This window comes from Pseudoalteromonas sp. MER144-MNA-CIBAN-0113 (genome assembly GCF_040308965.1).
Classification (GTDB): Bacteria; Pseudomonadota; Gammaproteobacteria; order Enterobacterales; family Alteromonadaceae; genus Pseudoalteromonas; species Pseudoalteromonas tetraodonis.
Map to the genome: position 1 here is coordinate 1 of NZ_JBEOOG010000026.1, position 48,020 is coordinate 48,020.

Annotated in this window: 42 protein-coding genes, 8 tRNA genes and 1 pseudogene; 33 read left to right on the forward strand and 18 right to left on the reverse strand. The window is 40.0% G+C overall.

Annotation, left to right across the window (positions count from 1 at the left end):
- The first annotated feature begins 190 nt into the window (after positions 1 to 190).
- Both AAEY57_RS08880 and AAEY57_RS08885 read left to right on the forward strand, forming a co-directional pair.
- On the forward strand, positions 191 to 337 hold the full coding sequence (locus AAEY57_RS08880; protein WP_350607511.1) for a helix-turn-helix transcriptional regulator: 147 nt from the start codon (positions 191 to 193) through the stop codon (positions 335 to 337).
- A gap of 269 nt (positions 338 to 606) precedes the next feature.
- Complete coding sequence (locus tag AAEY57_RS08885) at positions 607 to 1,170, forward strand: transcriptional regulator (protein ID WP_335674757.1); 564 nt, start codon at positions 607 to 609, stop codon at positions 1,168 to 1,170.
- 52 nt (positions 1,171 to 1,222) lie between these two features.
- On the opposite strand, the gene AAEY57_RS08890 is transcribed toward AAEY57_RS08885, so the two are convergent.
- The gene (locus tag AAEY57_RS08890; RefSeq protein WP_350607514.1) at positions 1,223 to 3,166 is read right to left on the reverse strand and encodes a S9 family peptidase; all 1,944 of its coding nucleotides are present in this window, start codon (positions 3,164 to 3,166) and stop codon (positions 1,223 to 1,225) included.
- Positions 3,167 to 3,328: 162 nt separating this feature from the next.
- Here AAEY57_RS08890 and AAEY57_RS08895 point away from each other — a divergent pair, with 162 nt between their 5' ends.
- Together AAEY57_RS08895 and AAEY57_RS08900 are read left to right on the forward strand one after the other, a co-directional pair.
- Entirely contained in the window at positions 3,329 to 3,919 is a 591-nt protein-coding gene (locus AAEY57_RS08895; RefSeq protein ID WP_350607516.1) for an ABC transporter ATP-binding protein, read from the forward strand.
- The gene (locus tag AAEY57_RS08900) at positions 3,916 to 5,028 is read left to right on the forward strand and encodes a DUF6136 family protein (protein WP_069439909.1); all 1,113 of its coding nucleotides are present in this window, start codon (positions 3,916 to 3,918) and stop codon (positions 5,026 to 5,028) included. Before AAEY57_RS08895 ends, AAEY57_RS08900 begins: the two co-directional genes overlap by 4 nt.
- On the opposite strand, the gene fadE is transcribed toward AAEY57_RS08900, so the two are convergent.
- The gene (fadE, locus tag AAEY57_RS08905) at positions 5,029 to 7,491 is read right to left on the reverse strand and encodes an acyl-CoA dehydrogenase FadE (RefSeq protein ID WP_076921597.1); all 2,463 of its coding nucleotides are present in this window, start codon (positions 7,489 to 7,491) and stop codon (positions 5,029 to 5,031) included.
- 308 nt (positions 7,492 to 7,799) lie between these two features.
- Here fadE and AAEY57_RS08910 point away from each other — a divergent pair, with 308 nt between their 5' ends.
- Positions 7,800 to 8,564 carry a class II glutamine amidotransferase gene (locus AAEY57_RS08910; protein WP_350607519.1) on the forward strand — a complete coding sequence of 255 codons (765 nt, stop codon included), beginning with the start codon at positions 7,800 to 7,802 and terminating at the stop codon, positions 8,562 to 8,564.
- Between the two features lie 122 nt (positions 8,565 to 8,686).
- Here AAEY57_RS08910 and AAEY57_RS08915 read toward each other — a convergent pair whose 3' ends face one another.
- From AAEY57_RS08915 to cmoA, 5 genes are all read right to left on the reverse strand, one after another.
- The gene (locus AAEY57_RS08915) at positions 8,687 to 9,481 is read right to left on the reverse strand and encodes a DUF3108 domain-containing protein (protein WP_350607558.1); all 795 of its coding nucleotides are present in this window, start codon (positions 9,479 to 9,481) and stop codon (positions 8,687 to 8,689) included.
- Positions 9,435 to 10,082, reverse strand: coding sequence for a phosphoribosylglycinamide formyltransferase (gene purN, locus AAEY57_RS08920; RefSeq protein WP_016899472.1), 648 nt, complete (start codon positions 10,080 to 10,082; stop codon positions 9,435 to 9,437). The genes AAEY57_RS08915 and purN overlap by 47 nt, the downstream gene beginning before the upstream one ends.
- Positions 10,082 to 11,134, reverse strand: coding sequence for a phosphoribosylformylglycinamidine cyclo-ligase (gene purM, locus AAEY57_RS08925; protein WP_350607521.1), 1,053 nt, complete (start codon positions 11,132 to 11,134; stop codon positions 10,082 to 10,084). The genes purN and purM overlap by 1 nt, the downstream gene beginning before the upstream one ends.
- Positions 11,135 to 11,330: 196 nt before the next feature.
- Entirely contained in the window at positions 11,331 to 12,299 is a 969-nt protein-coding gene (gene cmoB / locus AAEY57_RS08930) for a tRNA 5-methoxyuridine(34)/uridine 5-oxyacetic acid(34) synthase CmoB (protein WP_350607523.1), read from the reverse strand.
- Between the two features lie 15 nt (positions 12,300 to 12,314).
- A complete protein-coding gene (gene cmoA, locus AAEY57_RS08935; protein WP_016899475.1) occupies positions 12,315 to 13,040 on the reverse strand; it encodes a carboxy-S-adenosyl-L-methionine synthase CmoA in 726 nt (241 codons plus the stop codon).
- Positions 13,041 to 13,156: 116 nt separating this feature from the next.
- Here cmoA and AAEY57_RS08940 point away from each other — a divergent pair, with 116 nt between their 5' ends.
- On the forward strand, positions 13,157 to 13,840 hold the full coding sequence (locus AAEY57_RS08940; protein ID WP_010391441.1) for a DUF3334 family protein: 684 nt from the start codon (positions 13,157 to 13,159) through the stop codon (positions 13,838 to 13,840).
- A gap of 254 nt (positions 13,841 to 14,094) precedes the next feature.
- Here AAEY57_RS08940 and AAEY57_RS08945 read toward each other — a convergent pair whose 3' ends face one another.
- Complete coding sequence (locus AAEY57_RS08945) at positions 14,095 to 14,592, reverse strand: M48 metallopeptidase family protein (RefSeq protein ID WP_024601626.1); 498 nt, start codon at positions 14,590 to 14,592, stop codon at positions 14,095 to 14,097.
- Between the two features lie 27 nt (positions 14,593 to 14,619).
- Positions 14,620 to 15,468 carry a DUF72 domain-containing protein gene (locus AAEY57_RS08950; protein ID WP_024601627.1) on the reverse strand — a complete coding sequence of 283 codons (849 nt, stop codon included), beginning with the start codon at positions 15,466 to 15,468 and terminating at the stop codon, positions 14,620 to 14,622.
- A gap of 237 nt (positions 15,469 to 15,705) precedes the next feature.
- Here AAEY57_RS08950 and aspS point away from each other — a divergent pair, with 237 nt between their 5' ends.
- From aspS to AAEY57_RS08970, 4 genes are all read left to right on the forward strand, one after another.
- Entirely contained in the window at positions 15,706 to 17,484 is a 1,779-nt protein-coding gene (gene aspS / locus AAEY57_RS08955) for an aspartate--tRNA ligase (protein WP_024601628.1), read from the forward strand.
- 621 nt (positions 17,485 to 18,105) lie between these two features.
- The gene (locus AAEY57_RS08960) at positions 18,106 to 18,624 is read left to right on the forward strand and encodes a DUF6795 domain-containing protein (protein WP_024601629.1); all 519 of its coding nucleotides are present in this window, start codon (positions 18,106 to 18,108) and stop codon (positions 18,622 to 18,624) included.
- A gap of 321 nt (positions 18,625 to 18,945) precedes the next feature.
- Positions 18,946 to 19,467: a DUF6795 domain-containing protein gene (locus AAEY57_RS08965; protein WP_350607528.1), complete on the forward strand. Its 522-nt coding sequence runs from the start codon at positions 18,946 to 18,948 to the stop codon at positions 19,465 to 19,467.
- A 13-nt stretch (positions 19,468 to 19,480) separates the two neighbouring features.
- Positions 19,481 to 20,641, forward strand: a complete 1,161-nt coding sequence (locus AAEY57_RS08970) for a lipase family protein (protein ID WP_350607530.1) — start codon at positions 19,481 to 19,483, stop codon at positions 20,639 to 20,641.
- Positions 20,642 to 20,862: 221 nt separating this feature from the next.
- Here AAEY57_RS08970 and AAEY57_RS08975 read toward each other — a convergent pair whose 3' ends face one another.
- Positions 20,863 to 21,186 carry a hypothetical protein gene (locus AAEY57_RS08975; protein WP_008111621.1) on the reverse strand — a complete coding sequence of 108 codons (324 nt, stop codon included), beginning with the start codon at positions 21,184 to 21,186 and terminating at the stop codon, positions 20,863 to 20,865.
- Between the two features lie 129 nt (positions 21,187 to 21,315).
- Here AAEY57_RS08975 and AAEY57_RS08980 point away from each other — a divergent pair.
- Positions 21,316 to 22,061 (forward strand): annotated as a pseudogene (locus AAEY57_RS08980) (alpha/beta hydrolase).
- Positions 22,062 to 22,166: 105 nt separating this feature from the next.
- Here the strand turns inward: AAEY57_RS08980 and AAEY57_RS08985 are convergent.
- From AAEY57_RS08985 to AAEY57_RS08995, 3 genes are all read right to left on the reverse strand, one after another.
- Entirely contained in the window at positions 22,167 to 22,736 is a 570-nt protein-coding gene (locus AAEY57_RS08985; protein ID WP_350607533.1) for a hypothetical protein, read from the reverse strand.
- On the reverse strand, positions 22,733 to 23,344 hold the full coding sequence (locus AAEY57_RS08990; protein ID WP_024601634.1) for a M35 family metalloendopeptidase: 612 nt from the start codon (positions 23,342 to 23,344) through the stop codon (positions 22,733 to 22,735). The genes AAEY57_RS08985 and AAEY57_RS08990 overlap by 4 nt, the downstream gene beginning before the upstream one ends.
- A gap of 140 nt (positions 23,345 to 23,484) precedes the next feature.
- Positions 23,485 to 24,687, reverse strand: a complete 1,203-nt coding sequence (locus AAEY57_RS08995; RefSeq protein WP_350607536.1) for a bifunctional alpha/beta hydrolase/OsmC family protein — start codon at positions 24,685 to 24,687, stop codon at positions 23,485 to 23,487.
- Between the two features lie 425 nt (positions 24,688 to 25,112).
- Here AAEY57_RS08995 and AAEY57_RS09000 point away from each other — a divergent pair, with 425 nt between their 5' ends.
- Positions 25,113 to 25,952, forward strand: a complete 840-nt coding sequence (locus tag AAEY57_RS09000; protein ID WP_013464577.1) for an isopenicillin N synthase family dioxygenase — start codon at positions 25,113 to 25,115, stop codon at positions 25,950 to 25,952.
- A 171-nt stretch (positions 25,953 to 26,123) separates the two neighbouring features.
- Complete coding sequence (locus tag AAEY57_RS09005; protein WP_350607539.1) at positions 26,124 to 27,521, forward strand: DEAD/DEAH box helicase; 1,398 nt, start codon at positions 26,124 to 26,126, stop codon at positions 27,519 to 27,521.
- A 70-nt stretch (positions 27,522 to 27,591) separates the two neighbouring features.
- On the opposite strand, the gene AAEY57_RS09010 is transcribed toward AAEY57_RS09005, so the two are convergent.
- A complete protein-coding gene (locus AAEY57_RS09010) occupies positions 27,592 to 28,338 on the reverse strand; it encodes a DUF3307 domain-containing protein (RefSeq protein ID WP_028835330.1) in 747 nt (248 codons plus the stop codon).
- Positions 28,338 to 28,961, reverse strand: a complete 624-nt coding sequence (locus AAEY57_RS09015) for a hypothetical protein (RefSeq protein WP_008111609.1) — start codon at positions 28,959 to 28,961, stop codon at positions 28,338 to 28,340. Before AAEY57_RS09015 ends, AAEY57_RS09010 begins: the two co-directional genes overlap by 1 nt.
- 167 nt (positions 28,962 to 29,128) lie before the next feature.
- Between AAEY57_RS09015 and AAEY57_RS09020 the strand changes: the two genes are divergently transcribed.
- From AAEY57_RS09020 to AAEY57_RS09055, 8 genes are all read left to right on the forward strand, one after another.
- Complete coding sequence (locus tag AAEY57_RS09020; RefSeq protein WP_350607543.1) at positions 29,129 to 29,623, forward strand: LabA-like NYN domain-containing protein; 495 nt, start codon at positions 29,129 to 29,131, stop codon at positions 29,621 to 29,623.
- Positions 29,624 to 29,809: 186 nt separating this feature from the next.
- Positions 29,810 to 30,736, forward strand: a complete 927-nt coding sequence (nudC, locus tag AAEY57_RS09025) for an NAD(+) diphosphatase (protein ID WP_008465223.1) — start codon at positions 29,810 to 29,812, stop codon at positions 30,734 to 30,736.
- Between the two features lie 3 nt (positions 30,737 to 30,739).
- On the forward strand, positions 30,740 to 31,918 hold the full coding sequence (locus tag AAEY57_RS09030; RefSeq protein WP_008111604.1) for a cystathionine beta-lyase: 1,179 nt from the start codon (positions 30,740 to 30,742) through the stop codon (positions 31,916 to 31,918).
- Positions 31,919 to 32,061: 143 nt separating this feature from the next.
- Positions 32,062 to 32,889, forward strand: coding sequence for an ABC transporter permease subunit (locus AAEY57_RS09035; protein WP_008111602.1), 828 nt, complete (start codon positions 32,062 to 32,064; stop codon positions 32,887 to 32,889).
- A complete protein-coding gene (locus AAEY57_RS09040; RefSeq protein WP_350607547.1) occupies positions 32,886 to 33,794 on the forward strand; it encodes an ABC transporter ATP-binding protein in 909 nt (302 codons plus the stop codon). Before AAEY57_RS09035 ends, AAEY57_RS09040 begins: the two co-directional genes overlap by 4 nt.
- On the forward strand, positions 33,794 to 34,168 hold the full coding sequence (locus AAEY57_RS09045; protein WP_036983105.1) for a PH domain-containing protein: 375 nt from the start codon (positions 33,794 to 33,796) through the stop codon (positions 34,166 to 34,168). The genes AAEY57_RS09040 and AAEY57_RS09045 overlap by 1 nt, the downstream gene beginning before the upstream one ends.
- A 208-nt stretch (positions 34,169 to 34,376) precedes the next feature.
- A complete protein-coding gene (locus AAEY57_RS09050; RefSeq protein WP_350607550.1) occupies positions 34,377 to 35,165 on the forward strand; it encodes a putative porin in 789 nt (262 codons plus the stop codon).
- 227 nt (positions 35,166 to 35,392) lie between these two features.
- A complete protein-coding gene (locus AAEY57_RS09055; protein WP_350607552.1) occupies positions 35,393 to 37,669 on the forward strand; it encodes an acyl-CoA dehydrogenase in 2,277 nt (758 codons plus the stop codon).
- Positions 37,670 to 37,795: 126 nt separating this feature from the next.
- On the opposite strand, the gene AAEY57_RS09060 is transcribed toward AAEY57_RS09055, so the two are convergent.
- Complete coding sequence (locus AAEY57_RS09060; protein WP_013464590.1) at positions 37,796 to 38,245, reverse strand: hypothetical protein; 450 nt, start codon at positions 38,243 to 38,245, stop codon at positions 37,796 to 37,798.
- Between the two features lie 145 nt (positions 38,246 to 38,390).
- Complete coding sequence (cysK, locus tag AAEY57_RS09065; protein WP_008468878.1) at positions 38,391 to 39,359, reverse strand: cysteine synthase A; 969 nt, start codon at positions 39,357 to 39,359, stop codon at positions 38,391 to 38,393.
- A gap of 377 nt (positions 39,360 to 39,736) precedes the next feature.
- On the opposite strand from cysK, the gene AAEY57_RS09070 reads away from it, so the two are divergent.
- The 12 genes from AAEY57_RS09070 (at position 39,737) to AAEY57_RS09125 (ending at position 45,256) form a co-directional block, all read left to right on the forward strand.
- The gene (locus AAEY57_RS09070) at positions 39,737 to 40,888 is read left to right on the forward strand and encodes a dicarboxylate/amino acid:cation symporter (RefSeq protein WP_016899481.1); all 1,152 of its coding nucleotides are present in this window, start codon (positions 39,737 to 39,739) and stop codon (positions 40,886 to 40,888) included.
- A 167-nt stretch (positions 40,889 to 41,055) separates the two neighbouring features.
- Positions 41,056 to 41,706 carry a UvrY/SirA/GacA family response regulator transcription factor gene (gene uvrY / locus AAEY57_RS09075; protein ID WP_016899482.1) on the forward strand — a complete coding sequence of 217 codons (651 nt, stop codon included), beginning with the start codon at positions 41,056 to 41,058 and terminating at the stop codon, positions 41,704 to 41,706.
- A 9-nt stretch (positions 41,707 to 41,715) separates the two neighbouring features.
- Positions 41,716 to 43,539 carry an excinuclease ABC subunit UvrC gene (gene uvrC, locus AAEY57_RS09080; protein ID WP_024601643.1) on the forward strand — a complete coding sequence of 608 codons (1,824 nt, stop codon included), beginning with the start codon at positions 41,716 to 41,718 and terminating at the stop codon, positions 43,537 to 43,539.
- Between the two features lie 42 nt (positions 43,540 to 43,581).
- Positions 43,582 to 44,127 carry a CDP-diacylglycerol--glycerol-3-phosphate 3-phosphatidyltransferase gene (pgsA, locus tag AAEY57_RS09085; RefSeq protein WP_013464594.1) on the forward strand — a complete coding sequence of 182 codons (546 nt, stop codon included), beginning with the start codon at positions 43,582 to 43,584 and terminating at the stop codon, positions 44,125 to 44,127.
- Positions 44,128 to 44,266: 139 nt separating this feature from the next.
- A tRNA-Gly gene (locus tag AAEY57_RS09090) sits at positions 44,267 to 44,342 on the forward strand.
- A 28-nt stretch (positions 44,343 to 44,370) separates the two neighbouring features.
- A tRNA-Cys gene (locus AAEY57_RS09095) sits at positions 44,371 to 44,444 on the forward strand.
- A gap of 36 nt (positions 44,445 to 44,480) precedes the next feature.
- A tRNA-Leu gene (locus tag AAEY57_RS09100) sits at positions 44,481 to 44,567 on the forward strand.
- A gap of 66 nt (positions 44,568 to 44,633) precedes the next feature.
- Positions 44,634 to 44,709: transfer RNA gene (locus AAEY57_RS09105), tRNA-Gly, on the forward strand.
- Between the two features lie 39 nt (positions 44,710 to 44,748).
- Positions 44,749 to 44,835: transfer RNA gene (locus tag AAEY57_RS09110), tRNA-Leu, on the forward strand.
- 129 nt (positions 44,836 to 44,964) lie between these two features.
- A tRNA-Gly gene (locus AAEY57_RS09115) sits at positions 44,965 to 45,040 on the forward strand.
- An 18-nt stretch (positions 45,041 to 45,058) separates the two neighbouring features.
- Positions 45,059 to 45,132: transfer RNA gene (locus AAEY57_RS09120), tRNA-Cys, on the forward strand.
- A gap of 37 nt (positions 45,133 to 45,169) precedes the next feature.
- Positions 45,170 to 45,256, forward strand: a tRNA-Leu gene (locus AAEY57_RS09125).
- A gap of 686 nt (positions 45,257 to 45,942) precedes the next feature.
- Here AAEY57_RS09125 and AAEY57_RS09130 read toward each other — a convergent pair.
- The gene (locus tag AAEY57_RS09130; RefSeq protein ID WP_350607557.1) at positions 45,943 to 47,361 is read right to left on the reverse strand and encodes an alanine/glycine:cation symporter family protein; all 1,419 of its coding nucleotides are present in this window, start codon (positions 47,359 to 47,361) and stop codon (positions 45,943 to 45,945) included.
- Positions 47,362 to 48,020: the final 659 nt, after the last annotated feature.

Here is a 48,020-nt window from a genome sequence, read left to right on the forward strand (position 1 = left end):
ATCAGCTATCAGCTATCAGCTATCAGCTATCAGCTATCAGCTATCAGCTATCAGCTATCAGCTATCAGCTATCAGCTCGACTCTTATATACTAACCTGCTAATATTCTTGTCTATTCTTCAATATTCAGCTTCTTATATCTGCATGAATTACCAAGAATCTAATCTCACTTTAAAAAAGGAAGCATTAAGATGAGCACATTAGGTCCACAATTAAAGCAGCTAAGAAATAATAAAAAATTGAGCCAACCTGAATTTGCCCAGCAAGTAGGTATAGAGCAAAGTTATACCCAAACCACCTCAAGATGCGAGTTTCAGTTGGAATTAAAAGCGATTTAGGCAAGGCATTGATTGCAAGTAATAGTGGTTCTATTGTTAAAATCAATAACGCAGTATAAATCGCTTTTAAACCAACCCATAGGGCGTTTCACAGGCACTTACTTTCATCGTTGTTACTTCTTAAAAGGGATTGCCATTCTTGCAAAGTAACGCCTTGATATTAAGCACCTGTGAAACGCTGAATTCTGCACCTTGAGGTGGCTTGGGTATATATATCAAAACTTGAAAACGATAAATCAATTCCCTCCAATGAAATATTTAGAGCTTTATTGATAGCATTAGATCTTTCAATTGATGAGTTTATGAAGCCACTAGTATCGAGTCACGATAAAGTTAGACTGATGCAAATACCCGATGTAGAGCTGTGGTATAAAAGTAAAGCAGTAAAGAGCTCAGCCACACAGCGTAAGTTTATTTATCTCGCAATGTTTTTAATATCTATTGGTTGTGCATTGTTTTATGCAGGACATAAAAACTATGTGTTCAATGAGCGCTTTTACGAATATAAATCACAAGGTGTGATCAAAACAGGTGAACCTCTGAATGTTTTTACTCATTGGAGCAATTATATTATTGAGTCGAATCGAGAAAAAAGAGATGAGAAAAATCGGGAAATGCTGGCCAGAAGGGTACCAAGTTTTAAGTTAATGGATGAGTATGTCGGTGAATCATTTGTTGAAGAGGTTGAGGGAGGTAAACGTGTTTATACTGCAAATGAGCTTTCGCGGACTATGCCACATGCAGGCAATAGTTGGTTTGAGTTTTTAGGTGTTTTTGCTGCTGTATTTGGTTTGGCGCTCGCTTTACTGGAACCTAGATTAACCAAGCAATAAAAAGCCTGCGTACATGAAAACGCAGCAGGCTTTAATATAAATTGGCTTACAATTACCCTTGTGGGCCAAAGCGTTCTTTCAAGTAAGTATCTAAAAAGTTTAGGTAGGCGTTGGAGGCGCTGATACGGTTTTCTTTTTTGCTAAAACCGTGGCCTTCATCATCAAATAATACATACTCTACAGGCACACCATTAGCTTTAACCGCAGCAACCAACTCATCGCTTTCAATTTGTAATACGCGTGGATCATTAGCACCTTGAATAACCATTAAAGGCTTAGTGATGTTATCGGCATGAAATAGCGGTGAAATAGCACGGTGACGTTCACCATCGGTGGCAGGATCGCCCATTTCATCGTATAGCGCCTTTTTAAAGCTTTCCCACCATGGTGGAATTGAGTTCAGTGTGCGTACCCAGTTAGTCACACCAAAAATATTGATACCTACTTTGAACTCTTCCGGTTCAAAGGCAAGCGCGGCTGCGGTCATAAAGCCGCCGTAGCTACCACCCATGATGCCGATTTTATCTGCATCGACCCAATCTAGGCTTTGTAAGTGTTTTTTACCGTAGACAATATCTTGTAGATCATCGGTGCCATGTTTTTTATCGTCTAAATGGAAAAATGTTTTACCATAGCCTGAGCTACCGCGGTTATTGACGGCAAAAATAGCATAGCCATGATTAACTAAATGTTGCTGCATTGCGCTATAACCAGTTCGGCTTTGCCCACCTGGGCCGCCATGCACCCAAATAAGTGCAGGTACTTTATTGGTGCTGCTGGCTTGTTTTGGTTTGTATAATACGCCCGGTATTTCTAAATCATCAAAACTTTTAAAGCGCACAATGGTGCTCTCTACTAAGTCGTTTTGATCTATATCTTCACTTAATGTGTTGGTAAGTTGCTTGGCTTCATTACTGCCAACTTGCCAAACAAATAAGTTGCTTGGTGAGGTATCTGAATTTAAATAAAACGCCATGGTTTTCTCATCGCTTGAGAAATTCACACCACGTAGATTTCCCGCAGGTAATTTAGGCATGGCAATTTCATCCGCTGTTTGCGTGTCTTTTACTGTGACCTTTGTGCTGGCATCAGCATTTACACCGCTTACTTGGTAACGCCCAGATTTAGAAAAGTAAATAAAGCTAACGTCCCAATCATCTTTTAATGCTGGGCTGTGCTTGCCTGTGGCGAGCTCATATTGCCACACCTCTGAAAACTCTCCTTTAGCGTCTGTTGAGTAGTATAAATATTTGCTGTCTACAGAGAAGGTCTCAGGCGTATATTGTGCTGGTGTATCGTGTTTTGAAATTAATTGCGGCTTGAGGGTTTTCTTAGAGGTATCAAGAATAAACGTATCGCTGTCTTTATTGGTATTATTTTTAGACAGTGCAATGTAGCGTCCATCGGGGCTAATTGCGCCCACATCTAGTCCTTGTGTGTTTTGATAAACGGGCGTGACTTTATAGGTTTTGCTATCTACACGATACAAGTCCATAAACTTGGCATCGCGTTGATTACTGGTAATAAAAAACTGACTGCCATCTTTAGTAAAGCCTGCAAAACTCGCGCGGGTTTCTTCCCCTGGAGTTAAATCTTTGATTGAACCATCAACTTCACGCACATAAACATGGTAGCGCTCATTACCGCCTGAGTCCTTGGTAAATAGTACACGCTCATCATTTGGGAAATAGCGAATAGGGTAGGTGCTATCTTCAAAATTGGTTAGGCGCATTTTGCTACCTGTTTTTATGTCAACTTCATACAAGCTGTAAATACCGCTTTCATCGCTACTAACTAGAACTTTATCGCCAGTCGGGGAAAAGCTACTGCCCATGATAGATGTTGTATCAAAAAAGGTTTTAGCGTTATAGGTTTTTACTTGTTGTTTTTGCTCAGTTGCCACAGGGGTAGAGGCTGAATTATTAGATTGACTGCAACCTGTTAATGCAATTGATACTGCACAGGTAATACAAGCAAATTTGAGGGCTTTTTTCATAGATACATTCCTTGGATTATAATTATAGACTTTTAGTGTTAACCGAACATTTTTTAAACGCAAGTAATTAGCCTATTCGAACTGCAATAAAGTGTTACAAACCATGTAGCCCACGAAAATAGAAAACCAGTTATAATTCACTTTCAAAATCAGGGAGTATTTATGATAGAAGTCATTGGGTTACATAAACAGTTTGCTGAAAACGTATTGTACAGTGGCTATAGTGTGCAGTTTTGTGCACCTAAAATATGCATTGAAGCGCCTAATGGCCAAGGTAAAACAACGTTGTTGATGATGTTGGCAGAGCTCGAAACGCGCCAAAGTGGGCAGATTTTATTTTCTAAAAAAGCATTAACCGAACCGCATAAACAAGTTGCTATAGCCTCAGACTGTATTGCTTTACCTGACTTTCTTACGGCAAAGCAAATTATTAACTTGTCCGTGAATACGCTGGATTGTAGTTGGCCAACAACAATAATAGATGGGTTTAATTTCAATGAATTTTTAAATACTCGTTTTGATGCGCTGTCGTCAGGTAATCAAAAGAAATGCCAGTTAATTTTAGCGCTTATGCGTGATGCACCTTATTTACTTCTAGACGAACCCAGCGCAGCACTTGATCAAGCCAGTATTCAGTATTTATTAGTGCTGCTTGATGAATATCTAATAGATAAGCCAAATGGGCAAATAGTCATCACTTGCCATGAACCAGCGCCATTTATTGAGCGTGGCTTTGAGTGTATACCGTTATGATTGCAAATTTAAAACAATCAATCGGGCAATATCGCTCCTTTATGGATTATCGTTATCAGGCTTACAAAACTGAACTCACGCAATTATTGTTGCAACTAAAAAGCTTTGGGTTGTTATTTTTAGTGGTGTTAGGCTCGTCAGTGTTGGGTTTGATATTGCTACTTTTTTTAGGCCTTGGAAAAATTATAGACAGCAGCGCAGCACCCCAATACGGTGCACAAATGGCTTTATTTTATTTGTTACTACAAAGTGTGATGCTCAGCGCAATGAAGTCAGCAATTAAAAATAGTAAGCAGCGGTTATTTCAGCAAACTATTGCACGATCAGTTTGGTTATATTTAGTCGATATTAAACTATTAACGCTCAGTAATGCATGGCTTATAGCCAGTGTATTAATTGCGCTAGATTTAACGCTATCACAATGGGTTAAAGTACCGCATTTTATTGTATTTATGTTGCTGCAGTTTAGCTTGGGCGTTTTGTGTTTATACAAAACCAGCGCACTGGTATATGGCTTTTTGTTTAGCGTGATATTAGTGCGTGTTCCTATTCATATGCAGCCGCTCACTTATCATATGGGCTTTACTTTATTGTTTGCGCTGAGCCTTTTTGTCCCCGTGGTTAATGTTAAAGGGCGTATTGCAGTAAGTTCATTATTGGGCTTTTGGTTTTGTTATTTATTAAACCATTGTTGGACACTTGTTTGGCGCGTGTCGTTACTTTTATGTGTATTCATGGCAACAGCTGCGCTAATAAACGAACGTGCTGATTTAGTACCTATACTTGTGATATTAGCCATGGCTTTTATTGTACTCTTTAGTAGTTCATTGCAATTTGATTGCGGTAGGGTGTATGAGCAGTATCGATTATTTTTTAAAACATGCGAGCAAGAACGCGCCTTTTATATTAGCCATTTTTTACCTAGCATATTGCTGTTTTTATTAGCCACAATAAGTTATAGCGTTATTTTTGGTTACACTCATATTGTATTATTTGTCATTGGAAATATGTGGTGTGTATTACAGGTTTACCTTGCACAAAAAAAACCAGCGCATTATGCGCTGGTTTGGCTAATTTCAACAGGGTTGCTGCTAGCTTTACTAAATTAGTTAAGCGGCATCTGCCTTTTTAGATTTAGCTTTGCTATTACGCGCTGCTTTGCCGGCAAGTAAATCTGCAGGGTCAAAGTCGTCAACGTTAATAACGTCTAAGCGAGCTTGTTCAACAGCTGCTAACTTATCAGCTTCAGCTTGGCTTAAAATGCCGGCTTCTAAGCCCATTTGCGCCACTTTATCAAGTTGGAAGAATGGCAATTTAACGCCTTTCTCTTTACATACGCGTTCAAATAAAGGCTCTACCTCTAGCACGTCTTTAAGCGTTTGCTCTTGACGACCTACAAGGTTAAGCGGCTCGTTTGTAAGGTATACATAACTTGCTAAACGATTACGCGTTTCGCTAGGCACTTGTAGTAATTGCGCTAGTTTATGCTCAAGTTTGTCGGTAGGTTTACGAACCGGGCGACCAAACGGGAATAACAATACTTTTAATACGCCACGAAGTGGTGCAGATGGCATATTGTTGATTAAATCAGCAAGCGCACGTTGACAGTGGTAAAGGTGATCCTGACAGCTCCACTGAACCAGTGCAAAATCTTCTTTTTTACGGCCTTCGTCGTTATAACGTTTAAGCGTTGCAGACACTAAGTAAAGGTAGCTTAATAAGTCACCTAAGCGTGCTGAAATACGTTCTTTACGTTTAAGTGAACCACCAAATACTGCCATACTAATATCAGACATAAGTGCAAGCGATGCACTAAAGCGTGAAGCTATACGATAAAACTCTGCCGTTTCGTCTTTGTACGGCACGCTAGTAAAGCGAGCGCCAGTAAGTGCAAGCCACTTAGTGCGCACTAGGTTAGACATGGTAAAGCCAATGTGGCCCATTAGCGCTTTATCAAATACGTTAAGCGCTTCTTCGCGGTCTTCAATTTCACACGCACCTAGCTCGGTAAGTACAAATGGATGACAACGAATAGCACCTTGACCATAAATAATCATATTACGGGTCAAGATGTTTGCACCTTCAACGGTAATGGCAATAGGTGCACCTTGATAGCCACGACCCAAATAGTTATTTGGCCCAAGCATGATCCCTTTACCGCCTAGCACGTCCATTGCATGAATGGTTGAATCGCGCATTTGCTCGGTAAGGTGGTATTTAATAATGGCCGAAATAACAGATGGTTTTTCGCCTAAATCAACCGCGCCAGTAGACATACTTACTGCAGCGTCTGAGCTGTAAGCATAACCGGCAAGCTTCGCCATTGACTCTTCAACCCCTTCCATTTTACCAATTGGTAAGCGGAATTGACGACGAATACGGCTGTAAGCACCGGTTGCTACAGCAATCATTTTAATGCCACCGGCTGAATTTGACGGCAATGTAATTGCACGACCAACCGATAAACACTCAACCAGCATACGCCAGCCTTGACCAGCCATTTCTGGGCCACCAATAATGTAATCAAGTGGTACAAAAATATCTTTACCGCGAGTAGGGCCATTTTGGAACGGCACATTAAGCGGGAAGTGACGACGACCAATTTCTACCCCTGGGGTATCTGTTGGGATAAGTGCACAGGTAATACCAGGCTCTTTAACGTCACTTAATAATCCATCTGGATCTTGTAATTTAAATGCTAGACCAAGAACCGTAGCTACAGGTGCAAGTGTAATGTAACGCTTGTTCCATGTAAGGCTTACACCGACTACTTCTTCGCCATTCCATTGCCCTTTACATACTACACCATAGTCTGGAATTGAGCTTGCATCAGAACCTGCCTCTGGCGAAGTAAGAGCAAAACATGGAATTTCTTGACCGCTTGCTAAACGCGGTAAGTAATGATTTTTTTGATCTTCAGTACCGTAGTGCTGTAATAACTCACCCGGGCCTAACGAGTTAGGTACACCAACAATTGACGAAAGCAATGTTGATTTACTGGTTAGTTTTTGCAGTACACACGATTGTGCAAATGCAGAGAATTCTAAGCCGCCGTATTCCTTTTTAATGATCATGGCAAAGAATTTGTTATCTTTTAGATATTGCCATACATCCTGAGGTAAATCAGTTAGCTCATGCGTAGCTTCCCAATCGTCCAGCATACTACATACAACTTCAACAGGGCCGTCGATAAATGCCTGCTCTTCAATAGTAAGTTTTGGAACTGGATACTGGTGAAGCTTTTTCCAATCTGGGTTACCACAAAATAAATCAGCTTCCCACCAAGTTGTACCGGCATCAATAGCTGACTTTTCGGTGTCAGACATGCTCGGTGTAACTTTTTTGAAGACCTTGAAAATAGGCTTGATAATATATTGCTGACGAATGCCAGTAACAGAAAGAGGCACTGCGATGATTAAAAAGATCACCCAGCTAATTAAACCAAAAGCACCAGCAAAGGTACCAATTAATAATGTTGCGGCAGAAACACCAAGTGCTGTGTTCCAACTCGCTCTGTGGTAAAGCGCAATGCTGAGCAGTGCGATTAAACCGAGTGTAAATATGAGTGTCATTGCTAATTCCTTAATAGAGGTCAGACCACCTCGTTTAGAGTAGCGCTAGTAACGCTAAGTTTCAAGTACATTACTTAGATTAAAGTGTAGTTATCGGAACGATTATTACAATGCGTCGTATGTTATACGAACAGTTTGGCTGTAATGGTTTATTTTGGCTTATCATAAAAAATATAAGCATTAAAAAAATCAATTAATCTAGTAGTAATATAAGTTTAATTAAGTAAATATACTTACGGTGATCAGTGTACGCTTATTAAAAATAGAACGATATTCTATGTTTAGCTTTTTAAAGGTTTATTTATTTTATGTGTGAATTACTTGGCATGTCAGCCAATGTACCAACGGATATTTGTTTTAGTTTTTCAGGGCTGTTGGAGCGCGGTGGCAATACGGGGCCGCATAAAGATGGCTGGGGCATTACTTTTTATGAAGGCAAAGGTTGTAGAACCTTTAAAGATCCCGAGCCAAGTTACCAGTCAGAAATAGCTAAATTAGTTAAAGCTTATCCGATTAAAAGCGTATCGGTGATAAGTCATATTCGTCAAGGCAACCGCGGGCGAGTGTGTCTAGAAAACACCCACCCGTTTACTCGTGAGTTGTGGGGGCGCGAAATAACCTATGCACACAATGGGCAGCTTTCAAATTATCACGATTTAAAAACAGAGTACTATCGACCTGTGGGAAACACCGACAGTGAACTCGCTTTTTGTTGGTTACTTGACAAAATTCGCGAAAAATACCCAAAGCGTCCAAGTAATATGGCATCGGTTTTTAGATACGCCGCCAAGCTTTCGCATACACTGCGTGAAAAGGGCGTATTTAATATGTTATTGACCGATGGTGTATTTGTTTTAGCATATTGCACTAATAACTTACATTATATAACGCGCCGTGCGCCATTTGGTAAAGCAACCTTGATTGATGCCGACATGGTGGTCGACTTTCAACAAGAAACCACACCAAACGATGTGGTAACGGTTATAGCAACAAGGCCGCTAACCAACGATGAACGCTGGCAAAAAATGCAGCCAGGAGAGTTTGCGTTATTTAAAATGGGTGAATTAATGTAAATGTAGGTTGGTAGAGTAAAACGAAACTCAACTTAAAGTTTCAAATTTAAGTATTGAAATGAAAAGCCCAAGTTATGGTTATCACACTTGGGCTTTTCGTATTGCATCTTGTAAGTAATTTATTAGGGGGTTATTTCGTTCTTAACTTGTGCAGGTAAAGCCGGTGGATTGATCACGGTAAACGATTTCATCTGCACTTCAAACTGTTCCACACCTTTTTCACCTTTCCACATGCGCACGAGCATATAATCCATTTCTGGGGCAAACCATGCTAAGGCTTGGCGTTTGTCATTGTCGTATAAACGTTTTACTTTAATGGCTTCTACGTTACCAATCGGTAAGGAAATCATTTCGGTTTCTACCACTTCAAAGTCGTAGTCACGACAATTACCTTTTTTATCAACTAACGGAAACGAGAAACTAGTTTTTCCTTTTTTAAGTCCTTCTCGAACTTGCACTTGATAAGAAATACCATCTTGGAAGTTATCATGCCATTGGCATTTTAACGGGTAGTCGCTGGTGTTACTGGTGACAGTTTGTGTTTGACGATCAAAGTTAATTTCATACTTTTTGTCAGGCCCAGTCCCCGTGCGGATCATAGAGTACTGAATAGGCTCTACTTTATCGTTAGCAAAGCTAAAAGTTGATGACTCTTGACGTGAGTCAGAGAAAATCATCCATTCAATATCACTGTGGTAAGTGACTTGGTAGTTATTATTATCGAGTTTTTTTAGTTCACGCTCGGCTTTGCCGTGATTAGTGCCTTTGCGCAAAATGTCATAACTAGCTTGGTACTGGGTTAACTCGCCTGCAATCAGGCTGGTAGGAAGTAATAAAGTGCCCGCACATAGTAGCCAAGCACTTAATTTTTTATTTTGGGTAGTGCGCGCCGTGTGCAGGAAGTTGTTTTTCGTCAAGAACTGCATAATCTGCTTCCATCGTAAGTCGTTGTTCACTGAACCACTTGACCACCAAAGGATAAATTATGTGCTCTTGCGCATGTACACGTTTAGCGAGCGTGTCTGCTGTATCATCTGCTAATACAGGCACTTTAGCTTGAAGAATAACCGGTCCGCCGTCTAATTCTTCAGTTACAAAGTGAACACTAACGCCGTGAACGTCGTCTTTTGCATCAATTGCTCTTTGGTGGGTATTCAGCCCCTGGTACTTAGGCAACAAAGATGGATGAATGTTTAACATTTTTCCAACATATTTTTGCACTAAGTTAGGAGTTAGAATACGCATAAACCCAGCTAATACAACTAGATTTGGTTCAAAAGAGTCAATTATATGCATTAACTGGGCATCGTACGCTTCGCGTGAGTCAAACTCTTTATGACTCAGCACGTGTGTGGCAATACCTGCATTTTTTGCACGCTCTAACCCATAAGCGTCTGCTTTGTTACTAATAACAGCCGCTATATGGGCGTTTATCTCGCCGCTTTCACAGGCATCAATAATGGCTTGTAAATTTGAGCCACTGCCTGAGATCAAAACTACTAGACGAGTGGGTGCCATTACGCAGCACCACCTACAATTTCAACTTGCTCTTCGCCAGCAACGGCATCTTGGATTTCACCAAGGTGCCATGCGTTCTCGCCAAGATCTTTTAAGATATTTAAGCTATTTTCAAGCTCATCCGCAGGTACAACTAACACCATGCCTACACCACAGTTAAATGTGCGGTACATTTCGTGTGTTGTAATGTTGCCGTTTTCTTGCAACCAGCTAAACACACTTGGCCACTGCCAGCTATCACCTTTAACAACCGCTTTAGCCGATTCAGGTAATACGCGTGGGATATTTTCCCAAAAACCGCCACCAGTAATATGCGAAAGGGCATGCACGTCTACTTGCTTGAACAACTCAAGTAATGGTTTAACGTAAATACGTGTTGGTTCTAAAAGGTGCTCACCTAAGGTTTTGCCATCAATCACTTGATTAGTATCAGCGTTAGAGACTTCTAAAACTTTGCGAATTAAAGAGAAACCATTTGAGTGAGGACCGCTAGAAGCAAGGGCAATAAGTTGATCGTCTGCAGCTACTTTAGTGCCATCAATAATTTTTGATTTTTCTACCACACCGGTACAAAAGCCTGCCATGTCGTAGTCTTCACCATCATACATACCTGGCATTTCAGCTGTTTCGCCACCAATTAGGGCACAACCTGAAATTTCACAACCTTTACCAATACCGGTTACTACGTCGGCTGCTGTGTCTACATCTAGTTTACCCGTTGCATAGTAATCTAGAAAAAACAGCGGTTCAGCGCCTTGTACTATTAAATCATTTACACACATCGCAACTAAGTCGATACCTACAGTATCGTGCTTTTTAAGGTCAATTGCTAAGCGTAACTTAGTGCCAACACCGTCAGTGCCTGCTACAAGTACGGGTTGCTTATAACCTTCAGGAATTTCGCAAAGTGCGCCAAAACCACCAATTCCGCCCATCACTTCAGGACGACGAGTTTTTTTAACTACGCCTTTAATACGCTCAACAAGTGCATTACCAGCGTCGATATCTACGCCCGCGTCTTTATAGCTTAGAGACTGTTTTTGTTCGCTCACAGGTTTTCCTCAAAATAGTTGTTTTGATGCTTACTTAGAAACGCGCGTATTTTACAACAATTGCAAGGGCGCGGCTAGTTGAAATCTGGATTTGATTTTAAAGACAAGGACACTTGTCCTCTAGTTGCTGTATTAGTAAACAAAAAAAGCGCCCAATGGCGCTTTTTAATATGGAAATAAAAATTAATACTACAAATTAGGCTTTAGCTGTAAGTATCGCTCTAAGTGGTGCAGGGTAGCCTTCAATGGTTTTACTGGTGTCAGCGGGGTCTAAAAAGTCAACTAAAGATTCGTTTTCCATCCAGTCAGTTTTACGCTGCTCGTCGAGCGTTGTAATAGCACAATCTTTAATCTGCACATCTTTAAAGCCAACACGTTCCATCCACAATTTTAATGCCGCAGTGCTTGGAAGAAACCATACATTACGCATTTTCGCGTAGCGGTCGGTCGGTACTAATACGGTGTTTTCATCGCCTTCAATAACTAATGTTTCAAGCACGAGTTCTCCGCCTGGGCGAAGCTGTGCTTTTAATTGCGCTAAAAAGTCGATAGGGGAACGACGATGATAAAGCACCCCCATTGAAAATACTGTATCAAACGCTTTGAGCTCTGGCAGGGCTTCTACACCTAATGGTAACAAATGCACGTTTTCATCTGGGTTAAAGTGTTTAATTGCCTGAAACTGGCACAAAAATAAGTCAGATGGATCAATACCCACCACAAATTGAGCACCTTCACCGCGCATACGCCATAGGTGATACCCCGAGCCACAACCAATATCTAATACAGTACGGCCTTTTAATGGCTCAATATGCGGCAGGAGTCGATCCCATTTCCAGTCACTGCGCCACTCGGTATTTATTTCAATACCGTGAACGTTAAACGGGCCTTTACGCCAAGGCATCATCCGTTTTAATAAATGCGTAGTTTGTTTTTGCTCGCCTTCAGTCATTTCGCCAGGCGCGCCGATAGCTACTTTGCTGACAATATCAACCTGATTTGTCGATACCTCGGGTAAGTTTTTCAGCACTTTTTGCCATTGTGGCAAATCGCCATGGCTTGCCTCTTGTTGCCAATGCTTTAATTGCGCAGGCAAGGTTTCTAGCCAGTGGCTAAGTGGGCTTTGTGCAATCGCAGCGTAAAATTGGTTAAACCATGCAGACATGTGTCACTCTCTAAATTATTTAATTGCTACCATTGAGCAAAAATTAAAACATTGATACCACACTTGCGTTTGGCTAAAACCAATGTCGCTTAAACGTTGTGTATGTGTACTAAGTGTATCGGGGCGCATTACGTTTTCAATGGCAGTACGCTTTTGGCTTATTTCAAGCTCAGAGTAGCCATTATGGCGTTTAAAGTCGTGGTGCAAGTCAATCAGTAAGTTATCGCACTGCTCGTTTTCGGCTTTAATTTTTTCACTTAATAACAAAACGCCACCGGGCTTTAAATTAGCGTATATTTTTTCAAGTACCGCTTTGCGCTGCGCAGGTGGTATAAATTGCAGGGTAAAGTTCATTGCCACTACCGACGCGTTTTGTATATCAAGCTCGTTAATATCACCTAAGGTAACCGTTACAGGAACGTCTGATCTAAATCCTTGTAAATGGACCTTACAACGTTCAACCATGGCTTGTGAGTTATCTACGGCGATAATTTGGCAGCTATCGGTTTTAATATTACGACGCATACTTAAGGTTACTGCCCCTAATGAGCAGCCCAAGTCGTACAGGTTAGAATTAGGCTGAGCATACTCACCCGCTAATTTTCCCATAGTACTTACAATAGTGGCATAACCGGGTACCGAGCGTTGGATCATGTCGGGAAATACTTCAACCACGTTTTGATCAAAACTAAAGTCTTTTACTTGTTGCTCAGAGGCATAAATACTGTCTTTTATACTCACGAAGGCAGTCTCTTTGAAAATAATAGTGCTATTTTAACATTTTATGCTGGATAGTCAGTGATAAATTCAGTAGCTTGACTAGAATTATGAAGAATAAGTATAAAAGAGATTATTAAATGAGCAAAAGTAAGGTTATTAGTACCGACGATATATTAGCAACATTATGCCACTCAGTAACGGGTGTACTTTCATCAGCCAGCGGCAACGAGATCAGCTATTCAGCCATGGTACAAAAAATAACGCGTACTTGTATGCGACCAGACATAGGTTGTTTTGTTTTATTTGACGGGGGCTTTACCGGCTTAGTTGTTACCAACTTTACGGCGCAAGCGGCGATGGAAATTTATGGCGATTACATGCGTAATATGGGCATGCCAGAAGACGAAATCGCGCATAGTCACTTATCTGATGACGTTTCAAACGTGATGGGTGAGTTGATGAACCAAATAGTGGGCGACTTCACGTCGAAAGTGCGTGAACAACTTCATACCTCTATTACCCAAAATCAGCCAAAAATGATGGCTATTAATAAACAAGTGCAAATATCGGTTGATACCACTATGGATCGCCCGCAAGCTCGCCGTGTAACGTTTACGACTCGCAATCAAAATATCTTCTATTTAGAATTAGCGATGGATAAAACAGAGTTTATTAAACTTCACGATTTTGACATTGTAGAAGCTGTAGACCCAGACGACATTATCGCAAACGAAGCCAAGCAAAAAGCGGATAAAGAAAAAGCAAAACAGCCAAAGCAAGATGATAGCGACGACGACTTTATGGCCGAATTAGGGCTTTAACGTTTTAAGTAGGTTGGGTTGAGTAAAACGAAACCCAACGAGCTTTTGAGCTGTCAGTTTGTAGCTATCAGTAAATTATAAAAAAACGCGATTTAGTATCGCGTTTTTTATTAACGAGGGCTTTCATTATGAACTCGTGTGTCATTGAATTTTGGCTGACCGCTGACCGCTGACCGCTGACCGCTGACCGCTGACCGCTGACCGCTGACCGCTGACCGCTGACCGCTGACCGCTGACTGCTGACTGCTGACCGCTCAATCATAAGGATTCTCACCCATCGCAATAGCTACACAAAAAATCCGTAAATCCAGCTCTAGCTGATGGTACTGCGGCTCCATATGGCAGCATAATTTATAAAAGCCTTTGTTATGGTCTTTTTCTTTAAAATGCGCGAGTTCGTGCACCACTAATGCTTTTAATAATGGCTCGGGGCCGCGCAGTAAATCGCTGTTTATTGCTAAATCATGCTTGCGGGTTTTACCTTGCATACGGTACGTGTGGGTACCGAGCGCATTGGTAACCATATCACCTTGTTTTTTAAACGCAGCGCGGCCAAATGGCGGGGCGTTTTTTAAATATTGCTTTTTAAGCTCAGTGGCGTAGCTATACAGTAACTTATCACTGGTAATACGATGCGCCTGCGGGTACTTTTTAAGTAAATACTCACTTACCTTTCCTGCTTTTATTAGTCCTAATACTTGCTCAACGATATTGGCAGGGTAGCCGGTAAAGTAACGTGCGTATTCACTCATTATTGTCTCTGTATTTTGAATTTATTTTTAAAAAAGTGCTTGCTGGTGGGCTTCTTTTTCGCCACTAAATGGATTGAGTACGTTGTGATTATACCCCAAATCTTGGCAAAACTGGCGAGCCAGTAAGGGTGCTTCGCGGTTATCAGCGGTATGAAAAAACACATAGGGGCTTTTGCCCTCATCGAGCCACTGGGTTACTTTGCTAAGCCAAGGCTGATAAAAGGTCTTATAATCGTTTTCTAAATCAGCAATAACGAAGCGCGCCATAGGCTGCGAGCCCGTAGCAATAGCGTGCACTGGTAAGTGGGGCTTTTTTTGTTGGGCGTCTATTAGCGCTTCGGTGGTTGGCTTTACCGCAAAGAGCGCCCGAGTATCCATAGCAATTCGATTTATATTGTGTGCCATTAAAAGCTGATTAAGTGCGATTTCGGCCTCACCTTTTTTAAAAAAATCAGGGTGGCGTACCTCAACCCCATAGTTTAGCTCTTTAGGAAGTAAATCTATAAAAGCGGCAAGCTTAGCTAAATGTTGTGGCGCAAACGCTTTAGGTAATTGCAGCATTATTTGCCCTGTTTTTTCAAATAGAGGGCCGAATAAATTAAGCCAATTAGTTAGCTCATGTTGCACGTTAGTAAGTTGGAGTTCGTGACTAAAGCGCCGATGAAACTTAAAGGTAAATTTAAACTCATCAGGTACACTCGCAGCCCAGCGTAATACAGTGTCAGGCGAGGGGTCGGCGTAAAAGCTAGTATTACCCTCTACCGAATTAAAATACTGCGCATATTCGCTAAGCATATCGGCATTTTTACACTGGCGTGAAAATAAATTTCCTTTCCATGCGTTGCTCGACCACTGCGGGCATCCAATATAAAGCATACAAACAAAAGCCTTGTTATAAAGTGCTTGTAGTGTAACAAATAACAAAACGGTGCGCTGTAAATTCAACCCCGAAAGGTAAACACGCCCTAGCATCTTCAACCGACTTGGGTATAATGCAGGGCTTAATTTGATTATTTTGAATTGCTAGCGGTTTTATTTTCATTTTGGTGTTTATAAAAACTTTTAAAACAACGGTGTTTAACCGCTATATGCCTTTTATCTGACAGGAAAACTATGCGCTCTATATACTGCGGACAGCTAAATAAAACTCACGTAGATCAGGAAGTTGAACTATGTGGCTGGATCAACAAACGACGTGACCTTGGTGGACTTATCTTTGTCGATTTACGTGATAGAGAAGGTTTAGTACAAGTTGTATTCGATCCGGAAGTTGAAGGACTAATGGAAACAGCTAACAAACTTCGTCAAGAATTTTGTGTTCAGTTAAAAGGGATTGTACGCGCTCGCCCAGATAGCCAAGTAAATAAAGACATGGCAACCGGCGAAGTAGAAATTTTAGGCACGGGTTTAACGATTATTAACCGCTCTGAGCCTATGCCACTTGATTTTAACCAAGTGAACTCAGAAGAGCGTCGTTTAAAATACCGTTACTTAGATTTACGTCGTTTAGAAATGAGCGACCGCATTAAATTACGTGCTAAAGCAAGCAGCTTTGTACGTCGCTTTTTAGATGAAAATGGCTTTTTAGATATCGAAACGCCAGTGCTAACTAAAGCAACGCCTGAAGGTGCTCGCGATTACTTAGTACCGAGTCGTGTTCATAAAGGTAGCTTTTACGCATTACCACAGTCACCACAGTTGTTTAAGCAATTGTTGATGATGTCGGGTTTTGACCGTTACTACCAAATTGTTAAATGTTTCCGTGATGAAGACTTACGTGCTGACCGTCAACCTGAATTTACTCAAATAGATTTAGAAACCTCGTTCATGAGCTCTAATCAAGTACGTGGTATGACAGAGAAAATGATCCGTGAAATGTGGCAGTCATTACTAAATGTTGATTTAGGTGATTTCCCAATTATGCCTTACTCTGAGGCAATGAGCCTATATGGTTCTGATAAGCCAGACTTACGTAACCCAATGAAGCTTATTGATGTAGCCGATTTAGTAAAAGACGTAGAATTTAAAGTATTCTCAGGCCCAGCAAACGATGAAAAAGGCCGTGTTGCAGTACTAACGGTACCAGGTGGCGCATCACTTTCTCGTAAGCAACTAGATGATTACACTAAGTTTATCGGTATTTACGGTGCTAAAGGTTTAGCATGGATGAAAGTAAATGACCGTGATGCAGGCGTTGAGGGCGTGCAATCGCCAATCGCTAAATTCTTAAATGAAGATGTGATCACGCAGTTACTTGAACGTACTAATGCACAAACAGGCGATATCATTTTATTTGGTGCGGATAAACGCAACACCGTAAATGAAGCCATGGGCGCACTTCGTTTAAAAATTGGTATTGATTTAGAAATCACTAATTTAGATAGCTGGGCACCACTTTGGGTTGTTGACTTCCCAATGTTTGAAGAAGATGACGAAGGCACATTACACGCCGTTCACCATCCATTTACTGCTCCAAAAGATATTAGTGCCAGTGAGCTTGAAGCAAACCCAGCAGCGGCTATTTCAGATGCTTACGATATGGTATTAAACGGCTATGAAGTGGGCGGTGGCTCGGTACGTATTCACAATGCAGATATGCAAGAAGCAGCATTTAGAATTTTAGGTATTGAAGCGCAAGAGCAGCAAGATAAATTTGGCTTCTTACTTGATGCACTTAAATACGGCACACCACCGCATGCTGGTTTAGCGTTCGGTTTAGACCGTTTAGTTATGTTGCTATGTGGTACTGATAACATTCGTGACGTTATTGCTTTCCCTAAAACCACACAAGCATCGTGTTTATTAACCGATGCTCCTAGCAAAGCAAACAGCGATTCGCTGACAGAGCTTGCAATTAGTGTAGTTGAGAAAGAATTACCAAGCGCAGAATAAAGCTAGCTTTTAGTTAGATCAAAACCCCTTAGGCTAAATACCTAAGGGGTTTTTTGTTTTGCATAACCCAATTTAGGTGCTTTATTTTTATGAGCGAGTTATTTAAAGAAAGTCATTATTTCCATCAGTCATTTTCAAACTTTACAGCAAATGAAAAGCGCTTTAGCGATATTTCTGATGAAGAAATATTCTCTTTTAAGACAATCATCTTTTATGAACATAATGGTGTTAGCACATGCTGTTAAAAAGAAAATTTTCAGGAAGTTATCAGTTCAAGTTTATTACTCATGTTACTAAACCAAGAACAAAAAAATATATTAACTTGAATCGGGGAGCTGCTTTGATCAAAGGTGAAACTAAAAAATAACTATTAAAGCACCTTTATAATATTAGGCTTATTATAAAGGTGCTAGATAGGAGAGTGGAGCAATAGTAATTGCTTAATTTATGCAAGATCTAACAGGATATGTGATCAAAAGAAAGATGCCAGATTAGCTGTTGTTTAAGCTAATTTGCAATTTTATATGTTTTTGTTATGTTCACTTTTTAACAAGGATGTTAGTAATATAAATATGGAGTCTTTCCTGCTTTGTCAGCTAACGGTAACTTGGAGGTTCGCTGATGTCATTTTCTGAAATATTGAGAAAGATCAATAATCATATTGGTACTCATAAAGTCCATTTATGTCCCAAAGTAAAAGGCCGTTTAGTTAATAACGGAACTCCTCTTGCTAATGTAAAAATATCAAGAACACTTAGTTATTCTGATGGTAAATACACAAAAGATGAGTGTTTTACAGATAGCAATGGCGCATTTGAAATGCCAGAAATGAGCTTAAGATCCAGCCAACCTGCTTTGCTAATAGCTGAAAGATTTACTTCTCAGAGGATATTTGCACATTATGAAAATGATGTTTTCTTATTATGGTCAAGTGAGAATTCAGGTATAAACACGAAACCTGCATACGCAAAGAAGTTACGGACCTTAAATGGTGATATTTCTGACGAAGAAATCTTATTCTCTTTTAAGGATAATGATCTTTTTCATGAATATAAAGGCATTAGTATATGCCGTTGGAAAGAAAATTTTCAAGAAGTTAACAATGATGATCTATACAAGTTTATTGGTCATGATAGCTAAACCAGAATAAAAAATATATCAACTTGAATGGGGGCTGTTTTTGTCAAAGGCGAAACTTAAAAGGTAACTATTAAAGAACCTTTATAATATGAAGCAAACTAAACACTTGTTAGATAGGAGAGTGGAGCAATAGTAGTTGCTTAATTTATGCAAGATCTCACAGGATATGTGATCAAAAGAAAGATGCAAGAGTAGCTGTTATTTTAGCTAATTTGCAATTTTACATTTTTTTGTTATATTGCTTTTTTTACATGGATGTTGGCAATATAAATATGGAATATTTCCTACTTTGTCAGCTAACGGTAACTTTAAGGTTTGCTGATGTCATTTTCTGAAATATTAAGAAAGATCAATAATCATATTGGTACTCACAAAGTACATTTATGTCCCGAAGTGAAAGGCCGTTTAGTTAATAATGGTGCGCCTCTTGCCAATGTAAGAATATTAAGAACACTTAGTTATTCTGATGGTAAATACACAAAAGATGAGTGTTTTACAGATAGCAATGGCGAATTTGAAATGCCAGAAATGAGCTTGAGATCCAGTCAGCCTGCTTTGCTAATAGCAGAGAAAATAAGATGGCAGGAAATTACAGCTCAATACGGTGGCGACAACTTTATATTATGGTCAAGTAACCCTAGTGGAATTTCTGTTATTCAAGAGTATGTCGATAAGTTGAACTCGTTGAATGGCGACATTATTAATGAGGAAGTTTTTTTTTCTTTTAAAGGTACATCGTGTCAGAATTCGTACTGTGCAAAAAGTATCTGTCGATGGGACGAGGATTTTGTTTTAATAGATCTTGAAGCCGATTTTGAACGGATGATAAGCGGAATTTTATAATAAGGATATTGGAATGAGTACAAATATGAATGTATTAACACCGGAGTTAGCAGCATTGTTTGCTTCGGTAGCTTATGATGTAAACCGTAACGGCGGAACTCAAAAAAGTCTCTACCATAGTAGGTTGGCAGTAGGGTTTTCTTTTGAAAGTGATAATTTGCAAGCAATTAGTGGCAGTGTTTTAGAAAGAATATTTAAACATACGACTCCTTTCGGTTGCATAACAAAAGGCAAACGAGGGCCATTTGAAGGTGACTTTGTAATAGCCTTAAGAGGGACGGAAAAGAAGCGTGATGTTATTACTGATTTACACTGTGGTGTGAATACATGCGCTAATGGGCAACCTGTTCATGCTGGATTTAATAACACTTTTAATTCATTAAAGCAGCAGCTTGAAGATTACTTCAAATTAGCCGCTTCGCAATCAAGAACAGGTCTAAATATTCATGTTGTTGGTCATAGCTTAGGAGGCGCGTTAGCTAATCTAGCTACAAACTGGTTAAAGAAACACTTTAACGCAAATGTAAAACTATATACCTTTGGTGCACCTAGAGTGGGGTATCCAAGCTTTGCACTAAAAACTGTTTATGCGACCGATAATAGTGTATATCGTTGTGTCCATGCTGGCGACCCAGTTCCGCTAGTGCCTGTATGGCCTTTTGTGCATACCGAGGATGAATACATATTGCATGGTGCACCGGCGATAACAGCAAAAGCTCACAGTATGACAGTAAAAACACCAGGGTATTTACATACTGCTAGTTGCTTTAAGAGCTATGCTGCAATCAATAAAGGGAAGGAATCTAGATTAAGACGACAAGTAAAACTTGATTATGATAAGCGCTTGCAAGCTAGGCCCACAACTCGTTGGGCAAGAACAATCGGCGAAGCGATAATAACTCATTTACATGCGTCAGGCAGATTACATGCGATACAAGCTGATATTTCAAATACCCTTACGGTTTACGATAAAATTGCAAAAGTGTTAGCAGACAGTATTGATATATCAAAAGGTAACGCCGAAGATGTAAGAGGTATTTTGGGGCACATTCTCTCATTTTGTGGATTACCCTTTAAGGCCATTGAATTAACTTACAAGTTTATAAGGAGTACCTTAACTCTAATGATAAACACCTTGACCAGTATGGCAAAACTAGCACTCAAAGGTTTATAGCACGGTGCTTGGTGTGGAAGTTAAGTAAGGCAGGTATTGATTGGCAGCTTTAATTGCAAGCAGTTCACACACATCTGCATGTATTACTGTTGCTTCGGTTACGAAGACCAATCAGCACAATAAGTTGTAGTAACTGCAAATTTAACTGCAATTATTATCGATGAAATACAATTGCAGTTTAGCCGCAAGAGCTTACGGCTAATCCGTTATTATATTTGCTATTAGCAAGCAGGGCCATTTTTGTTGCGCGCGCTAGCAAGTGCGCGAGCTATGCTCAGTAGCTCAGGCGAAATATCATCCGCGCCATCTTTAATCAGTTTAGTTACATCTCCTGATGAATATAAGCTATCACGCGGTGATTTAATCCCAAGCTCTCTGACAAAGTCTTTGGTTTTACCAGTACTGCCGGTTTCAATAAACTTAAAAATAATACGTTCGTTGTTACTTTTCGGCTCGGCTTGTAACACTTTAATTTCTTCTTGGTAGGCTTCAATTCTGCTTTGTAGAATATCGATGCGCTGTTCAATGCTGCTGTATGATTTCATGAATGGATTCTTTTGCAATAATAGTAAAACAATAATCGCTATTATCGCATAAATTAGTAAAGGCGCGCGCTAACCTTTATAATAAAAATTAATACTAGTTAAAAATATATAGATAATACAATGAAATGCATGTTAAAAATTATAAAAAAGCGTTTAATGTTAAGTGCTCTGACTTTAAGCACTATGCTATTTACATCATCAGGTTATGCCCAAGACGGTGCAATCATTGATGATAGTCGTAATCGCTCTATACCTGTAAATATTACCCTACCAGCTAACCACCTTAAGTGCAGCGCGCAAGTCAAATGCCTAGTGGTATTTATAAATGCGGGGTATGGCATTAGCCACAATGAATACACTTTTGCGAGTAAGTTATTTATGCGCAAGGCTATTTAAGCATTGCGGTAGCGCATGAGCTTAAAAGTGACCCTGCACTTAATGGTGCGCAGCCATACCTGACTACCCGTATGGAAAATTGGCACCGGGGTGTTGTAACACTCAAGTTTTTAGTCAACGAGCTAAGTGTTAAATACCCTGAGTATGATTTTACAAAACTCACTTTATTTGGTCACTCAAATGGTGAGGATATCTCAGCCTTGTATACAGCTATTTACCCAAGTGAAGTAAGCCAATTAATTACGCTCGATCACCGCCGCATGTTATTGCCACGCAATAAAAACATACATGTCCTCACACTTCGAGGTAGTGATTACCCAGCCGATGTGAACGTGCTTTTAACCGATAAAGAGTTAACCGTTTATCCTGTTACACAAACGTTGATAGCAGAATCACGTCATAACGATATGTACGATGGCGGCCCTAAATGGCTGGTGGATAGAATGAGTAAAGAGGTAGCGGCGTTTTTAAATAATTAGCTAAGATATATTTCAAGCCAACATTATGCTGGCTTGATATATAAAGGTTTAAGCTGACGCAGAATTTTTAGTGCGATCAAACAAAGCATGTATATTTATTGCAGGTTACCCTTGGGGCGTAGCAAACTGCTTTATTGGCTGTTCCTTTATTTCCATATCTTCTGTAGGAATTGTTAAAAGTGAATAGTTTGTTCTAATTGTGATGATATCGGCAAATTTACCATTAATGTACAAGTTTACAAATGGGGTAAGTGTCCCCACCAGATACCTCTTACCTGGATCTAATGCAAACCTCTTTTCTATGCCTTTTAGTTCAATAAATTTGACTTCTAGGGGCTCGAATTCTAATGATGACAATTGCTTGTAGGCGCGTCTGCGTCCCTGTATGGGTTGCTCTGACATACCTGTATCTAAGTTATTCTCTTTTAAATCGTAATACCTATCTTCTTCAAATACATACATCGAGTTTAAATCGATTCCTTGCTTATTAAAAGCGAGAGAGCTTAGCTTAACTTTATATGGTGTTGTGTTAGCTAATCTGATATTCGTTGTACACTTAGTATCTATATGACAAAAAGTGAAAGAGGAGGTCGCGATAGGGCTTTCGATAGCTTCTTCGGTAGCAAACGATGAGTAACTAATCAAACAAAATATAGTAATAATAATTCTTTTCATTGGGCTGCTCGTACTGCACTTTCAAATGCGTATGAAGAGGATAGAATTTCTTTTCTATCTTGGGCGCTTTGGTTTATTCGTGCGTTTCGAGCGATTATATTAAGCTCTTTCATAGCTGTTCTAGCGTTATATGCTGTATCTTCAGAAGTCCATACCGCGTGACTAAACTCGTGAACGATAGTATCAACTTTTCTGTCAGTTCCTACTTCGAAAAAGCTCTTACCAAACCCTATAATTCCATATCTATCATAATAAGTAGCATCTCCAAACCCTGTGCATTTATAAAGTTTATGAGGGGTTAAAAGCATGGAGCCGATAAGGTTTATTATTTTGCGTGCTTGGCGAATTAGAAATGTTCGTGTTGCCTCAAAATTAATTGAATTAATAAAACCATATTGTTTCATAATTGATTCGAATTTTTCTTTTTTCTTTTCATCTAAGTTAGCAGGGTTGTGTAATATATTAATAAAAGTTGTTAATGCTTTTGGGGTAATTAGCATAGCTATTTCAATTTGTTTTAGTTCAGATAAAGTTAACTCGATACCTGTTTTGTTTGTTACTTCGTAAATTGAAAAGTTATTGCGCTCATAGTAAGTATTTTTATTCATACTATTTATACCTATCCTTGGTTATATAATTTTTACTAACAAGCTACTAGAATTGTACCTATTATTCAACCTCTATATTTTATCTCAGATTGTGAGGTTACATTAATGAACATCTAAGATAGCGCAGCCACAGCTGTGCGTCACCCCACTAATGCGCTAACCACCAGTGGACTATTATGTAGCGTTTTATGCACAGGGCATTTGTCGGCTATTTCGAGTAATCGATTTCGCTGAGCGTCAGTTAAATCACCTTGTAAGGTTATTTTGCGGATAATGGCCTCTAAATTGCCGCTTTTTTCGCAATCATCACAATCTTGGTTGTAATTGCGGGTATGGTTGAGCTCTACTTTTATGTGCTCTAGCGGCAACTCTTTGCGACTTGCATACATGCGAAGTGTCATTGCAGTACAAGCTCCAAGCCCAGCGAGTAAATGATCATAAGGGTCTGGGCCTAAGTTTTTACCACCAACATCAGTAGGCTCATCAGCAAGCCATGTATGGTTTTTAGTACTCACGTGTTGAGTGAATTGATGATCTTTTTCTTCAACTAATACACTGCCGTTAGTTAATTTTGCACTATAGGGTGTTTTCTCGTATTCAACATAGCGATTAGCCCACGTAGCAATGACGTCGGCTGCGTAGTTAGCGTCTTCTTTATTGCTGAGTAAGTGATCGGCATTATCTAAACTTATAAAGCTTTTTGGATGCTTGGCAGCGGCGTAAATTTTTTCGGCTTCACTAATATTCACGGTGGCATCAATAGGAGAGTGCATAACCAACAAAGCACGCTTAAGCTTACCTATATGGCTGTTATCGTATTTGGCGATGTCATCTATAAATTGCTTTCTAATCGTAAACTCACGCCCAGCTAAACACACTTTTGCTTCACCCGATTGGTTTATTTCATCTAAATGAGCAGCAAAGTTATGAGTAACATGCTGGGCATCTGATGGCGCGCCTATGGTCGTAATAGCTGACACTTCGGGTATGTGCTCTGCTGCTGCAAGCACCGCAGCACCACCTAAGCTGTGACCTATTAATAACTGAGGTGCTTTAAAGTGTGTTCTTAAGTGATTGGCAGCAGCCACTAAGTCTTGAATGTTTGATGAAAAGTTACTGTTAGCAAAGTCACCGTCGCTATTACCAAGCCCTGTAAAATCAAAGCGTAATACGGCAATGCCTTGCTGAGTGAGTGCGCGGCTTATTCGTGTTGCAGCCGCTACATCTTTAGAGCAGGTAAAACAGTGGGCAAATAAGGCATAAAATTTCACCTCACCAGAGGGCTGTTCAAGTTGTCCAGCAAGTTCTAATTCACCGCTTTTAAAAGAGACTTTTTGTCGCATTAGAGTGCCTTAACTAATTGATAAAGTGTGTGGTGCTGATAAATAAGAGATTGGTACGATGGGGTGAAAATTCAATACAGCTATTGTTTTGATCTTGATCAAGCTAGAAAGGGCTTACCAATTAAGTGCGGACATATGTCCTTATAATTTCAAAGGGGTTTGTCTATCCTCGCACAGCATAAAAATGCAGTCTTTATTACTTGAATTAAGTAGTTCAGCTATATTTGAATGTAATACCAATTCGTATAAATATTTGAATAATTTAACGGTTTAAATCATTTTCTAACGTTATTAAAAAAATTTTATTTAGAACAACTAGATATAATTTTTTGCTTAGTTAGAACTTTATTTTTTTATCGTTAAATATACCTACACTCAAGCGAATTGGTAAATGGCTTCTAACAACCTACTTACTGGAATGTACCATGCAATTACCTACAGTTGATTATAAAGCGGACGATGCGGCTGCGCAATTTGTTGAATCGTTGAGAAATACTGGTTTTGGCGTATTAAAAAACCATCCTATTCCGCAATCTTTAGTTGAGTCTATTTATAAAAATTGGCAAGACTTTTTTAACTCAGAGCAAAAGCATGAGTTTTTATTTTCAAAAGAAACGCAAGATGGCTATTTTCCACCGTCGGTATCAGAAGTTGCTAAAGGCCATACAGTAAAAGACATTAAAGAGTACTTTCATGTTTACCCTAAAGGCCGTGTTCCTGCACAATTAGAGGCTGATGTGCGTGAGTACTACCGTTTAGCTAATGAGTTTGCGGCAACATTATTAAGCTGGGTTCAGGCTGAAGCGCCTGAAGAAGTTCGTGCTAAGTTCTCTATCGATTTAAAAGATATGATTGCCCAGTCTGAGCAAACGTTGTTGCGTATTTTACATTACCCGCCAATGACAGGTGATGAAGAGCCAGGTGCTATTCGTGCTGCTGCGCACGGTGATATTAACTTATTAACCGTATTACCAGCGTCAAACGAGCCAGGTTTACAAGTACAAAAAACCGATGGCGGTTGGTTAGATGTGCCATGTGATTTTGGTAGTTTAATTATTAATATTGGTGACATGCTACAAGAAGCATCAGGTGGCTACTTCCCATCAACGATTCACCGTGTAATTAATCCATCGGGTAAAGCAACAACCAAATCACGTATTTCATTACCTTTGTTTTTGCATCCTCGTCCAGATGTGGTGTTATCTGAACGCTACACAGCAGATAGCTACTTACAAGAGCGTTTACGTGAGCTAGGTGTAAAATAATCCTTTAGCATATGTAATGCTCAGGTAAATAAAAAGCGGCTGTTTAGCCGCTTTTTTAGTATTTGTGTGTATTGATTTGACACAAAGTAAATAATGGCATGCATTCTGAGCTACTAAAGGTATAATGCGCGCAACTGGCCACTTTGGCCTAATTTGAAATAGAGAGTTTATATGAGTTTTGATGGTTTAGGTTTATCACAGTCTTTAGTTAATGCGGTTTTAGAAAAGGGCTATGAAACGCCAACGCCTATTCAGGCTCAAGCTATCCCAGCAATTATTGCGCGTCGCGATGTAATGGCCGCAGCACAAACAGGTACCGGTAAAACCGCTGGTTTTACTTTGCCACTAATTGAGCGTTTATCGTCGGGCACTAAAGCAAAAAGTAATCATGTTCGTGCGCTTATTTTAACGCCAACCCGAGAGCTTGCCTTGCAAGTAAGCGAAAACGTTGAAGAGTACGCTAAGCATTCTGATGTGAGTTCGTTTGTGGTTTACGGTGGTGTAAAAATTAACCCTCAAATGCAACGCCTTCGCAAAGGGGTTGATATTTTGGTGGCCACACCTGGGCGTTTAATTGATTTACACAATCAAAACTCGGTTAAATTTGATAGCGTTGAAGTACTGGTTTTAGATGAAGCCGACCGTATGTTAGACATGGGCTTTATCCACGACATTAAACGCTTAATTGCAAAAATGCCTGAAAAACGTCAAAACTTAATGTTCTCAGCAACCTTTTCTGACGACATTCGTGCATTGGCCAAAGGGTTAATTAACGATCCGGTTGAAATTTCAGTCGCTGCCAAAAACACCACTGCTAAAAGCGTGACTCAATGCGTGTACGCAGTAGATAAAGCGCGTAAAACGGCCTTATTAAGCCATTTAATTCGTAGCAACAATTGGCAACAAGTACTGGTATTTAGCCGTACTAAACACGGTGCTAACCGTTTAGTTAAGCAACTGGAACGTGATGATATTGTTGGCGCAGCAATCCATGGTAATAAATCTCAGGGCGCACGTGTTAAAGCATTGGAAGGCTTTAAAAGTGGTGAAGTGCGCGTATTAGTGGCAACCGATATTGTTGCCCGTGGTTTAGATATTGTTGAGCTTCCACACGTAGTTAACTACGACTTACCTAATGTATATGAAGATTATGTTCACCGTATTGGCCGAACTGGTCGTGCGGGTGCATCAGGGCATGCCATTTCGTTTGTAACGGTCGACGATGCAGTGGATTTATACGGTATTGAACGCTTTATTGGCGAGTTAATTCCTCGTGCTGAAGAAGAAGGCTTTGAACCGGCTAACCCTGTTGCTGAGCGCGCCCTCGATGCTCGCCCACTGCCTGCTAAAAAGCCAAAGAAAAAACAACCATTTAATAAGCCTAAATCTGATAGCAGCAAACCTAATAGCAAAAAGCCTAACAATGGTGGCAATGGTACAGGCCCACGTCGTGGTGGCTCTAAAAAGCCAGCAGCAAAAACAGACGAGAATGCACAAAACCCTTGGGCAAAGCGTCAATCGGTAGGGGGCACTGGTCAGCGCCGTCGTCGTCCAGCAAATAACGACTAATTGTCACTGCGTTTAGTTAAACGCAGCTGCAAAAAAAGCGCTAGCTTTAAGGTTAGCGCTTTTTTTGTTTTTAATTTATCAGTAAGTAATTAATGCCTAGGCCAACAAACAGCGTAACGCTAACACTCAGTAACGTGCCTAGCATCACATATTCCGTGAGTTGTTTATCTTTGCTGGCACTTAAGTCGCCAAATCTAAACACGGATTTGGCGGCAATTAAAAACCCAAGCCCAGCAAACTGATCTAATAAAATAAATGTCAGCATAAGTACTCGTTCGAGCATACCAATACTTTGTCCTGCTAAAGGGAGGCTACCATCACTAGAAAAGTGATTAGTTAAACGCTCTAACATCATTCTTATAAATACCGCACTGGGACTTAAAATAATAAGGTAACCAGTTATAACCCACAGCACTTTTTCGTTGAACAATAACGCCATAAAATTGTTAGTAAATTGCTGATTATCAGTGAGCCAAATGCTTATCACAACAAGGACGGTGATATGGGCAATTTGGTCTAATAAAAAAGGCACCACGCCTTTATTTGAATACGATTTTGCAATATCAATAAAGTAGTGGCTGATCATAATAATACTGGTGGCCAGTAATACGCTGCTTAGTTGTTGCCAGCCAAAGCTATATTCCCAAAGTGCAACAACGACAGCGCTGGTAACTCCGTGAACCAATACATGGTAGTAAAGTTTTTTTGCTTTAAAATGACGGGTGTTTCTGTCGTTTACCCAACTCATGGGTTGCCAATAAAAATCAGCCAGTAGATGGCCAATAATCAGTGCGACGAGCAATAGTGAAAATTCCATTAGTCATGTCCTTGCTGTATAGCTTTAAGCCATTGTTGCGCATGTAAAATAAACCGTTCTACCAGCTGGTAGTTAGCAAGATTAAGTAGCTTAGTAACGTTTTCGCGGCTGGTGTTGAGCTCTTTAGCTAAGGCTGCATGGTTGTTATTAGTATGGGTTAAATACACATACAAAGCATTTGCTTGTTTTTGGGTTATTTTACACAGTAATATATCGACAAACGCTAAGTTTAGCTTGAAGCTCTCATCAACCGATTGATCTGCAATAGCAAATGTAAAACGCTGGTTTGTCATTTTATCTAATCCCTGCCCAGAGAGAGTAAACGCTGAGCCTGTAGCGGTTTTTGTACTCGTACCCGGGTTATCTATGTGGCCCAATGCCATACTTTGGCGCAATTCATAGCCGGCAGATTTTAACTGTAGATAAATGAGAATAGCGGTGGTAACTAACTGTTCACTTTTATCGAGTTGCAGTTGAAATGCATCCCCACGGTAAATATCCCAAGATGTTGTTTTATTGCAATTTGCACGTAAACTTTGCTCTAGCTGGTAAAGCATGGCATCGTATTGTTGTTTAGGTATTTTTTGCGATTTAATAATATCGCCGCTGATCACACCAATCATAAAAATCCAGATAGATTATTTATATGTAACTAATTTAGGTTACATTGTTAAATGTAACCTTATTTGGTTACATTGTTAAATGTAACCTTATTTGGTTACATTGGGTTTGGTAACTAATTTAGGTTACTTAACACGCAATTGCAAGTATTACTCATTAGGACATAAGAATGACCTCACAACCAAGCAGTAAACCTCGTGTAGGTATTTTTGTCGATGTACAAAATATTTATTACACCTGTCGTGAAAGCTACGGTAAAAACTTTGATTACAATGTCTTTTGGCGAATGATGGAGCAACAATACGACATTGAGTGTGCGTTTGCTTATGCAATATACCGAGGTGATGAAAAGCAAAATCAGTTTCAAAATATTTTGCGCGCTATTGGCTTTGAGGTAAAGCTTAAGCCGTTTATTCAACGCCGTGATGGCAGTGCCAAAGGTGACTGGGATGTAGGTATAACCATAGATATGCTAGAGCAGGGGAAAAACCTTGATAAAGTTATTTTACTCTCTGGTGATGGTGACTTTGCGTTATTACTGGGGCATTTAAAAAATCAATATAATGTTCCGTGTGATGTATACGGTGCCGATAAATTAACCGCAGAGGTGCTAAAGCAAAGTGCCGAGCAGTTTCATTTAATAGACAAACAGTTACTACTTTAAAAAATAGTAACACTGCATTCTTTGGTTGATTTTTGAGCAGGATGTGTGCCTTAAACATGAGAGTTTCTAATACAGTGGGTACATAGATTAATTAAGCCTAATTTAGGCTTTTTTTATGGCGCTAATAAATTGGGTTTAGTGGATGAGTATGGTAATTTTAAGATTCAATTAGTATCAAGGAATTACATGCTTAACTACAGTAATATGCCGTTAGACAGAGGCTCAAATGCGCGCAAAGACCTTGCTTGGGTTGACGCAAAAAAAACAGCAGACAGTTTATGGCTTTTAGTTAAAGGCAATCATACCTTATTTGCTAACAGTAGCCCTGAGGTGGTGTACTTAGCTCACCAACAGGTGGCGCATTTAGATGTAACGCAGGCTATTCTTTTAGGCTCAAATGAGCAAGGTAATGCCGTATTTGCACTAGATGTAACTGCACTCGAAGAGTCGTTATTAGCAACTATTATTGGTGATGCCCAGTTTGCAGATATTCGTCAATATGGTACTCAAGTAGCACTTGAAGATGGCTCAAATGCAGCGCTTGCTCGTGGGTTATGTTACTGGCATGCCACTCATAGTTTTTGTGGCCGCTGTGGTACTAAAAATCACTTAGTTGAAGGAGGGCATTCACGTTTATGTGATAACGCAGCCTGTTTGCACCAAACTTTTCCGCGTACTGATCCTGCCGTTATTATGGTGGTAACTAAAACATTTTCTGATGGGACTGAACGCTGCTTATTGGGTCGCCAAGCAACTTGGCCAAAAGGATTGTATTCATCGCTTGCAGGCTTTGTTGACCCTGGTGAAACCCTTGAACAAACCGTGATCCGAGAAGTAAAAGAAGAGGCGGGTATTACCGTGGAAAAAGCAGAGTATATTGCTTCTCAACCTTGGCCGTTTCCTTCATCAATTATGCTGGGTTTTATTGCCACAGCAAGCAGTGATGAAATAAGCACAGAGCAAGATGAACTTGAAGATGCAAAGTGGTTTTCTCGCGAAGAACTTGCGCAATTTAAAGATTGGCACCATCAAGGGGAGCATTTAAAGCTACCTAGAGCAGATTCTATTTCACGTTATTTAATTGAATATTGGCGCACTCATAGCAAAGGATGAATTATGTCGAGCAAAAATAAAAATACCCAATTAGTGTCATCAGGGCGCAAAAAAGCGTACACCCATGGGGTAGTAAATCCAGTGGTACAGCGCGCTTCAACGATTGTGTTTGATTCTGTGAGTGAGCTTAAAGAAGCGGCTAAAACACGTGGCGACAAAACCTTGTTTTATGGCCGAAGAGGGACGACCACTCATTTTGCTCTGCAAGAGGCAATTACCGAACTCGAAGGCGGTGAGGGCTGTGCGTTATACCCATGTGGCGCGGCAGCGATAAGCCAAACGCTGTTATCATTTTTAAAGTCCGGTGATCATATTTTAATAGTGGACACTGTTTACGAGCCAACCCGTGATTTTTGCGACAAGATATTAGCTGGGTTGGGTATTAGTACGACCTATTATCCGCCAATGATTGGCGCAGACATAAAAGAGTACATTCAAGACAATACCAAAATGTTGTTTTTAGAGTCTCCGGGTTCAATTACCATGGAAGTTCAAAACGTTCCCGCCATGGTAAAAGTGGCAAACGATCATAATGTAATGACAGTGCTTGATAACACCTATGGCAATGGCTTGCATTATCGCCCGCTTGAACATGGTGTTGATATTAGTATTCAAGCCGCCACCAAATATATTGTTGGCCACTCCGATGTGATGATGGGGGTTGCTGTAGCTAATAAAAAGTATTGGCCAACACTTCGTGAACACTCTTATTTACTCGGGCAATGCACCAGTGCAGATGATGCGTATTTAGCACTACGAGGCTTGCGTACCATGGCAGTGCGATTAAATCAGCATGAAAAAGCCGCGCTAGAAGTAGCAAAATGGCTTGAGCAACATGCGTTGGTGGATCATATTCGCCATCCTGCGTTTACAACATGCCCAGGCCATGAGTTTTTCAAACGCGATTTTGACGGCAGTAATGGTTTATTTTCGTTTGTAATGAAAGCGGGTAATCAACACGCCATAGATGCTTTTTTAGATAGCTTACAACATTTCAAAATGGGCTTTTCGTGGGGGGGCTTCGAGAGCTTAGTAACGGCAAACCTATCAATGAAAGGGCTGCGCTCGCAAACAGGATGGGAGCATGGACCTGTTATTCGTTTGCACATTGGTTTGGAAGATGTTGAAGATTTAATTGCCGACTTACAGCAAGCATTAGCTATTTATGAGCAACATTTATAATTACTAATTGTTTAAATTACATTATTTGTTACAAAGCCTACCTCTGAGTAGGCTTTTTTTTGCTAGCAATTCAACGTGTTTACACTTAGTGTTGTTAAATAACGCTTATTTTAAATTATGAACAACGTCATTAAGGATAGTCAATGGCAACACCATCACCAGTTAACGTAGGGCGCTTAACCCAAATCGCGGGTTTTGAGCTGGTACGTATGTTTTTAACTAAACGAGGGCTTATTGCACTGGCGGCTTTTGCGCTAGTGTGGCTTGTTATTTTACGTTACCCCATAGGCCAAGCTGTAGGTATAATCAGCTCGCCAGACTTTGAACAAATAGCCCGTGATATTTCCGGCTCTATTGGATTAAGTAAGTTACTTGATTGGCCTGAAGCCGAATTTGCTATGTATTGGCTTATTGCTTTGTATAGTTTTCCTGTTTTTAGCTTATTTATTTGTAGTGATCAAACCGTCGGTGACAGAGAGCGCGGTACGCTAAGGTTTTTATCATTACGCTCAACTCGCTTTGAAATACTCTTTGGTCGATTTTTAGGGCAGTTAGCGGTACTAACCTGTTTAGTTGGCATCACGCTTATAGCGACATTGGCGGTGCTCGGGTTTCGCGAGCCGAGCTTACTTGCTGGTGGCCTTGGTCGTGCTGTTTCAATATTTTTAATACTCATTGTTACTTTTACGCCGTTTGTAGCCTTAATGAGCTTAATTAATACTTTTGCGAGCTCATCTCGCTTATCTATTGTATTAGCTATTTTATATTTCACAGCCGGCGGCATTATTGTTGGATTACTGGAGTGGCAAATACCCGCATTAAGTGTGCTTGATTATTTATTCCCTGGTGTGCAAATAGAGTTATTAGCGGGACAGAACTTACCGCTATTGAGCGCATTAGCTATTCCACTTGGGCAAACAGCGGTGTTACTTGCAGTTGCCCAACGTATTTTTGCAAGGAGCTCATTATGAAATCATTAATCACAGGGCGTAATTTAAGTAAATCGTACGGCTCAAAACTGGCTCTTAATAATGTGAATTTTGAGATTCAAAAAGGTGCTCCCGTTGCGCTTGTTGGCCCTAATGGCGCAGGAAAAACTACTTTATTTAGTTTGCTGTGCGGCTATATAGCCCCTAGCATGGGAGAGCTTGAAATACTTGGCCATAAACCAGGCAGCGCTGCTTTATTTAATAAAGTGAGTGCATTACCGCAAGATGCCCAGCTTGATCCGCGTTTTAATATAGATAAACAACTTAGTTTTTATGCCAAGCTACAAGGCATGAGTACTAAGCAAAGCCACGTAGAGGCACTTCGTGTGCTTGATTTAGTGGGCCTTAGCGAAATTGCAAAAAACCGCGCTGGGGATTTATCCCACGGTATGCGCAAGCGTGTAACCATAGGGCAAGCATTAATTGGCTCACCACAAATTGTAATGTTAGATGAAGCCACGGCAGGGCTTGATCCTATTCATGCCAGAGAAGTGCGCGAGTTGGTATCTCAGTTAAGTGACCAAGCGACGTTTATTTTAAGCTCTCATGATTTAACTGAACTCGAACGATTATGTTCTCAAGTACTACATTTAGACAAAGGTATATTAAGCGAGCACCAAACTAAAGCGGCGAATACTGATAAGCACTTTTATACCTTAATGCTAAGTGAAGCATATCAAAATGTGGAGCAACAACTGCAAGCAATTGAGGGTGTGAGCCGTGTTTATATGAGCCAACATAAAGAGTATGTGATTGAGTATCAACCAACTAGCGATTCACTTGACATCGCACTATTGCAATTTTGTCGCCAACATAATTGGCAGTATCGGCAGTTAGTAAATGGCCATACATTAGAAAATCAAATATTTAAACAGGAGAAACTGTAATGGGATTATTTAGTGGTTTAATGGGTAACGCCAGTGAAGTGGATGACGCCGATTTAGAAAAAGTATTGGCTAATACGCTTATTGAAGGTGAGCGAGTTGAAAAGGCGTATAAAGTAGTTCGTGATATGTTTATCTTTACTAATAAGCGACTAATTTTATTAGATAAACAAGGTGTGACTGGTTCTAAAATGGAAATGATCAGTATTGCTTACTCTAAGATAACTAAGTTCAGCAAAGAAAGTGCGGGGCACTTTGATTTAGATGCCGAGTTAAAAATATGGGTAGGTTCAGATCCAACGCCTATTAGCAAGGACTTTAAAGCTGGTGATAACATAAATGATGTTTATAGGATAATTAGCCAGTATTCATTATAGAAACAAACAAAAATCGGTGTAAAATTAAAGTAATTGTTTACAGCTTGTTGCGATTACTTTAACATAAATTACTCCAACACTTTCTTACAAATTCCCTAACAAATACAATTGCTTGATTCAGTTTTCGTTCAGTTTCGCGGCGTTAGCATACCCCCACTTTAGCAATGTAGTTAAAGTACAAAAACAATGTACATAGGGATGTTTCATTATGAAAAAGTTAGCAATTATTATTTCAGGTCTTTTATTATCAAGTGCTGCACACGCTGCAGATAGCTATCAATCAATCAGTAACTTAAACTACACAGATACTGATAACAACGATACTATCAGCGTGGACTCTACTTACTACTTCTCTCCAAAGAGCACACTAGGTCCATACGACCAATTCGAATACATTAACAAGCAAAGTAACGTATTTGGTAGCTACGCTGATGATGATTTTGGCGATGTAACTGCTATTGGCGGTGAATACTTCGTTGAAGATTTTGTTGTTGGTGCGTCTTATCAAAATGCTGATTACAACTCTAACAACGAGTCATACACACTTTCTGCTGGTTATTTCTTTAACCCAGACTTACTTGCAAAAGTAAGATTTGTTGATCAAAAAGATGGTGATAACGTTACATACTTTTCTTTAGCATACAACCACATGCTAAATGATACAGATTACGTAGGTATCACTGTAGAATCAGATGATGATTTTGATTCTCGTTTAGTAGCTGCTAAATACTTTGTTGATTTACAACAAGGTAACTACTTAACAGTAGAAGGTACATTTGTAAGCCTTGACGAAGCAGATGACCAATGGAACGTAGAAACAAACTACTATTTCTCTAAAGCGACTTCTGTATTTGCATCTTACGATAAAGAAGACAACTACAGCTTTGGTGCTCAACACTTCATCAATAAAAACATTGGTTTAAAAGTGGGTTACGGCAACAACGCAGATGACTCAGATAACGATGCTTACTTTGCTAACATGCGTTTTCAGTTTTAATTAAGCGTTTAATCGCATAAATTAAAACCAGTTAAGTAGTAAAAAGCCCACACTTTGTGGGCTTTTTGCTGTGTGTAATAAATGCGTAACTCTACTTTATCGTTATATTTTAATTACAATAGAATCGGCTCATCATTTAGTGGCACTCCTCTGACAGCCCATTGTATTTAAATTAAGATCGGTCATAATTAAATCAATGTTTTTATAACTGTAAAAGGAATGTGCTCATGTCAGTATTTATTATATTACTGGTTGTGGTGGTCGTTGTGTTTGCGATTAAAGATATTCGCCTTAATTTAATTACTCGACCTACTTTTAAGATGTTTAAAAAGGTGTTGCCGCCATTATCGCAAACAGAGCGAGAAGCCATGGAAGCAGGCGATGTTTGGTGGGATGGCGAGCTATTTAGTGGTGATCCTGATTGGCAAAAATTACACAACTATCCGCGTCCACAGTTAAGTGAAAAAGAAACTGCATTTATAGATAATCAAGTTGAAACTTTATTAGCCATGCTTGATGACTATAAAATTGTACAAAAAGACAAAGATTTACCTAAAGAGGTTTGGGACTTTTTAAAAACCGAAGGGTTTTTTGCAATGATCATCCCAGAAAAATTTGGGGGTCTTGAATTCTCTGCTATTGCTAATTCCACCATAGTGTCAAAAATTGCGACTAAAAGCTTAACAGCCGCCGTAACGGTCATGGTACCCAATAGCTTAGGTCCTGGTGAGTTATTACTGCACTACGGAACAACTGAGCAACAAGAGCGCTGGCTACCTAGCCTTGCAAAAGGCGACGATGTGCCTTGTTTTGCATTAACGGGCCCTGAGGCTGGCTCAGATGCTGGCAGTATTCCTGATTCTGGTGTGGTGTGCAAAGGCGAGCATGATGGTAAGGAAGTGTTGGGGCTGCGTTTAAATTGGTCAAAACGCTATATCACACTTGCGCCAGTTGCGACTGTGTTAGGGCTTGCATTTAAAATGTACGATCCAGATGGGTTGTTAGGCGATGAAAAAGAGCTTGGCATTACGTGTGCACTCATTCCAACCGATCACCCAGGTGTTAAAACAGGAGAGCGTCATTACCCACTTAACATGGCGTTTATGAATGGCACAACGTACGGTAAAGATGTATTTATTCCGCTTGATTGGATTATTGGCGGCCAGCAAGGTGCAGGACGTGGTTGGCGCATGCTAGTTGAATGTTTAAGTGCTGGGCGTGGTATTTCATTACCGGCATTAAGCACTGCAACAGGGCACTTGGCAGCTAAGATGACCTCGGCTTATACGGTTGTACGCCAACAGTTTGGCGTGTCAATTGGGCAATTTGAAGGCGTACAAGAAGGGTTGGCACGTATTGGTGGACTAACTTATGTATTGGAATCATGCCGATTAATGACCGCAGGTGCAATTGATTTAAAACTTAGCCCGTCAGTAGTAACTGCAATTGCAAAGTACCACATGACAGAAATGGGTCGAACGGTAATGAATGATGCAATGGACATTCATGCAGGTAAAGGGATTCAGGTTGGGCCTAATAACTATTTAGCACACGGTTATATGGGTATTCCCGTCTCTATTACCGTAGAGGGCGCCAATATTCTTACCCGTAACCTTATGATATTTGGCCAAGGTGCAACCCGTTGTCATCCTTTTGTGTTAAAAGAAATGGAAGTTGCAGCAATGGATGACGATGATGCTGCACTTGAGCAATTTGATGGCTTGTTAATGAAGCACATTGTATTTGCATTGAGTAATGCAAGTATGGCCTTGGTGCATGGTTTGACTCGCAGCTACTTTGCCAAAGCGCCTGTGTGTGGAGAGACGGCCGTCTATTATAAACAATTAGGTAGAATGAGCCGAGGATTGGCGTTTACAACGGATGTTGCAATGTTGATGTTAGGTGGTGAACTTAAACGTAAAGAAATGATATCGGCACGTTTAGGCGATGTGTTAAGTCATTTATATATTGCATCAACGGTATTAAAGCGTTTTGAAGATGAAGGGCGTCAACAAGCTGATTTGCCTTTTGTAAAATATGCTATAGAGACATCGTTATATGCAATAGGCCAAGCATTTGATGGCTTCTTTAAAAACTTTTCTAATCCAGTGATTAACTTTGCACTTAAGCGTATTGTTTTTCCATTAGGTAACCATTATCACAAACCAAGTGATGCGATTGCCCAGCGTATTTGCGAGCACATGACTCAACCAGGGGTATTTAGAAATAGACTTACCCATTTGTGTTATGTGGATGAAAATGCCGGAACGGGTGTTATGGAAAATGCTTTCTTAGCAATGCACGATATGCACAATCAATTTAAGCAGTTGAAACAGTGGCAACGAAAAGGCAAGGTGCCTGCCACCTATGATATTGAACAAGCGATTGATTACGCACTTGAACACGAGCTCGTAACGAAGGTTGATGGTGAAGCAATGCATCATGCCAATAAGCTAAGAATGCAGGCTATTGCGGTTGATAACTTTAAACCAGAAGACATCTAACGCTGAGTTATGATAATAAAGAAGATAATAAAAAAGCCTTAAATTTATGATTTAAGGCTTTTTTTATGTTGTGTATTTTTTAAGCTCGAATATACAGTTATCGTTACTAAGGCTCTGAATGACTGATCAGCGCCCGTAAGGATCGGCGATGATTTTATCTACGTACCACTTACCTTTTATTTTAAGCATTTCAATGCTGCGGAAATCATCGATTTTTTTACCATTAAAATAACCGGTAAACACGATGTTTATTTTAGCTTGATTGCCATACTGTTCTCGCAGGCTTGAATTTGACATATCAATTTCAATCACAACTTCATCGTACTGTAAATTAATAAGACTACGCGCAAACTGTTTTGCCGTCCCATACGATTTCATTATGCGGGCTAATTTAGGTGTTGCGAAATCGCTGGCTTTTTGCAAGTTATGCTGGTTATAAAGCGCATCAAAATACACAGTAGCAGTGTCGCCTGGACGATCATTGTCAATGTACTGCTCTTTAGGTTTAGTATTTTCATTACAGCCAACGATCAAAATACTAAAAATGAGCACAAAAATGGTTAAAATTGTTTTCATATTTGGTCAGGTTGATTACTTATACAAAAAGTGTGTGATGGAATGGAGAAGATGTAAAGAGGAGCGAACTAAATAGATAGTAACTTATTAAAAAAGCAATAAAAAAGGATGTTAAAAAACATCCTTTTTTAATCAGAACGCTCGATTATTGCACAAGCTCTTGTTCGCTAAACTCTTCGTCAAACATCGGGCTTGATAAGTAACGCTCTGTTGCACTTGGCAAAATAACCACAATATTTTTATCTGCATTTTCAGGACGTTCAGCAATACGCTTCGCTGCAACCACAGCTGCACCTGATGAAATACCAACTAAAATCCCTTCTTTTTTCATTAGCTCGTGACACATTGCTATACATTCTTCATTAGAGACTTGCTCTACACCATCAATTATTGATAGGTCTAAATTCCCAGGAATAAAGCCTGCACCAATACCTTGAATCTTATGTGGCCCAGGTTTTACTTCTTCACCAGCAAGTGTTTGGCTAATTACCGGAGAGTGGCTTGGCTCTACAGCGATTGATTTTACATTTAAGCCTTTCTCTTTTTTAAGATAACGGCTTACACCTGTGATAGTTCCACCAGTACCAACGCCTGCAACAAAGAAATCGATTTTGCCATCAAGTGCATCAAAGATTTCTGGGCCAGTTGTTTCAAAGTGAATTTTAGGGTTTGCAGGGTTTTCAAATTGTTGTAATAAAATAAACTTTTCAGGGGCTGATGCTTGAATTTCTTTGGCCTGAGCAATAGCACCGTTCATACCTTTAGCACCGTCTGTTAGTACAAGATTAGCACCGAGTGCTTTTAATAGCTTACGACGTTCTAAGCTCATGGTGTTTGGCATTGTAAGCGTTAATTTGTAGCCGCGTGAGGCTGCTACAAATGCCAGTGCAATGCCCGTGTTACCTGATGTTGGCTCTATAAGCTCTTTATCTTTGGTAAGTTGACCTGATTTTTCAGCTTCCCAAATCATCGATGCACCAATACGGCATTTAATACTAAAGCTTGGGTTACGCGACTCAATTTTAGCGTATACATTCCCACCTGTAACACGGTTAAGTTTTACCAACGGTGTGTTACCGATGCTTAGTGAGTTATCTTCAAAAATAGTAGACATAATGTTCCTTTAGGTACAATCTGATCAACACATTAACAGTTAGCCTGTTAACTTTATAAGCCTACTTTACTGTGAGATAAAAAAAGTTAAAGTAAGCTTTGGCTATAACATATATTAATTCCGCTTATAACGGATTGAACTAAAAACTCAACCTATTATTTTTTTAGTTATTAAAAAGGTGAACTTGAAGCCATTTGTTCGTTTTTAACTTTGTACTGTATTTTTTGTTTATGTAGTCGTTATTTAAACAAATCAACACTACATACTTATATTTTGTTGGTTAATTGTGCAAATGAACTGCGGTTGAACAGTTTATTGACACAAACTATTCAAAACATGATAAAAACACATTATCTAAATTCAATAAAGTAATCACCATGAAGTTAATCTTAAAATTAATTGCCGGTATTGTGGCCGGTATTTTAGTCGGACTCTATATTCCCTTAACTGGCGTTGAGCTTTTATACACAGTAAAAGAGCTTATTGGCCAGCTTATTAGTTTTACAATTCCACTGATTATTTTGTTTTTTATTGCCTCAGGGATTGCCGGGCTGCCTAAAGGGTCAGGGCATTTACTGGGAAAAACGGTTGGTTTTGCTTACGGCTCAACAATTATTGCCGGTACCTTAGCGTTTTTATTAGTCACAGCGATTATTCCGTTCCTAAGCGGTGGAATTTCATTTGAAGCTGAAGCAGTCACCGAGGTAGGTAGCTTTATTGACTTAGAAATTCCACCATTAATGGGTGTAATGACTGCTTTAGTCACAGCATTTGTATTTGGTATTGGTATGAGCCAGCTAGGTTTAGACACATTAAAAACGGTGTCTGATCAAGGGCGCGATATTATAGATGGCTTACTTGCTAAAGTAATTATCCCAGCATTACCGTTTTACATTGCGGGTGTGTTTGCTGAAATGACCGTGGCAGGTACCGTTGTTGATACATTACAGGCCTTTGGTGTAGTACTCATTGCCGCATTAGTGATGCATTGGTTATGGTTGAGTGTGCTTTATATTGTATCGGGCCTATTACTTAAGCGTAATCCTATTGAGCTAATTAAAAACATGCTACCTGCGTACTTTACTGCATTAGGAACCATGTCGAGCGCGGCAACCATTCCAGTCTCTTTGCAATCAAGTAAAGCAAATAATGTTAAAGAAGATGTAGCTAACTTTACAGTCCCATTATGTGCCACTATTCATCTATCAGGTTCAACAATTACAATAGTTACCTGTGCTATGGCTGTGATGTTTTTATCGCCTAGCATGGAAGTACCTTCACTAATGGCTATGCTGCCATTCATTATGATGCTAGGTGTGGTTATGATTGCTGCACCAGGTGCCCCAGGTGGCGCGGTAATGTCGGCGTTAGGTTTATTAACTAGTATGCTTGGTTTCAACGAAGGTGCAGTGGCACTAATGATTGCGCTGTACCTTGCACAAGATAGCTTCGGCACTGCGTGTAATGTAACTGGCGACGGTATCATTGCTTTGTGGGTAGACCGTTTTAGTGAAAAAGCCTCAGCTTAAATCACTATGGCGTATTTACCTACGATAGGTAAATACGCTTTGACAATATTGGGTCATAGCGACCGACGGCGAAAGCATAATATTAGTTATGGTTTCGTCGTATCTATGCTAATGTTGAAAATTAATTTTGTTAACTTGCATCTTATTAGGCTAGTGAGGGTGTTCCATTGATTAACGTACTTTTAGTTGATGACCATGAACTTGTGCGCACAGGGATCAGACGTATTCTTGATGACATACGTGGTTTTAAAGTAATAGGTGAAGCTAAAACAGGCGAAGAGGCTGTACAGTTTTGTCGTCAACATGCGCCAAATATAGTATTAATGGATATGAACATGCCTGGTATGGGCGGGCTTGAGGCAACTAAAAAGATTTGCCGTTATTGTCCCGATGTAAAAATTATTGTGCTTACAGTTAATTGTGAAGACCCATTTCCGAGCAAGGTTATGCAAATTGGTGCTCATGGTTTTTTAACCAAGGGGGCAGGATCTGATGAAATGGTGCGTGCTATACGTTGCGTGCATGCAGGGCAACGTTATATTGCGCCAGAAATAGCACAGCAAATTGCGCTTGCGCAGGTTACTGGGCGAACTGATGAAAACCCATTTCAAAGTTTGTCTGAGCGTGAACTGCAAATTATGCTGATGATCACCAAAGGTGAAAAAGCACAGGATATTGCTGAGCGCTTAAATTTAAGCTCTAAAACAGTAAACAGTTATCGCTATCGTATGTTTGAAAAGCTTAACGTAGGGGGCGATGTAGAGCTTACTCATTTAGCCATACGTTACAAAATGATTGATATAGATATCTCTTACTAGTCGATATATATGTCTGAATTTGATCATGCCCAGTTTTTAAAAACATTATCGAGTGAGCCTGGCGTTTATCGCATGCTCGATAATGACAACCAAGTTATTTATGTCGGTAAAGCTAAAAGTTTAAAAAAACGGGTGAGCAGTTACTTTCGCAGCAACATTACCGACAGCAAAACCCGTGTTTTAGTGAGTAATATTTGTAATATTGAAGTCACACTTACTAATACAGAAACAGAAGCGCTTCTGCTTGAAAATAACCTCATTAAGAAATATCAGCCACGTTATAATATTCTGTTACGTGATGATAAATCGTACCCGTACATATTACTCACGAATCATAAGCACCCTCGTTTAGCCTTTCATCGTGGTAGCAGAAAAGTAAAAGGCGAATATTTTGGCCCGTTTCCAAGCGCTGGAGCCGTATCAGAAAGTTTGCGCTTAATGCAAAAAATATTTCCGGTACGTCAATGTGAAGACGCTTACTACCGTGCGCGTAGTCGGCCATGCTTGCAATACCAATTAAAACGTTGCTCTGCGCCGTGTGTTAATAAAGTCTCTGAAGATGAATACGCGCAGCAAGTTGATTATGTCCGTAAATTTTTAACCGGTAAATCCCATGAAGTAATAGCCGAACTTATCGCTAAAATGGAAAAAGCCAGTGAGCAGCTTAACTTTGAACTCGCAGCTAAAGTTCGCGACCAAATTATGCTATTGCGTAAAATGCAGGAGCAGCAGTCTATCTCAGGTAATTTTGCTGAAATGGATGTTGTAGGTTTTGCCCATTTAAATGGCTTAAATGGGATTCATCTACTAATGATCCGCGATCATAAAGTGCTGGGTAGTAAGACTTACTTTCCAAAGGTGCCTAAAGACTCACAGGAGCAGGAAATCTTAACCTCTTTCTTAGGCCAATATTACTTAGCACCGGGAGCAACAGGACGCATTGCCAAAGAAATCATCTTACCATTTGAAATAGAAGAAAGTGATGCGCTCAGCGAAGCACTAACTCAAATTAGTGAACGTAAGGTATCGCTTAAAGTGGTTACCCGTGGTGAGCGTGCACAGTATTTACAGTTAGCGAATAAAAACGCATTAAATAGTATTACGGTTAAGCAAAGCACTCAAGACTCTATAAACAAGCGTTATGCTCAATTAAAGGCTACCTTGCGTCTTGATGACATTAATCGCATGGAATGTTTTGATATCAGCCACACCATGGGCGAAAACACCGTGGCCAGTTGTGTTGTCTTTGATTCTCAAGGGCCTAACAATAAAGAATATCGTCGTTACAACGTCACGGGCATAACCGGTGGCGATGATTACGCCGCTATGGAATTTGCACTAAACAAACGTTATAACAAGTTAGTGGATGAAGATAAAATTCCTGATGTTATTTTTATTGATGGTGGTAAAGGCCAATTAGGTAGGGCAGAACAATACTTTGAAAACTGGCCGCATGCAAAAATGCCACTATTAGTTGGGGTTGCAAAAGGCACTAGCCGTAAACCAGGCCTTGAAACTTTACTTATTGACGGTGGGCGTAAAACTATTCCTATGGATTCTGATGCACCCGCACTGCATTTAATTCAGCATATTCGCGATGAGTCGCATCGCTTTGCTATTGCAGGACATCGAAATAAGCGTCAAAAACAGCGAACTCAGTCGCTATTAGAAGAAATAGATGGCGTTGGTTCAAAGCGTCGACAAACATTATTAAAATATTTAGGGGGCATGCAAGGCGTAAAAGCTGCTAATATAGAACAGCTAAAGAAAGTTCCTGGGATCAGTCCTGACATGGCTGAGAAGATATTTAACCATTTGCATGACAAGGGCTAGCCCTATGTGCGAATATAGAAAAAAAGACATATCCAAGTAGTTATGTGGAATATTCCAAACACACTCACAACGTTTAGACTCTTTCTTATCCCCATTTTTTTGGTGATATTTTATATGCCTTATTCATGGGCATTCTTTGTTGCTGCCTTTATTTTTTGGCTTGCTTCAATCACTGACATACTCGATGGCTATTTAGCGCGTAAGCTTGAACAATCAACGCCTTTTGGTGCGTTTTTAGACCCTGTTGCTGATAAAGTAATGGTGTGCGCTGCTTTGGTTGCTTTATCTGAGCATTATCAATCTTTGTATATGACTATTCCTGCACTTATTATCATAAGCCGTGAAATTGTTATATCGGCGCTACGAGAATGGATGGCTGAGCAAGGCAAACGCGGCAATGTAGCTGTATCCGATATGGGTAAGTTAAAAACCGCAGCGCAAATGTTAGCCATTATTGGCCTAATTTGGCAGTACGATACCTGGATGATGTATTTAAGCTATGGCTTACTTTATATAGCGACGTTTTTAACGCTCAGTTCTATGGTGCAATATTTAGTTGCAGCATGGGCAGAATTGACCAAAAATTGATTGTAAACGTCTAATAACGCACCATTTTAGATAAAAAATAATCAAACAGTTCAAAAGTAGCATTTTTTGTGTTGACGCGTTTAATAATCTCTGTAGAATGCGTCCGTGTTGAGAGGGCATAGCCCCCTAGATAAACAAAGCGGCACTAGCTCAGTTGGTAGAGCGCGACCTTGCCAAGGTCGAGGTCACGAGTTCGAGCCTCGTGTGCCGCTCCAGTTTATCTTAAAGCTAACCTAGTATTGAGGCGGAATGGCAGAGTGGCCATGCACCGGATTGCAAATCCGTTTACCCCGGTTCGACTCCGGGTTCCGCCTCCAATCAACACTCCACACGCTTTAATTAGCAAACTCGATGCCCGAGTGGTGGAATTGGTAGACACAAGGGATTTAAAATCCCTCGACTAACAAGTCGTGCCGGTTCAAGTCCGGCCTCGGGCACCACGTTGTGGTTTGGTTACATACACCAATATGTAACTTATAAAAAATATTATTTAGAATTAATATGATGCGGCACTAGCTCAGTTGGTAGAGCGCGACCTTGCCAAGGTCGAGGTCACGAGTTCGAGCCTCGTGTGCCGCTCCATATTAGTTTTATCCACTTGCTTTAAATAGCAAACTCGATGCCCGAGTGGTGGAATTGGTAGACACAAGGGATTTAAAATCCCTCGACTAACAAGTCGTGCCGGTTCAAGTCCGGCCTCGGGCACCACTTTTAATTATTGACCAAGTTAATTAAAAGTTGATAAATACTTATTTTATGAGGCACTAACTCAGTTACCAGAACGTTTTACCGCGACATGGTCGCGCACCAACGTACAAATTACTGATAAAGTTTTATGCGGCACTAGCTCAGTTGGTAGAGCGCGACCTTGCCAAGGTCGAGGTCACGAGTTCGAGCCTCGTGTGCCGCTCCAAATTATTTGATATGTTTAGGCGGAATGGCAGAGTGGCCATGCACCGGATTGCAAATCCGTTTACCCCGGTTCGACTCCGGGTTCCGCCTCCAAATAATTACTCCACACGCTTTAACTAGCAAACTCGATGCCCGAGTGGTGGAATTGGTAGACACAAGGGATTTAAAATCCCTCGACTAGCAAGTCGTGCCGGTTCAAGTCCGGCCTCGGGCACCACTTTATATTCTTTCCGTAAAATCTAATTAAATCATCATATCTTTATTACTAAGTCCCTTGAAGCACATAAATTTACTCCCCCCTGTTGTTAGCAATAATGATTTGTTGCAAGGTCTGATACATACTATTGGCTCACCAATAGACTGTCATTGAACACTTCAGACTTTTTTACAAGTTAATCAAGGTGTAATGTAGGTCGTTAGCTAAATCATAAACTAGACTCTTTAATACCAATTCGCTTAATTAAGCGGTCTATTTTGAGGCAGGAAAAACGGGTTGATAGCTAGGCAAAAAATTCGCTATTTAGTTGTTCTAAATGAGAATTTTTAACACAGATAGCGACACGTTTAGCCCCGCAAAATGATTGAGTATTATTGTGGATTGGTATAATAAGCGCAGTGTTAGTTATTATTGTTATGCAGTAATGTATATAAACCTAAGCAGGGATGTCGTTATAAGCATTGAGACCTACTACATAGGTTATTAAATTTACTTGTAGGATGCTTATAATGTTTGGATAAGGTGAGCTTATAGGTAGGTTGGGCGGCTTTAATAACGTCTATCTTCACATTAGTAATTTATAAGTGACTACTGTTATCAGTAACTTTTAGTTTAAAGTTAAATCAATAAAAAACCCGAAATGACAATGGCCGTTTCGGGTTTTTAACTTGAAGTATAAAAATTAATTATTTATGCCAAATACCTTTTGGAATAGTTTTATTGAGTTTGTCGTTCTTACTTGGATCAAACGTCGGTAACTTTCCGGCGCGTCGCTGAGCGTTATAATCTTTAGCAAGCCACACGACAACACCTGAGAGCATAAATAATGCGATTACGTTCACTATTGCCATTAAGCCCATAGATACATCAGCTAATGTCCACACTAGTGGTAATTCGCCCAATGCACCAAACATTACCATACCTAACACTAATAACCTGAAGATCAACATGCCAGATGCGTGGTTATGTTCTAAGAATAATAAGTTCGTTTCAGCATACGAGTAGTTAGCCACAATAGATGTAAATGCAAAAAACAAAATAGCGACTGCTACAAATATGGCACCCCAGCTGCCTACATGTTCTTCAAGGGCGGCTTGTGTAAGCGCTATACCCGTTACATCTGAGCCTGGCACTAATTGCTCTGATAATAAAATAAGAGCAGCAGTTGCAGTACAAATAATAATAGTATCTACAAATACACCCAGCATTTGTACATACCCCTGTGAAGCAGGGTGAGGTGGGTTTGGTGTTGCCGTTGCTGCAGCATTCGCAGCACTACCCATACCGGCTTCGTTTGAGAACAAGCCGCGCTTGATCCCTTGGATCATCGCTTGCATTACCCCATAACCAATTGCACCGGCACCCGCTTGCTCAATACCAAAAGCACTTTTGATCACATGCATAAATACATCAGGTAACTCAGTGTAATTTACAGCACATATATAAAGTGCAACCACAAGGTAAGCAGCAGCCATAAATGGAACGGCTAATTCAGCAAATCGAGAAATGGTTTTTAGACCGCCAAATATAATAATACCTGAACCAATAACAAGAGCGATACCTACTATATAGTTAGGGATACCAAAGGCGACTTCAAAAGCCGCAGCAATAGAATTTGACTGTACTGCGTTAAAAACTAAACCAAAGGCTAAAATTAAGCACAATGAAAAGACAACACCCATCCAACGCTTACCAAGTCCGTACTCCATATAATAGGCCGGACCACCACGGAAGTTACCTTCTTCATCTCGTGTTTTATAAGCTTGTGCCAATGTACTTTCAGCAAAGCTAGTAGCCATACCAATTAAAGCAATTAACCACATCCAAAAAATAGCACCTGCGCCACCTAAATAAAGTGCAACGGCAACACCTGCCATATTACCAGTACCAACACGGGCTGCTAAAGATGTACAAAATGCTTGGAAAGAAGAAATGCCGCCGTCAGAGCCTTGACGACTTTGAAACATGACTTTAATCATATGTGGAAACTGTACAAATTGGATAAAACCAAGACGTATTGTAAAAAATAGCCCTGCTGCTATTAATAAGTACACTAAAATATGACCCCATAAGAGACCACTTATACTATTTATTATATCTGTCATGTGCGTTACCTAGTGAACGAGTTGTAAATATCGGGCGCAACTTACCACAAGCACAGTAAATAGTTTAGTAAACAGCGTAAAAAAATGAGTTATCCATAGGGTTTTGTGGGTAACATGTGTGTCTAGGTGGGGTATCTTTGGGGTAAAAATTAAATGCAAAAAAGCCTTTAAAAACGCTTGCGTTAAAATCGATTCGCCCTATAATGCGACCCCACTGAGACGGGGAACGCCAACGCATAGCGAGGCACGAGCTACTCAGTCAGTCGAGTAAAACTTAGTTTCAAAAACTTTCAAGTTTAACAAAATTAAGTGTTGACAAAAAAATAGGAAAGCGTAATATGCGCAGCCCTAGCGAGATAAAGTTAAGCGCTTTAATCGCAACGTTCTTTAACAATATAAAGCAATCATCTGTGTGGGCACTCGTACAGATTGAGTTCTAACAGCCAAGCTACTTAGGTAGTGAGGCAAACAAATTTAGAGTCTCAATGTGATTTCTCGAAAGAGAAGCTGAGTGACCAACAGCAATAACTACTTAGGTAGGAATTGCAGCACAGTCAATTCAATATCGAAAGATATTAAATAAATTCAGAATTCATTGAGCTGTCGAAAGACATAAAACTTTTTAATTGAAGAGTTTGATCATGGCTCAGATTGAACGC

What these genes read in the sequence shown, in the direction of transcription:
- AAEY57_RS08880 (WP_350607511.1), top strand. Translation starts at nt 191, where the DNA reads ATGAGCACATTAGGTCCACAATTAAAGCAGCTAAGAAATAATAAAAAA.
- AAEY57_RS08890 (WP_350607514.1), bottom strand. Translation starts at nt 3,166, where the DNA reads ATGAAAAAAGCCCTCAAATTTGCTTGTATTACCTGTGCAGTATCAATT.
- AAEY57_RS08895 (WP_350607516.1), top strand. Translation starts at nt 3,329, where the DNA reads ATGATAGAAGTCATTGGGTTACATAAACAGTTTGCTGAAAACGTATTG.
- AAEY57_RS08900 (WP_069439909.1), top strand. Translation starts at nt 3,916, where the DNA reads ATGATTGCAAATTTAAAACAATCAATCGGGCAATATCGCTCCTTTATG.
- fadE (WP_076921597.1), bottom strand. Translation starts at nt 7,491, where the DNA reads ATGACACTCATATTTACACTCGGTTTAATCGCACTGCTCAGCATTGCG.
- AAEY57_RS08910 (WP_350607519.1), top strand. Translation starts at nt 7,800, where the DNA reads ATGTGTGAATTACTTGGCATGTCAGCCAATGTACCAACGGATATTTGT.
- purN (WP_016899472.1), bottom strand. Translation starts at nt 10,082, where the DNA reads ATGGCACCCACTCGTCTAGTAGTTTTGATCTCAGGCAGTGGCTCAAAT.
- cmoB (WP_350607523.1), bottom strand. Translation starts at nt 12,299, where the DNA reads ATGTCTGCATGGTTTAACCAATTTTACGCTGCGATTGCACAAAGCCCA.
- AAEY57_RS08940 (WP_010391441.1), top strand. Translation starts at nt 13,157, where the DNA reads ATGAGCAAAAGTAAGGTTATTAGTACCGACGATATATTAGCAACATTA.
- AAEY57_RS08945 (WP_024601626.1), bottom strand. Translation starts at nt 14,592, where the DNA reads ATGAGTGAATACGCACGTTACTTTACCGGCTACCCTGCCAATATCGTT.
- AAEY57_RS08950 (WP_024601627.1), bottom strand. Translation starts at nt 15,468, where the DNA reads ATGCTTTATATTGGATGCCCGCAGTGGTCGAGCAACGCATGGAAAGGA.
- aspS (WP_024601628.1), top strand. Translation starts at nt 15,706, where the DNA reads ATGCGCTCTATATACTGCGGACAGCTAAATAAAACTCACGTAGATCAG.
- AAEY57_RS08960 (WP_024601629.1), top strand. Translation starts at nt 18,106, where the DNA reads ATGTCATTTTCTGAAATATTGAGAAAGATCAATAATCATATTGGTACT.
- AAEY57_RS08965 (WP_350607528.1), top strand. Translation starts at nt 18,946, where the DNA reads ATGTCATTTTCTGAAATATTAAGAAAGATCAATAATCATATTGGTACT.
- AAEY57_RS08970 (WP_350607530.1), top strand. Translation starts at nt 19,481, where the DNA reads ATGAGTACAAATATGAATGTATTAACACCGGAGTTAGCAGCATTGTTT.
- AAEY57_RS08975 (WP_008111621.1), bottom strand. Translation starts at nt 21,186, where the DNA reads ATGAAATCATACAGCAGCATTGAACAGCGCATCGATATTCTACAAAGC.
- AAEY57_RS08985 (WP_350607533.1), bottom strand. Translation starts at nt 22,736, where the DNA reads ATGAAAAGAATTATTATTACTATATTTTGTTTGATTAGTTACTCATCG.
- AAEY57_RS08990 (WP_024601634.1), bottom strand. Translation starts at nt 23,344, where the DNA reads ATGAATAAAAATACTTACTATGAGCGCAATAACTTTTCAATTTACGAA.
- AAEY57_RS08995 (WP_350607536.1), bottom strand. Translation starts at nt 24,687, where the DNA reads ATGCGACAAAAAGTCTCTTTTAAAAGCGGTGAATTAGAACTTGCTGGA.
- AAEY57_RS09000 (WP_013464577.1), top strand. Translation starts at nt 25,113, where the DNA reads ATGCAATTACCTACAGTTGATTATAAAGCGGACGATGCGGCTGCGCAA.
- AAEY57_RS09005 (WP_350607539.1), top strand. Translation starts at nt 26,124, where the DNA reads ATGAGTTTTGATGGTTTAGGTTTATCACAGTCTTTAGTTAATGCGGTT.
- AAEY57_RS09010 (WP_028835330.1), bottom strand. Translation starts at nt 28,338, where the DNA reads ATGGAATTTTCACTATTGCTCGTCGCACTGATTATTGGCCATCTACTG.
- AAEY57_RS09015 (WP_008111609.1), bottom strand. Translation starts at nt 28,961, where the DNA reads ATGATTGGTGTGATCAGCGGCGATATTATTAAATCGCAAAAAATACCT.
- AAEY57_RS09020 (WP_350607543.1), top strand. Translation starts at nt 29,129, where the DNA reads ATGACCTCACAACCAAGCAGTAAACCTCGTGTAGGTATTTTTGTCGAT.
- nudC (WP_008465223.1), top strand. Translation starts at nt 29,810, where the DNA reads ATGCTTAACTACAGTAATATGCCGTTAGACAGAGGCTCAAATGCGCGC.
- AAEY57_RS09030 (WP_008111604.1), top strand. Translation starts at nt 30,740, where the DNA reads ATGTCGAGCAAAAATAAAAATACCCAATTAGTGTCATCAGGGCGCAAA.
- AAEY57_RS09035 (WP_008111602.1), top strand. Translation starts at nt 32,062, where the DNA reads ATGGCAACACCATCACCAGTTAACGTAGGGCGCTTAACCCAAATCGCG.
- AAEY57_RS09040 (WP_350607547.1), top strand. Translation starts at nt 32,886, where the DNA reads ATGAAATCATTAATCACAGGGCGTAATTTAAGTAAATCGTACGGCTCA.
- AAEY57_RS09045 (WP_036983105.1), top strand. Translation starts at nt 33,794, where the DNA reads ATGGGATTATTTAGTGGTTTAATGGGTAACGCCAGTGAAGTGGATGAC.
- AAEY57_RS09050 (WP_350607550.1), top strand. Translation starts at nt 34,377, where the DNA reads ATGAAAAAGTTAGCAATTATTATTTCAGGTCTTTTATTATCAAGTGCT.
- AAEY57_RS09055 (WP_350607552.1), top strand. Translation starts at nt 35,393, where the DNA reads ATGTCAGTATTTATTATATTACTGGTTGTGGTGGTCGTTGTGTTTGCG.
- AAEY57_RS09060 (WP_013464590.1), bottom strand. Translation starts at nt 38,245, where the DNA reads ATGAAAACAATTTTAACCATTTTTGTGCTCATTTTTAGTATTTTGATC.
- cysK (WP_008468878.1), bottom strand. Translation starts at nt 39,359, where the DNA reads ATGTCTACTATTTTTGAAGATAACTCACTAAGCATCGGTAACACACCG.
- AAEY57_RS09070 (WP_016899481.1), top strand. Translation starts at nt 39,737, where the DNA reads ATGAAGTTAATCTTAAAATTAATTGCCGGTATTGTGGCCGGTATTTTA.
- uvrC (WP_024601643.1), top strand. Translation starts at nt 41,716, where the DNA reads ATGTCTGAATTTGATCATGCCCAGTTTTTAAAAACATTATCGAGTGAG.
- pgsA (WP_013464594.1), top strand. Translation starts at nt 43,582, where the DNA reads ATGTGGAATATTCCAAACACACTCACAACGTTTAGACTCTTTCTTATC.
- AAEY57_RS09130 (WP_350607557.1), bottom strand. Translation starts at nt 47,361, where the DNA reads ATGACAGATATAATAAATAGTATAAGTGGTCTCTTATGGGGTCATATT.